The sequence below is a fragment of the Solimonas marina genome (assembly GCF_012241385.1).
Classification (GTDB): domain Bacteria; phylum Pseudomonadota; class Gammaproteobacteria; order Nevskiales; family Nevskiaceae; genus Solimonas; species Solimonas marina.
This window is the reverse complement of the sequence record NZ_JAAVXB010000005.1, coordinates 228892-285604: the sequence shown is the minus strand read 5'-3', so window position 1 is coordinate 285604 and position 56713 is coordinate 228892. Positions and strand designations below refer to the sequence as shown.

53 protein-coding genes and 1 other RNA gene (2 of these 54 running past the window's edge) are annotated in these 56713 nt (G+C 65.6%); 21 read left to right on the top strand and 33 right to left on the bottom strand.

The features are described from left to right. Positions 1-232: the 5' end (the start) of an AraC family transcriptional regulator gene (locus G7Y82_RS11620; protein ID WP_168148281.1), read on the bottom strand. Its footprint begins 707 nt before the window's first position; 232 of the gene's 939 nt are visible here — the first part of the coding sequence; it begins with the start codon at positions 230-232; the stop codon falls past the left edge of the window. Between the two features lie 105 nt (positions 233-337). Between G7Y82_RS11620 and G7Y82_RS11615 the strand changes: the two genes are divergently transcribed. Beyond that, positions 338-1378: an SDR family oxidoreductase gene (locus tag G7Y82_RS11615; protein WP_168148280.1), complete on the top strand. Its 1041-nt coding sequence runs from the start codon at positions 338-340 to the stop codon at positions 1376-1378. A 17-nt stretch (positions 1379-1395) separates the two neighbouring features. Here G7Y82_RS11615 and G7Y82_RS11610 read toward each other — a convergent pair whose 3' ends face one another. Both G7Y82_RS11610 and G7Y82_RS11605 read right to left on the bottom strand, forming a co-directional pair. After that, on the bottom strand, positions 1396-1704 hold the full coding sequence (locus G7Y82_RS11610) for a hypothetical protein (protein ID WP_168148279.1): 309 nt from the start codon (positions 1702-1704) through the stop codon (positions 1396-1398). Between the two features lie 313 nt (positions 1705-2017). After that, entirely contained in the window at positions 2018-2224 is a 207-nt protein-coding gene (locus G7Y82_RS11605) for a hypothetical protein (RefSeq protein ID WP_168148278.1), read from the bottom strand. 415 nt (positions 2225-2639) lie between these two features. On the opposite strand from G7Y82_RS11605, the gene G7Y82_RS11600 reads away from it, so the two are divergent. Both G7Y82_RS11600 and G7Y82_RS11595 read left to right on the top strand, forming a co-directional pair. Next, positions 2640-5081 (top strand): MHYT domain-containing protein, encoded by a 2442-nt coding sequence (locus G7Y82_RS11600; protein ID WP_168148277.1) that lies wholly within the window; start codon positions 2640-2642, stop codon positions 5079-5081. Further along, a complete protein-coding gene (locus tag G7Y82_RS11595) occupies positions 5078-6268 on the top strand; it encodes an EAL domain-containing response regulator (protein ID WP_168148276.1) in 1191 nt (396 codons plus the stop codon). Before G7Y82_RS11600 ends, G7Y82_RS11595 begins: the two co-directional genes overlap by 4 nt. Before the next feature lie 22 nt (positions 6269-6290). Here the strand turns inward: G7Y82_RS11595 and G7Y82_RS11590 are convergent, their stop codons facing one another. From G7Y82_RS11590 to G7Y82_RS11580, 3 genes are all read right to left on the bottom strand, one after another. Next, positions 6291-7184 carry an SDR family NAD(P)-dependent oxidoreductase gene (locus G7Y82_RS11590; protein WP_168148275.1) on the bottom strand — a complete coding sequence of 298 codons (894 nt, stop codon included), beginning with the start codon at positions 7182-7184 and terminating at the stop codon, positions 6291-6293. Positions 7185-7293: 109 nt separating this feature from the next. Further along, positions 7294-7722 carry an OsmC family protein gene (locus G7Y82_RS11585; protein ID WP_168148274.1) on the bottom strand — a complete coding sequence of 143 codons (429 nt, stop codon included), beginning with the start codon at positions 7720-7722 and terminating at the stop codon, positions 7294-7296. 69 nt (positions 7723-7791) lie between these two features. Then, positions 7792-9669 (bottom strand): ABC transporter ATP-binding protein, encoded by a 1878-nt coding sequence (locus G7Y82_RS11580; protein ID WP_206370583.1) that lies wholly within the window; start codon positions 9667-9669, stop codon positions 7792-7794. 137 nt (positions 9670-9806) lie between these two features. On the opposite strand from G7Y82_RS11580, the gene mgtE reads away from it, so the two are divergent. From mgtE to G7Y82_RS11555, 5 genes are all read left to right on the top strand, one after another. Beyond that, the gene (mgtE, locus tag G7Y82_RS11575; RefSeq protein ID WP_168148273.1) at positions 9807-11264 is read left to right on the top strand and encodes a magnesium transporter; all 1458 of its coding nucleotides are present in this window, start codon (positions 9807-9809) and stop codon (positions 11262-11264) included. Between the two features lie 79 nt (positions 11265-11343). Next, positions 11344-11967, top strand: a complete 624-nt coding sequence (locus tag G7Y82_RS11570; protein WP_168148272.1) for a methylthioribulose 1-phosphate dehydratase — start codon at positions 11344-11346, stop codon at positions 11965-11967. Then, a complete protein-coding gene (locus G7Y82_RS11565; RefSeq protein ID WP_168148271.1) occupies positions 11964-12515 on the top strand; it encodes a 1,2-dihydroxy-3-keto-5-methylthiopentene dioxygenase in 552 nt (183 codons plus the stop codon). The genes G7Y82_RS11570 and G7Y82_RS11565 overlap by 4 nt, the downstream gene beginning before the upstream one ends. Positions 12516-12662: 147 nt before the next feature. Continuing rightward, the gene (gene mtnC / locus G7Y82_RS11560) at positions 12663-13337 is read left to right on the top strand and encodes an acireductone synthase (RefSeq protein WP_168148270.1); all 675 of its coding nucleotides are present in this window, start codon (positions 12663-12665) and stop codon (positions 13335-13337) included. A gap of 222 nt (positions 13338-13559) precedes the next feature. Beyond that, positions 13560-14759 (top strand): acyltransferase family protein, encoded by a 1200-nt coding sequence (locus tag G7Y82_RS11555; RefSeq protein ID WP_168148269.1) that lies wholly within the window; start codon positions 13560-13562, stop codon positions 14757-14759. Here the strand turns inward: G7Y82_RS11555 and G7Y82_RS11550 are convergent. Together G7Y82_RS11550 and cysQ are read right to left on the bottom strand one after the other, a co-directional pair. Further along, a complete protein-coding gene (locus tag G7Y82_RS11550; RefSeq protein WP_240954242.1) occupies positions 14641-15123 on the bottom strand; it encodes a M15 family metallopeptidase in 483 nt (160 codons plus the stop codon). The two genes, G7Y82_RS11555 and G7Y82_RS11550, sit on opposite strands and share 119 nt — an antisense overlap. A 59-nt stretch (positions 15124-15182) precedes the next feature. Further along, positions 15183-15974 (bottom strand): 3'(2'),5'-bisphosphate nucleotidase CysQ, encoded by a 792-nt coding sequence (cysQ, locus tag G7Y82_RS11545; protein WP_168148267.1) that lies wholly within the window; start codon positions 15972-15974, stop codon positions 15183-15185. A 71-nt stretch (positions 15975-16045) separates the two neighbouring features. Here cysQ and G7Y82_RS11540 point away from each other — a divergent pair, with 71 nt between their 5' ends. Further along, positions 16046-16471, top strand: a complete 426-nt coding sequence (locus G7Y82_RS11540; protein WP_206370581.1) for an NUDIX hydrolase — start codon at positions 16046-16048, stop codon at positions 16469-16471. Between the two features lie 20 nt (positions 16472-16491). Next, positions 16492-17187 carry a GMP/IMP nucleotidase gene (yrfG, locus tag G7Y82_RS11535; RefSeq protein ID WP_168148266.1) on the top strand — a complete coding sequence of 232 codons (696 nt, stop codon included), beginning with the start codon at positions 16492-16494 and terminating at the stop codon, positions 17185-17187. Between the two features lie 71 nt (positions 17188-17258). On the opposite strand, the gene pbpG is transcribed toward yrfG, so the two are convergent. Both pbpG and G7Y82_RS11525 read right to left on the bottom strand, forming a co-directional pair. Beyond that, positions 17259-18599 carry a D-alanyl-D-alanine endopeptidase gene (pbpG, locus tag G7Y82_RS11530; protein WP_206370580.1) on the bottom strand — a complete coding sequence of 447 codons (1341 nt, stop codon included), beginning with the start codon at positions 18597-18599 and terminating at the stop codon, positions 17259-17261. Positions 18600-18684: 85 nt separating this feature from the next. Continuing rightward, positions 18685-19956 carry a DEAD/DEAH box helicase gene (locus G7Y82_RS11525; protein WP_168148265.1) on the bottom strand — a complete coding sequence of 424 codons (1272 nt, stop codon included), beginning with the start codon at positions 19954-19956 and terminating at the stop codon, positions 18685-18687. A gap of 259 nt (positions 19957-20215) precedes the next feature. On the opposite strand from G7Y82_RS11525, the gene trxA reads away from it, so the two are divergent. The 8 genes from trxA (at position 20216) to G7Y82_RS11485 (ending at position 27905) form a co-directional block, all read left to right on the top strand. Further along, positions 20216-20557, top strand: a complete 342-nt coding sequence (gene trxA, locus G7Y82_RS11520; protein ID WP_168148264.1) for a thioredoxin TrxA — start codon at positions 20216-20218, stop codon at positions 20555-20557. A gap of 305 nt (positions 20558-20862) precedes the next feature. Continuing rightward, positions 20863-22098 carry a transcription termination factor Rho gene (rho, locus tag G7Y82_RS11515; RefSeq protein ID WP_240954252.1) on the top strand — a complete coding sequence of 412 codons (1236 nt, stop codon included), beginning with the start codon at positions 20863-20865 and terminating at the stop codon, positions 22096-22098. A gap of 260 nt (positions 22099-22358) precedes the next feature. Then, positions 22359-24098, top strand: coding sequence for a type IV-A pilus assembly ATPase PilB (gene pilB / locus G7Y82_RS11510; protein ID WP_168148263.1), 1740 nt, complete (start codon positions 22359-22361; stop codon positions 24096-24098). A gap of 47 nt (positions 24099-24145) precedes the next feature. Beyond that, on the top strand, positions 24146-25366 hold the full coding sequence (locus G7Y82_RS11505; RefSeq protein WP_168148262.1) for a type II secretion system F family protein: 1221 nt from the start codon (positions 24146-24148) through the stop codon (positions 25364-25366). Positions 25367-25375: 9 nt separating this feature from the next. After that, complete coding sequence (locus G7Y82_RS11500) at positions 25376-26242, top strand: prepilin peptidase (RefSeq protein WP_168148261.1); 867 nt, start codon at positions 25376-25378, stop codon at positions 26240-26242. Then, a complete protein-coding gene (coaE, locus tag G7Y82_RS11495; protein ID WP_168148260.1) occupies positions 26239-26904 on the top strand; it encodes a dephospho-CoA kinase in 666 nt (221 codons plus the stop codon). Before G7Y82_RS11500 ends, coaE begins: the two co-directional genes overlap by 4 nt. Positions 26905-26919: 15 nt before the next feature. Continuing rightward, complete coding sequence (gene zapD, locus G7Y82_RS11490; protein WP_168148259.1) at positions 26920-27699, top strand: cell division protein ZapD; 780 nt, start codon at positions 26920-26922, stop codon at positions 27697-27699. After that, complete coding sequence (locus G7Y82_RS11485; protein ID WP_366515655.1) at positions 27696-27905, top strand: DNA gyrase inhibitor YacG; 210 nt, start codon at positions 27696-27698, stop codon at positions 27903-27905. The genes zapD and G7Y82_RS11485 overlap by 4 nt, the downstream gene beginning before the upstream one ends. A gap of 35 nt (positions 27906-27940) precedes the next feature. Here G7Y82_RS11485 and G7Y82_RS11480 read toward each other — a convergent pair whose 3' ends face one another. From G7Y82_RS11480 to G7Y82_RS11465, 4 genes are all read right to left on the bottom strand, one after another. After that, a complete protein-coding gene (locus G7Y82_RS11480; protein WP_168148258.1) occupies positions 27941-28915 on the bottom strand; it encodes a Nudix family hydrolase in 975 nt (324 codons plus the stop codon). Beyond that, positions 28896-30116, bottom strand: a complete 1221-nt coding sequence (argJ, locus tag G7Y82_RS11475) for a bifunctional glutamate N-acetyltransferase/amino-acid acetyltransferase ArgJ (protein WP_168148257.1) — start codon at positions 30114-30116, stop codon at positions 28896-28898. Before argJ ends, G7Y82_RS11480 begins: the two co-directional genes overlap by 20 nt. 121 nt (positions 30117-30237) lie before the next feature. Then, positions 30238-33006 carry a preprotein translocase subunit SecA gene (gene secA / locus G7Y82_RS11470; RefSeq protein WP_168148256.1) on the bottom strand — a complete coding sequence of 923 codons (2769 nt, stop codon included), beginning with the start codon at positions 33004-33006 and terminating at the stop codon, positions 30238-30240. Positions 33007-33132: 126 nt separating this feature from the next. Further along, on the bottom strand, positions 33133-34059 hold the full coding sequence (locus tag G7Y82_RS11465) for a M23 family metallopeptidase (protein ID WP_168148255.1): 927 nt from the start codon (positions 34057-34059) through the stop codon (positions 33133-33135). 20 nt (positions 34060-34079) lie between these two features. Here G7Y82_RS11465 and G7Y82_RS11460 point away from each other — a divergent pair, with 20 nt between their 5' ends. Beyond that, entirely contained in the window at positions 34080-34391 is a 312-nt protein-coding gene (locus tag G7Y82_RS11460; protein ID WP_168148254.1) for a DciA family protein, read from the top strand. Positions 34392-34513: 122 nt separating this feature from the next. On the opposite strand, the gene lpxC is transcribed toward G7Y82_RS11460, so the two are convergent. The 18 genes from lpxC to rnpB form a co-directional block, all read right to left on the bottom strand. Continuing rightward, positions 34514-35437, bottom strand: coding sequence for a UDP-3-O-acyl-N-acetylglucosamine deacetylase (gene lpxC / locus G7Y82_RS11455; RefSeq protein WP_168148253.1), 924 nt, complete (start codon positions 35435-35437; stop codon positions 34514-34516). Positions 35438-35598: 161 nt separating this feature from the next. Beyond that, positions 35599-36873, bottom strand: a complete 1275-nt coding sequence (ftsZ, locus tag G7Y82_RS11450; RefSeq protein ID WP_168148252.1) for a cell division protein FtsZ — start codon at positions 36871-36873, stop codon at positions 35599-35601. Positions 36874-37063: 190 nt separating this feature from the next. Continuing rightward, positions 37064-38293 carry a cell division protein FtsA gene (gene ftsA / locus G7Y82_RS11445; RefSeq protein ID WP_168148251.1) on the bottom strand — a complete coding sequence of 410 codons (1230 nt, stop codon included), beginning with the start codon at positions 38291-38293 and terminating at the stop codon, positions 37064-37066. A gap of 1 nt (position 38294) precedes the next feature. Next, positions 38295-39056 carry a cell division protein FtsQ/DivIB gene (locus G7Y82_RS11440; protein ID WP_168148250.1) on the bottom strand — a complete coding sequence of 254 codons (762 nt, stop codon included), beginning with the start codon at positions 39054-39056 and terminating at the stop codon, positions 38295-38297. A gap of 5 nt (positions 39057-39061) precedes the next feature. Continuing rightward, entirely contained in the window at positions 39062-40024 is a 963-nt protein-coding gene (locus G7Y82_RS11435) for a D-alanine--D-alanine ligase (protein WP_168148249.1), read from the bottom strand. Then, positions 40021-40896, bottom strand: a complete 876-nt coding sequence (gene murB, locus G7Y82_RS11430) for a UDP-N-acetylmuramate dehydrogenase (RefSeq protein WP_168148248.1) — start codon at positions 40894-40896, stop codon at positions 40021-40023. The genes G7Y82_RS11435 and murB overlap by 4 nt, the downstream gene beginning before the upstream one ends. Then, the gene (gene murC / locus G7Y82_RS11425) at positions 40893-42320 is read right to left on the bottom strand and encodes a UDP-N-acetylmuramate--L-alanine ligase (RefSeq protein WP_168148247.1); all 1428 of its coding nucleotides are present in this window, start codon (positions 42318-42320) and stop codon (positions 40893-40895) included. Before murC ends, murB begins: the two co-directional genes overlap by 4 nt. 97 nt (positions 42321-42417) lie before the next feature. Continuing rightward, a complete protein-coding gene (murG, locus tag G7Y82_RS11420; RefSeq protein WP_168148246.1) occupies positions 42418-43482 on the bottom strand; it encodes an undecaprenyldiphospho-muramoylpentapeptide beta-N-acetylglucosaminyltransferase in 1065 nt (354 codons plus the stop codon). Then, positions 43479-44702, bottom strand: coding sequence for a putative lipid II flippase FtsW (ftsW, locus tag G7Y82_RS11415; protein WP_168148245.1), 1224 nt, complete (start codon positions 44700-44702; stop codon positions 43479-43481). Before ftsW ends, murG begins: the two co-directional genes overlap by 4 nt. Positions 44703-44799: 97 nt before the next feature. Next, a complete protein-coding gene (gene murD, locus G7Y82_RS11410) occupies positions 44800-46179 on the bottom strand; it encodes a UDP-N-acetylmuramoyl-L-alanine--D-glutamate ligase (RefSeq protein ID WP_168148244.1) in 1380 nt (459 codons plus the stop codon). After that, on the bottom strand, positions 46179-47264 hold the full coding sequence (gene mraY, locus G7Y82_RS11405; RefSeq protein WP_168148243.1) for a phospho-N-acetylmuramoyl-pentapeptide-transferase: 1086 nt from the start codon (positions 47262-47264) through the stop codon (positions 46179-46181). The genes murD and mraY overlap by 1 nt, the downstream gene beginning before the upstream one ends. After that, a complete protein-coding gene (locus G7Y82_RS11400) occupies positions 47264-48628 on the bottom strand; it encodes a UDP-N-acetylmuramoyl-tripeptide--D-alanyl-D-alanine ligase (protein WP_168148242.1) in 1365 nt (454 codons plus the stop codon). The genes mraY and G7Y82_RS11400 overlap by 1 nt, the downstream gene beginning before the upstream one ends. Continuing rightward, complete coding sequence (locus G7Y82_RS11395) at positions 48625-50124, bottom strand: UDP-N-acetylmuramoyl-L-alanyl-D-glutamate--2,6-diaminopimelate ligase (protein ID WP_168148241.1); 1500 nt, start codon at positions 50122-50124, stop codon at positions 48625-48627. The genes G7Y82_RS11400 and G7Y82_RS11395 overlap by 4 nt, the downstream gene beginning before the upstream one ends. After that, positions 50121-51896, bottom strand: a complete 1776-nt coding sequence (locus tag G7Y82_RS11390; protein WP_168148240.1) for a peptidoglycan D,D-transpeptidase FtsI family protein — start codon at positions 51894-51896, stop codon at positions 50121-50123. The genes G7Y82_RS11395 and G7Y82_RS11390 overlap by 4 nt, the downstream gene beginning before the upstream one ends. After that, positions 51893-52168: a cell division protein FtsL gene (gene ftsL, locus G7Y82_RS11385; protein WP_168148239.1), complete on the bottom strand. Its 276-nt coding sequence runs from the start codon at positions 52166-52168 to the stop codon at positions 51893-51895. Before ftsL ends, G7Y82_RS11390 begins: the two co-directional genes overlap by 4 nt. Continuing rightward, positions 52165-53049, bottom strand: a complete 885-nt coding sequence (rsmH, locus tag G7Y82_RS11380; RefSeq protein WP_168148238.1) for a 16S rRNA (cytosine(1402)-N(4))-methyltransferase RsmH — start codon at positions 53047-53049, stop codon at positions 52165-52167. Before rsmH ends, ftsL begins: the two co-directional genes overlap by 4 nt. Before the next feature lie 60 nt (positions 53050-53109). Continuing rightward, a complete protein-coding gene (mraZ, locus tag G7Y82_RS11375; protein WP_168148237.1) occupies positions 53110-53550 on the bottom strand; it encodes a division/cell wall cluster transcriptional repressor MraZ in 441 nt (146 codons plus the stop codon). Positions 53551-53884: 334 nt separating this feature from the next. Next, positions 53885-54264, bottom strand: an RNA gene (rnpB, locus tag G7Y82_RS11370) — RNase P RNA component class A. A 77-nt stretch (positions 54265-54341) separates the two neighbouring features. On the opposite strand from rnpB, the gene G7Y82_RS11365 reads away from it, so the two are divergent. Together G7Y82_RS11365 and G7Y82_RS11360 are read left to right on the top strand one after the other, a co-directional pair. Further along, entirely contained in the window at positions 54342-54779 is a 438-nt protein-coding gene (locus G7Y82_RS11365; protein ID WP_168148236.1) for an SRPBCC family protein, read from the top strand. Further along, on the top strand, positions 54779-55546 hold the full coding sequence (locus G7Y82_RS11360; RefSeq protein ID WP_168148235.1) for an ABC transporter substrate-binding protein: 768 nt from the start codon (positions 54779-54781) through the stop codon (positions 55544-55546). Before G7Y82_RS11365 ends, G7Y82_RS11360 begins: the two co-directional genes overlap by 1 nt. Positions 55547-55721: 175 nt before the next feature. Here the strand turns inward: G7Y82_RS11360 and hisD are convergent, their stop codons facing one another. Further along, positions 55722-56713 carry the 3' portion of a histidinol dehydrogenase gene (gene hisD, locus G7Y82_RS11355; RefSeq protein ID WP_168148234.1) on the bottom strand. It continues 304 nt past the right edge of the window, so only the last 992 of its 1296 coding nucleotides appear in the window; its start codon lies off the right edge, out of view; it ends in the stop codon at positions 55722-55724.

Here is a 56713-nt window from a genome sequence, read left to right as displayed (position 1 = left end):
GCACCGATTGGCGCTTGGCGGTGAGCAGTCCCACGTCGCCCGTGTCGAACCGCACCGGCTTCCCCTCACCCTCGATGCTGACCCAGCAGGAGCCTTTCACGACAGCAAAGAACTTGATCTTGTCTGGTGCCGGGAACCGCAGAGCCCAGGCCCCACCGGCACAGAAGCCCCCCGTCACCAGCGATTCGGCATTTGTGAATTTGAGGATGTCGGAAAAAGGGTCTGCGCTCACATTCGTACTCTCACGCAACTATTTCGCACTATAGAGCATTAACAATACGGAATCGGGTCCTTAGGCTGTCTGCCCGACTCAGATCGAGTCATTGCAGACACCAACATGAACGAACACGACATCGAGGTCCTCGTCACCGGAGGCACTGGCTTTATCGCTCAATATTGCATCCTGGCGTTGCTCAATCGCGGCTATCGCGTGCGCACCACCGTCCGCTCGCTGGCCCGCGAAGCGGAGGTGCGAGAGCACCTCCGGGCCGGCGGCACTGACCCCGGCGATCGCCTGTCTTTCTTTGCTGCCGATCTGAATGCCGACGCTGGCTGGGCACAGGCCATGGCCGGATGCGTCTATGTGATGCATGGCGCCTCGCCGACGCCAACCGGGCAGCACTCCAGTGAGGAGGCGTGGGTCAGGCCCGCGGTGGAAGGTAATTTGCGCGTGCTGCGCGCCGCACGCGATGCCGGGGTCCGACGTGTGGTGTTGACCTCGGCCTTCGGCGCCATCTGCGCAGGGCACCAACGGATGTCCCGCCCCTTCACGGAGGCCGACTGGAGCGACCTGAACGGCAAGCAGATCTGGCCCTACCAAAAGTCCAAGACCTTGTCTGAGCGGGCGGCCTGGGATTTCATCGCGCGTGAGGGTCAGGGCCTCGAGTGTTCCGCGATCAACCCGGTCGCAGTGCTCGGCCCTGCTCTGGGCGCCGATTATTCGCATTCCATTCGGCTGATCAAGAACCTGCTCGACGGCCAACCCGGAAGCCCCAAAATCAACTCGGGCTTTGTCGACGTGCGGGACGTAGCCGACCTGCATATGCGGGCGATGACCGATCCAGCGGCCAGCGGGGAGCGCTTCCTGGCCATCGCCGGTGACAGCATGTGGCTGGCCGACGTCGCCAAGGTGCTGAAGAACCGGATGGGAGACGCGGGGGCGCGGGTCTCAACGCGCGTGCTGCCGGACTGGCTGGTCCGTCTGGGCGCGCTGAAGGATCCCGCATTGAGAGGTGCGGTGCCGCTGCTGGGGCTGAATCTGAATGCAACGAGCGAAAAAGCCAGACGGCTGCTGGGCTGGTCGCCACGACCGAGAGAAGAGGCCATCGTCGCCACGGCCGAAAGCCTGATTCGTCTCGGCCTGCTGGATCACTCGTAGACCGGGAAGAACGCGCCTCAGTGAGCGGCCTCGGCCGCGAACTCTGCGGCCCATTTGCTCAGGATACGCCGACGTTCCTCGGCGAACGATTCGGCCGCCGCATGTCGGGCAATACGGCCGGCGCGCCATTGATCACGGAGCTCGACGCGACGCGCCCAGAGTTGCTCGATATCACGCCCCTTGGGCGTACCCTGAAAGTGTTGGCGGGCGCGCCCCCATTGGACGATCAGTTCCGCTGTGTCGTTACCGACGGCGTCCGGGTCGTCGGCATCGGCAAAGGGCATCAAGACGGTGGCAATGAGAACCGGGGAAAGATAGCTCGACATGGTAGGGACTCCGCACATCCTGCGGAGCCATTGTCCGCCGACGACGTTGCGGCGTGCGTGATGCAGTTCACAGACGCCGCGCGGCATCGATGCAAATCTAGGCCCGCTTTCTCCTCCGGAAAGCATGGGCTCGCAAGGCCCCCGCCCGGCACCTTCCCGCTGGGTGGCGATGCGACCGCTAGGCCGGCGCACTTGACCCGAAACCTGCCCCCGGCGTGACGCTGGGGGCCTTTTTCTCGGCAGGCGCTGCTGTTTTGCCCGGACGCCGGGCGCACCCGTGCGGGCTCCCGTACGAGCGGCGCCAGCAGCTGCATCAAGGGTCGCGCTTCAAGCCAGAGAGATAGTCGATCTGCACCGCCAGCCCATGCAGCAGTTTCGACGCCAGCGCCTCGTCGAGCATGCACCCGATCGTCTCACCGGTATCCGCCTGCACGCTCAGTAGCACGTGCCCCCAGGCACTGGCCGTTTCGACGCTGCTGGCACGGATCAGTCGGGTTTCCTCAAGCTCGGGCTCATCCATGGCGCGCTTTATATGGGGGACCGGCCAAGGGTAGCCGCAGCGACCGAGGGCTTTCCGTGATCTAGATCACTTTATGGCGACGCCGCGGCCTTGTAGCCGACGCACATCGGCTCACAATGCGAGGCGGGAGCACAGGGACGCGCCCCATTCACTATTGACCCAAGATCCCCCGGCCTGGTGCCGGGGGTCTTTTTTGGGCCTTGTTCATGTGCCGGTCCCGCCGCCGAACGCGACCGTCCGGCGGCCGGCGTCGGCATTGCGCGCGTGATGCCCTACAGTGCGGCCTGATAGCCGGATCGCGGCCTCCATGGCTGATACGGATCGGTGCCCCCGCGGTGCTGACCGACACCGAGAAGCGTGAGAGAACGCGAGGCCGCATGACCATCTTTTGGATTTGGACGGAGGCAGGAGCTCGATGACGGCGAGCTACCAGCCAGCACTCGTACTGCTGTCGTATCTGGTTGCGGTTCTGGCGTCGTTCGCGGCGCTGGAGATGGCCGGCCGCGTGTCATCGACGACCGATCGCCGGACCATGAATCTGTGGCTCACCGGTGGCGCCTTCGCGATGGGCATCGGCATCTGGTCGATGCATTTTCTCGGCATGCTGGCCTTCCATCTGCCGATTGCCGTTGCCTACGATCCGCTGCGAACCGCCATCTCGGCGCTGTTCGCGATCGCCGCGTCGGCCATCGCACTAAGCGTGCTGCGCCTCGGGCACCTGCCATCGCGCAGTCTGCTCGGTGCCGGCACGGCGATGGGCCTGGGCATTGCCGGTATGCACTACACCGGCATGAGCGCGATGGAGGTCACGCCCGGCCCACGCTATGACCCGTTGATCGTCGCCATCTCGATCGTCATCGCCATCGGCGCTTCGATCGCCGCGCTGTGGCTGGCATCGAAACTGCGCCGCGAAACCCTCGTCACCGCCTTCGGCCGCAAGGCCGGCAGCGCACTGGTCATGGCCTTGGCGATCGCCGGCATGCACTACACCGGGATGGCGGCCGCGCGTTTTGCGCCGGACACGTTCTGCTACGGCGATGCGTCTGCGTACAGCAATGAGCTGATCGCCAGCGCGGTTGTCATCACGGTGCTGCTGACGCTGACCGCGACGCTACTGGTCGCCGTGTTCGACGCACGGCTCGCCGAACGCACGGCCGCATTGGCGCAGTCCATCGATATCAATACCGGGCTGGAAGCCCGCGTCGAAGCGCGCACGCAGGAGCTGCAGGCATCGAAGCGCGCCCTGCAATCGATGGTCGACGACGCAAACGAGGCGCGCGCACGGACCGAAGCGGCCTACGCGGAGCTGCAGCAATCGGCGGCGCAACGAACGCGGCTCGAAGACCGGGTCCGCGAACAGGCCTCCTTGCTCGACAAGGCGCACGATGCCATCGTCGTCCGCGACATGGACGGGCATATCCTGTATTGGAATCGCGGAGCAGAATTGACCTACGGTTGGAGCGCCGATGAGGTCGTCGGCCGCAACATCGATACGCTGCTTCACGAACCCTCACAGGCGCGCGACGCACAGCACGCAGCGCTGTTCGAACACGGCGAGGTCGGGGGCCGCACCACCTTGCGCCGCAAGGACGGCAGCACGCTGATCGTCGAAGGGCATTCGACGTTGGTCCGCGACGATGAGGGCCAACCCAAGTCGGTGCTGTCGATCAACACCGACATCACCCGCCGCATCGCCGCCGAGGAGCAGCTGCAACAGGCGCAGCGCCTGGAAACAGTTGGCCAGCTGACCGGCGGCGTCGCCCACGACTTCAACAATTTGCTGACCGTCATTCTCGGCAATGCGGAGCTGCTGGTGGAAGCACTCGCGGCCGAGCCCGAACTACAGCACCTCGCGCAGACCACCTGCAGCGCCGCGCAGCGCGGCGCCGACCTTACGCACCGGCTGCTCGCCTTCGCCCGCCGTCAGACGCTGGAGCCGACAGCGGTCGATGTCTGCACGCTGCTGGTCGACAGCATCAAGCCGCTGCTCGGCCGGACGATCGGCGACCGGATCCGCTTCGATTGCGACTTCGCGACCCAAGTCCGCCCGGCACTGGTCGATCCGTCGCAGCTCGAAAACGCGATCATGAACCTCTGTCTCAACGCGCGTGACGCACTGCGCAAGCGCCCCGGCGCACGCATCGTCGTTCACGTCGACGAAGCGCACATCGGCGTGCACGATGCGCGCGCGCTGGCCACCGGCAACTATGTGCGGATCACGGTGTCTGACAACGGTTGCGGCATACCGCGCGAGAATGTCGCACGCGTGTTCGAACCGTTCTTCACGACCAAGGACTTCGGCAAAGGCACCGGGCTCGGGCTGTCGACCGTCTACGGCTTCGTCAAACAGTCGCATGGCCACATCGAGCTGCACTCGGAGCCGGATCAGGGGACGTCGGTGACGATGCTGCTGCCAGCCGTCGATCGCACGCCGGCCTCCCGCGCGGGCGACGCCGATGCCGCGCTCGAGCCGCACGGCTCGGAGACCGTATTGCTGGTCGAGGACGAGGATCTGCTGCGCAACTTTGCAAAGAACCAGCTCGGCGAACTCGGCTATCACGTCATCGCCGTCGACAGCGGCGAAGCGGCCTTGCAGGTCATGCGCCGCGAGCGCTCGGTGGACTTGCTGTTCACCGACATCGTGATGCCCGGCGGCCTCAACGGCGTCGACGTGGTGCGCGCCGCACGGCATCTCGATCCGCGACTGCGCGTGCTCTACACCTCTGGTTACGCCGACAACGCCATGCTCGGCACGACCGAATTCGACGCCTCGGCGCCGATCCTGCACAAGCCGTATCGACGCGCCGAACTCGCACGCAAGATTCGCTCGGCGCTCGACGCGCGAGGCTCGGCATGAGCATGCTCGATCCCGGTCGGCGCCTGCTGGTGCTCGACGACGAAGTCGCGGTCGGCCAGATCGTCGCAATGGCGGCGCGCGGCGCCGGTTTCGAGGCGCGCGCCACAACCTCTGCGACCGAATTCTTCGACATGCTGGCGGAGTGGCAGCCGACGCATCTGGCCATCGACCTGATGATGCCGGACATGGACGGCATCGAAGTGCTGCGCCGCCTTGGTGAAGATCATTGCCAGGCGCGGACCATCGTCATGAGCGGCGTCGGCGGCCAGATCCTGGGTGCCGCCAGGCGGCTGGCCAGCGAACATGGCCTGGATATCGCGGGCGTACTGACCAAACCGTTTTCGCCGCGCGACTTGCGCACGCTGCTGAGCAGCACCGGCCCGGCGCCGGGCGCGGACCGCGATGCCGGCAACCCCGACTTCGTCGTCACCGAAGCCGAGCTGCGCCGCGCACTCGACGAACGCGAGCTGCAGGTCTATTACCAGCCGCGAGTCGAATGCCTGAGCGGTCGGCTGGTCGGCTTCGAAGCGCTACTGCGCTGGCCGCATCCGGGCGCGGGCATGATCATGCCCGATCGATTCATCGATCTCGCCGAGCGCTGCGGCATCATCGCCGAGCTGACCGACTACGTCGTCGAGCAGGCCTTCACCTGGCTGGCGCACTCGCACCCGGGCGGAAGCTGGGCGCTGTCGGTCAACCTGTCGCCGCGCATGCTGGCCGACCTCGGCGTCGCCGATCACCTGCTGGAAATCGGCCGCAGGCTCGACATCGACCCACAACGCATCGTCTTCGAAGTCACCGAATCGGTGGCCATGGAGCGACCGACCGTGACGCTCGATGTGCTGACGCGCCTGCGCATCAACGGCTTTCAGTTGGCCATCGACGACTTCGGCAGCGGCTACTCCTCGATGCTGCAGCTGGTACGCCTGCCGTTCTCGGAACTGAAAGTCGACAAGTCATTCGCACTGCGCGCGTCACAGTCGACCGAGTCGCGCGCGGTGATCAAGGCCGCTGTTGATCTGGGCCACAGCCTCGGGCTGACGGTGACGGCCGAAGGCGTCGACGATCAGGCGACACTGAGTTTTCTGTGCAGCGTCGGCTGCGACGTCGCCCAGGGCTTTTTGTTCTCTCGCGCGCTGCCGGCCGAGCTGGCCGACGCCTGGCTGGAGCAGCGGCGTCTGGCCTGAGCAGCAGCGGCGTGCGTCGCGCTCAGGCCAGTGTCCGGCCGATCTTTTCGAGTTCGATCGCGGCCTGCTGCATGCCGCTCTCCGGCACGATGTCGCCAGCCCGATCGCTGGCCTCGACGAAGCGCGCCGCCAGCTCGTCGACACTGTCGGCGACGATGCCGCGCGTCATCGTGATATGCGCGGTCTCGAATGCGCCGGCACCGGCGCAGAGAATGGTGCGATTCGGCGCTTCGTCGGCGACCAGAAACAGCAGGCCCTGACTGACCAGTTCCGGACGCAGGCGTTGCAGCATCTCCGGCGTCAGAATGTCCTCGGTCATGCGTGTTGCCGCCGTCGGCGCCAGCGCATTGACGCGCACGTTGTACTTCGCGCCTTCCAGGCCCAGCGTCTGCATGAAACCGACCAGTGCCAGCTTCGCGGCACCGTAATTGGACTGTCCGAAGTTGCCGTACAGGCCGGTCGACGAGGTGGTCATGACGATGCGGCCATAGCTCTGATGACGCATCAATTCCCAGACCGCCTTGGTGCAGTTGACGGCGCCCATCAGATGCACGTCGACAACGAAGCGGAAATCGTCGAGCGCCATCTTCGCGAACGTGCGGTCGCGCAGCACGCCGGCGTTGTTGACGAGGATGTCGACGCGTCCCCACTGATCGACGGCCTGCTGAACCATGGCCTCAACGGCAGCCGGATCGGTGACCGACGCGCCGTTGGCGATCGCCTCACCGCCGGCCTTGCGGATGTCATCGACCACGGCTTCGGCCGCCGCCGACGAGCCGCCGGTACCGTCGCGGGCGCCGCCCAGATCATTGACGACCACCTTGGCGCCCTTCGCCGCCAGCGCCAGTGCATGCTGGCGGCCGAGGCCATTGCCCGCGCCGGTCACGATCGCAACGCGGTCCTTGAACGAAATCATGCAGCGCTCTCCTCAACAGTTTCGGGTCGACTGGCGGCGATTATCGCCGCCGCATCGAGGATCAGCGTACTGCGGAAAGACGAATCGCCGTGGCGCAGCGCCACTGGGATCAAGTCAGCGTCGCTTCCAGCGTGATCTCGGCACGCAAGACCTTGGACACCGGGCAGCCGGCCTTGGCCGCGGCGGCGATCTGTTGAAATTTCGTATCGTCGATGCCTGGAATCGTGGCCGTCAAAACCAGCTTGATTGCCGGAATCGAGAAGCCGTCGTCGCCCTTTTCCAGCGCGACCGTGGCTTTGGTTTCCATCTTCTCGGCGGTAAATCCGGCTTCGCCCAGCGCCAGCGACAGGGCCATCGTGAAGCAGCCCGCGTGCGCGGCGGCGATCAGCTCTTCGGGGTTGGTTCCGGGCTTGTCCTCGAAGCGCATTGCAAAACCGTAGGGCTGCTCCTTGAGTGCGCCGCTTTGCGTGGAGATCGCGCCGTGGCCGTCTTTGAGGCCGCCGCTCCAGACCGCGGAACCGTGACGATGGATTTTCATGAGGTCGCTCCTTCATCGGTGTTCGGGCTGACCAGCGTGCCATAGCCACGGCAACTGCGGCTGAACGCGCTACTGGTAGCCGCGCGCCTGCAGCGAAAACAGGTGCGCGTAAATCCCGTTGTGCTGCATCAGCGCGTCGTGGTTGCCACGCTCCACGATGCGTCCCTGGTCGACGACGATGATCTGATCGGCCATGCGCACCGTCGAAAAACGATGCGAGATCACGATCGCGATGCGGCTGCGCATCAAGGTGCGGAAGTGCGCGAAGATTTCCGCTTCGGCGCCGGCGTCCATCGCCGCCGTAGGCTCATCAAGCACGAGGATGTCGGCCTGATTGCGCATGAATGCGCGAGACAGCGCGATCTTCTGCCACTGCCCGCCGGACAGCTCGCGCCCTTCGCGGAACCACTTGCCGAGTTGCGTGTGATAGCCCTTCGGCAAGCTTTCGACAAACGGCGCCGCCATGCCCTGCGTGGCCGCCTCGCGCCAGCGCGCATCGTCGTCGAAGTCGCGCACGTCGCCGGCTCCGATGTTTTCGCCGACCATGAACTGATAACGCGCGAAGTCCTGGAAGATCACCCCGATACGCGCACGCAACGCGGCTTCGTCCCAGCCCTGCAGGTCGAGACCGTCGAGCAGGATGCGTCCACGCGTCGGCGCGTAAAGTCGCGTCAGCAGTTTGATCAACGTGGTCTTGCCGGCACCGTTCTCGCCAACCAGCGCCAGCGACTCGCCGGGGCGGATGTGCAGGTCGATGTCGTGCAGTGCCGGCGCCTCTGCGCCCGGATACGTAAACGAGACGTGTTCGAAGCGGATGCCGTCGTCCGGCTTCGGGCCGCGCAGCTGCGTGCCCGGCGGCGGTGCGACTGGCGCCTCCAGGTATTCGTAGAGCGTCGACAGGTAGAGGTTGTCCTCATACATGCCGCTGACCGCGGTGAGGATGCTGGTCACCGCCCCCTGGCCGTTGCGGAACAAGGCCAGATACATCGTCATCTGGCCAAGCGTGATGCGCGCCAGCACGGTCGAGATCGCCACCCATGCGTAGGCCCCGTAGTACGCGGCAACGCCGATCAGGCCCAGCGCGAAACCCCAGCCATCGCGACGCACCGCCAGCGCGCGCTCCTGGCCGTAGAGGTCGGCGTGAATCTTCTGGTAACGACCGAGCAACAACGGCCCGAGGCCAAACAGCTTGACCTCCTTGGCGTGGTCCTCACGGGCGATCACGGTCTCCAGGTAGGCCTGCATGCGGGTCGCCGGCGAGCGCCAGCGGAACAACTGGAATGCCTGCCCGGAATAGCGCGCTTCGGCGATGAACGACGGCACGCCGGCCAGCAGCAGGATGGTCACGGCCCACGGCGAGAATTGAATCAGCAGCGCGCCGTAGCTGATCAGCGAGATCGCATTCTGCGTCAGGCTCGCGGTCTTCATGATCAACGACAGCGGCCGCACCGAGGCTTCGCGGCGCGCACGAGTCAGCTGGTCGTAGAACTCCGAGTCTTCGAAATGCGTCAACTCCAGCGTCAGCGCTTTTTCGAGAATCATCACGTTGACACGCTGCCCGAGCTGGATGCGCAGCAGCGCCTGACACAGCGAGGTCATGCGCGTCGCGCCGCCGGCGGCGGCCACCAGCAGGCCTTCGAACGCCACCCATTCAAGCACCGGCCGATACAGCGCCAGCCCGCCGGCATGGCCGGTCTGACGCGCGACATCGATCGCCGCGACCACCGCATCGACGATGCGCGCACCGACATAGGCAATGGCCGCCGGCAGCACACCGGAGACAACGGTCAGCAGGACCAGACCGATCAGCAGCGCCGGGCTCGTCGCCCAGACCAGTGCCAGCGCACGGCCGGTGTAGCGAAACATGCGGATGCCGGCCTCGCCCGGCGGCGGCGGGCGGGGTTCCGGCGGTGCGCGTCTGGACGTGCGGCGTGGCTTGTCGCTCATGGCGGCGATGGCGGCGGCCCTCCCGATCAAAAATCGATGACGAATGCCGGCGAATGATGATCGCGCGGCGAATGGCGGGGCGTAAGATACGCGCCACGGCACTTGTGCGCCCACCACCGACGCGTCATTCCCGGCCGATGAACAGCCCCACCGACATGACCTCGCATCACCGCCATCTCGAGCACGCGCGCGAGCAGGTCGTCGAGCTGTTGTCGCGCCAGGCGCTGGAACTGGAGCTGTTGGCGCGTTCGTCGGACAACCGCAATCAGGATGTCGTCGCCCAGCTCACGGCACGTCAGCATCAGGCGGCGCTGGCGCAGCGTCTGCACCGCTTCCACCCGGCCGACATTGCGTTCGCCCTCGAAAGCCTGGCGCCGGACGCGCGCGAAATGGCCTGGGATCTGGTTCGCCCCGAACGGCGCGGTGCGGTCCTGCTGGAGCTGTCCGACAGTCTGCGACGCTCGCTGGTCGGCAGCATGGAACCCAGCGAGATTTCGGCGGTGGTCCGCACCCTGGACTCCGACGACATCGCCGATCTGGTCAGCAGCCTGCCGGACGATTTGCGCCAGGCGGTGCTCGAACACGTCGACCGTGCCGATCAGGCCGAAGTGCGCGCCGTGCTCAGTTTCCCGGAGGACAGCGTAGGCGCGATGATGGACCTCGACTACGTGTCGGTCCGCGAGGACGCCACGCTCGAAGCCGTACACCGTCTGCTGCGGCGCAAGAAGCCCTTGCCGGCGCACACCAACGAACTGATCGTCGTCGATCGCAACAACACACTGCGCGGCGTGCTGCCGCTCGACAAGCTGCTGTTCGAGGAGCCGGAGCTTGAAGTCAGCGCCGTGATGCTGACGCAGCCCACCTATTTCTTCACTGACGATCGGGATCGCGATGCGGTCGACGCGTTCGAGAAATACGATCTGATCTCGGCGCCGGTACTGAACCTGCATCGACAGGTGGTCGGCCGCATCACGGTCGACACCGTCATCGACGAAATCAACGAACGCGCCCAGGCCGAGAGCCTGCGTCAGGTCGGTCTGTCCGAGGAAGACGAGGACTTGTTCGCGCCGCCGGTGCAAAGCGCGCGCAAACGCTGGCCGTGGGTCGCCCTGAACCTGCTGACAGCTTTTATTTCGTCACGCGTGATCGACGCCTTCGAGCCGGTCATTGCGCAGCTGGTGGCGCTGGCGACGCTGATGCCGATCGTCGCCAGCATCGGCGGCAATACCGGCAATCAGACCATGGCCCTCGTCATCCGCGGCCTGGCGTTGAACCAGCTCGGCCCCAAACAGCTGCGCACCATGCTGCTGCGCGAGCTGGCGATCGCCGGCATCAACGGTGCGGTCTGGGGTGCGGCGCTCGGCGCCGTGACCTTCGCGCTCTATCAGGATTGGAAGCTGGCCTGCGTGATCGGCGGCGCGATGCTGCTCGAACTGCTGCTGGCGGCCACCGCCGGCCTGCTGATTCCGGTGGTCCTGCAGCGTTTCGGCCGCGACCCGATCATGGGTTCCAGCGTCATGCTGACGGCGACCACCGATTCCATGGGCTTCTTCATCTTCCTTGGACTGGCGGCGCTGGTCCTGGTGCACCACTGACAGCACCTCGGTCAATCGGGCCTTCCTTTATGGGGTCTTTATTGGCAGCGTCATCGGACTGCCCTAAAGTGCGCGGCCCATGGAAAATCCCGCCCAGATCGCCGAGCTGTCCCACACGCTGATCGCCGCCGGTCGGCTGTTTCACCAGCGCGGCTGGGTGCCGGCAACCGGCGGCAATTTCTCGGCGCGACTCGACACCGAGCGCATGCTGATCACCGCCAGCGGCTGCCACAAGGGCGAGCTGCTCGACGCGGACTTCCTGATCGCCGACCTCGACGGCCAGCCGATCAACAGCGCGCGCAAGGCCTCATATGAGACCCTGCTGCATTGCCAGGTCTATCGCCACGATCCAGCAGTGGGTTCGGTGCTGCATACGCATTCGATTGCCAACACGCTGTTGTCGCGGCGCTTCGAGCGCATTCACCTCGCCGGCTACGAACTGCTGAAGCTGCTGCCGGGCATCAGCACGCACGATGCGGCCGTCGACGTGCCGGTGTTCGAGAACGATCAGGACATCGCGCGCTTGTCGGCAGCCGTCGACGCCCATATGAAAAAGGTGCCGCAGACGCCGGCCTACGTCATCGCCGGGCACGGCCTTTATGCCTGGGGCGCCACCGTTGCGCAGGCGCGCTGGCGCGTCGAGGCGCTGGAATTCATGTTCGAATGCGAGTTGCAGGCCTCGCGACTGGAGGAACCGAAATGACCACGCTCACCGTCTATTCCGATCAGGATCCGAGCCGCGTGCTCGGCGAGTACACGGACGTCGCAGCGATACGCGAGCAGCTTGCTGCGATCGGCGTTGAATTCGAGCGCTGGGAAGCGTCAAAGCCGCTGTCGGCGACCGCCGACCCGGATGAGGTGATCGCCGCCTATCGCGCCGAGATCGACAAGCTCAACGCCAAATACGGCTTTGTCAGCGTCGACGTCGTCAGCATGCACCCGGAACACCCCCAGGCCGACGCCGCGCGCGGCAAGTTCCTGTCCGAGCACACGCATGACGACTTCGAGACGCGCTTCTTCGTCGACGGCGAAGGCGCCTTCTATATCCGCGCCAGCGGCAAGGTCTACCTGACCGTCTGCACCAAGGGCGATCTGATCAACCTGCCGGCCAACATCACGCACTGGTTCGACATGGGGCCGAAGCCGAACTTCAAGGCGATCCGCTTCTTCCGCATCGCCGAAGGCTGGGTCGGCCATTTCACCGGCGACACCATCGCCGACCGCTTCCCGAAATTCGAGATCGCGGCATAGCACCGACATGATCAAGGCCATCATCACCGACATCGAAGGGCGTCGCGGCGATCAGCGGACTGCCTTGAATGGCAGTCCGTGCCGCGACGCGGACCGACAAGGACGTCGGGCCCGGGCCCAGGCGCCATGGACGGCTCAGGAGACACTGTGATCAAGGCCATCATCACCGACATCGAAGGCACCACCTCCTCGATCGACTTCGTCCACGACACGCTGTTCCCGTACGCAAAGCAGCACATGCGCCGCTTCCTGCGCGAGCAGGCCGGCGATGACGCCGTGCAGCACGCGCTCGACGATGTCGAGGCCGTGGTCGGTCAGGACCTGTCGATCGACGAGGCGGCCGACATCCTCGAACAGTGGATAGACGAGGACCGCAAGGTCACCCCGTTGAAGACGCTGCAGGGCATGATCTGGAAGATCGGCTACGCCAATGGCGAGCTGCAGGGCCACGTCTACGACGATACGCCGGTCGCCCTGCGCCGCTGGCATGCGGCAGGCTACCGGCTTTACGTCTATTCGTCGGGCTCGGTCGAAGCGCAGAAGCTGATTTTTGGTCACACCGCGCATGGCGACCTGACGCCGCTGTTCTCCGGCTACTTCGATACGCGTATCGGGCCGAAGCGCGAGACGGCTTCTTACCAGGCGATCCTGCGTGAGATCGGCCAACCGGCCGATGCTGTACTGTTCCTGTCCGACGTCGGCGCCGAACTGGACGCCGCGCATGGCGCCGGGCTGCGCACGATCCAGTTATTGCGCGACGACAAGGCCGTGCCGTCCGACGCACACGCACAGGCGCAGGACTTCAACGAAATCCTGCCCTGAGCATCCTGCAGATTGCAGGCTTGCCGGCCAAGCCGGCTTCAGCGCTCTAGGTTTGAGTTGCGCTGCGGACGAATCCGCATTGCGCAAGACATCTCGCATTCCGCCATTTCAGGCCCGATTCATCGCGTCTGCGTCTTCAATGCACGGGCACGGACATCCGCGTGCGCCACGAAGTGCGGCGATTTGATGATTCCCAAGCTTGAAATGCAGGCGAGCGTGAGCATGCCGACGATGTTGCGCGGCTCCGCACAAACGCGTGACCGCAGCACCGCCACGACACGACCGCAAGGCCGCATCGACGGCCTCGACGGCCTGCGCGCGATTTCGATCCTGATCGTGCTGATCGGTCACGGCGCACATACGGTCGGCGTGCCGGTGTTCATGCAGACATTCAGCGAAATGGGCATCGTCGGCGTCGAGCTGTTCTTCACGATCAGCGGCTTCATCATCACTCACCTGTTGCTGCGTGAACGTGCGCGCGACGGCAATATCGATCTGCGAAAATTCTGGTGGCGGCGGGCACTGCGCATCGTGCCGCCGTTCGCCGCCGCGGCGCTGGGCATCGCGATCGCCGCCGCGGCCGGCATTATCCAATGGCACTGGACTTCGTTCATTGGCGCCGTGACGCTGACCAAGGACACCACGCTGCTGCCCGGTGACTGGTTCTTCGGCCACATCTGGAGTCTGTCGCTCGAAGAACAGTTCTATCTGCTGTGGCCGCTGGTCTTCGCGTTCGCGCTGAATACGCAGCGCACGATGTGGCTACTGCTCGCACTGGTGATCGGCAATGCGCTGATCACACCGCTGGTCTGGCATGTCGCGCGGCCTTTCGAGAACACCCTGCCGTATATCCCGCATCTGGCCGCCGGTTGCCTGCTGGCGATGGCGCTGCATGCGCCGCAGCCGCCGCGCTGGTTGCAGGCCTGGCGCGCGCTGCCCATGCGCGGCGTGCTGATTACAACGCTGGCGGCGCTGGCACTGATCGTCTCATGGCTGCGCGGGCGCGATCAGATGGACTTCACCTGGGTGCCGCTCTATGCCGTGCTGGTGCCGATCACGGCGATGCTGATCGTCGCCGAAATCGCGCTGCCGGAGGGCTCGCTGCGAACGGTGCTGGCGACACCGGCGCTGCGCTGGTTCGGCCGCATTTCATACAGTCTCTATCTATGGCAGCAGCTGTTCTTCGGGCCGGCGGATGCCTATCCGCACCCGTGGCTGTGGGCGACCTGGCCTTACAACATCGTCGCGGCGGTCGCCTGCGGCGCGCTCGGCTACTACCTGATCGAGAAACCGGCGGCGCGCCTCAAGCAGCATTTCGAACGCCACGATGCCAGCACCAGTGCCAGGGTTCGTACCAATACCCTTCCGCGTTGCCGCGCGGATACGACAAGTAAAACCCGAAACTTTGGGCCGCTTCGCTGAGCCACGCGAATGCCGCGGTGGTTTCGAACCCCTCGTCGAGCGCGGCGACACCCGGCGTTCCGACATCGACTGCACGACCGGTGTGATGCTCGGAAAACCCCGGCGCTGCGTTGATCTTCAACGCGTCATCGATCGTCATGCCACGCTGCAGCTTGTTGCGGATCAGCATCGCTTGAAATTCGACGCCGCGAAACGCTGAGATCAGCAGCAACTCGACGCCATCTATGGCGGCTGCCTCACGCATCGCCAACCATGCCGTGGCCGCAGCAGGTACCAGCATCTTGTCGCGGCCGTCGGTGCCGATCCCGACGGGTTGCAAGCGCTTCGCTTCGGCGTGCGGCTTGAGCCGGCGCGCACGCAGCATTGCCGGATCAATGCCGAGTTCGGCGTGCAGACTGGCAACCCGCGGCGGCAACGCAGCCATCAGCTCAAGCGCGCCGGCCAGTCATAGTCGACGTCACCGAAAACCAGAAAGGTCGGATTGAGCAGCGAGTCTTTCTGGTTGTAGCGCAGCGGCGTGAGCTCCGGCGTGCGCAACACACGGCCACCGGCCTGCTCGACCACGCACTGCCCGGCCGCCGTATCCCATTCCGACGTCGGCCCGGTGCGCGGATACAGATCCGCCGTGCCTTCGGCGATCCAGCAGAATTTGAGCGACGAGCCGCGGCTGATCGCGTCATGTGGCGGCGCCTTGGCGAGAAAGCTTTCGAGCGCTGCATCGCGATGCGATTTGCTGACGACGAACACCGGCGTCTGCGGCACGCGCCGCGTGCGAATCTTCTCGGCCGCACCATTGCGCCAACGCAGCGCACCATGATCCGTGGACGCCGCGTACGTCAGTTGCAGCGCCGGCGCATGTACGACGGCAAGCTGGCCGACGCCGTTTTCGATCAATGCGATGTTGACGGTGAAGTCGTCGTTGCGGCGCACGAATTCCTTGGTGCCGTCGAGCGGGTCGACCAACCAGTAGCGTGACCACTGCCGGCGCGTCGCATATGGGATATCCGCGGCTTCCTCGGACAGCACCGGAATATCGGGCGTCAGTGCGTGCAGCGCCGAGAGGATATGCCGGTGCGCCGCCAGATCGGCTTCGGTCAGTGGCGATGCATCATCCTTGCGCTGCACCGCGAAGTCGCTGCGGTAGACCTCGAGGATTTTCTCGCCGGCCGCCAGCGCCGTCTGGCGCACGGCATCGAACAGATCGGGGGACGTCATCGGCTTATCATAGCGCTCAGCCTGACGGAGAAGACGACGTGGCGCGCTCGAGCCTGATCCCGGAAGCGCACTTGCTGCTGTTCCGCAACGACGAAGTGCTGCTGCTGTTACGCCAGAACACCGGTTATGAGGACGGCCGGTACAGCGTCGTCGCCGGCCACGTCGAGCCCGGCGAAACCGCACTGGATGGCATGCGGCGCGAGGCCGAAGAAGAGGCCGGCTTGATCCTGACTCGCGAGCAACTGCGTCTGTGTCACGTCATTCACCGGCGAACGGATGCCGAGCGCATTTCGCTATTCTTCACGGCGGACGACTGGCGCGGCGAGCCACGCAACAACGAGCCGCAGAAGTGTGGTGATCTGTCGTGGTTTCCCCTCGACGCCTTGCCGCACAACATGATCCCCTACGTCCGCCAGGCCATACAGGAAACCTTGCGCGGCACTGTCTACTCGGAGCACGGCTGGACGGAATCGTCCGTCAGCGCTGCCCTTTCATAACCGCGAATCACCGTTACGCCATGCCCGCACTCGCCAACGCGCACATCGTCGATTGGACGCGAATCGATCACGTCCTGCTCGACATGGACGGCACCATCCTCGACCTCGCCTTCGACAACTACTTCTGGAAAACGCTGGTCCCCGAGCGCTATGCACGGCTGCATCAGCTGACCCTGGACCAGGCCCACGCCCGTCTCGAGCCGGAGTTCACATCCACGCAGCACACGCTGCCGTGGTACTGCACCGACCACTGGAGCCGGGTGACCGGCCTCAATATGGCGGCGCTCAAACGGGAAATTCGTGAACGCATCACGCCGATTCCGGGCGTCGAGGAATTCCTCAAGGTCGTGCGCGACAGCGGTCGGCCGCTATGGGTCGTCACCAACGCACACCGCGACAGCTGGGAGCTGAAGCTCGAGCACACCGGATTTCGCCGCTACTTCGACGAGGTGTATTGCTCGCACGACTTTGGCTACCCGAAAGAAGACTCACGTTTCTGGGATGCGCTGCACACTGCGCATCCGTTTGCCCGCGAGCGCGCCCTGTTCATCGACGACAGCATGCCGGTGCTGTCGTCCGCGCAGGCGTGGGGGGTCGGCCAGGTCATCGGCATTCGCAAACCGGACAGCAGCCTGCCGGAACGGCCGATTCCGGCAATGCGCTCGGTTGGCACGTTGACCGAATTGGCTGCGACCATCGCTGCGCCGCGCAAATGAGCCCAAGCCGGTAACACAACAAAAAAAGGGCGCCGCGGCGCCCTTTCCTTTTCAACTGCAAAACGGATCGTTCAGGAGGCGCTGGCGCTGTGTCCGCGCGCGCTCGACGCGATATGCGCCTTGCCGGAATTGATCCAGCGCCGCACGCGCTGCGCGTCCGCAAAGCGCGTCAGCTTGCCGTCCGAGTCGAGCAGCACCATGATCAGCGGCCGGCCCTTGACGGTGGCCTGCATGACCAGACAGTGGCCGGCTTCGTTGGTGAAACCGGTCTTCTGCAGTCCGATGTGCCAATCGTTGCGTGCGCGGACCAGGCGGTTGCTGCTGACGTAGTGCAATGAGCGCCGACCCGGATGGACCGTATGCTGAACATTGGTCGAAAAGTCGCGAATCAGCGGCACTTGATAGGCCGCCTTGACCAGTTTGACCAGGTCCTCCGCATTCGAAACGTTCTGGCTCGAAAGCCCGTTGGCGTCGTGGTAGTGCGTATGGGTCATCCCCAGCGACTTGGCCTTGGCATTCATCGCCGAGACGAACGCCTGGAAGCCGCCGGGATAATGACGCCCAAGCGCCGACGCCGCGCGATTCTCCGACGACATCAACGCCAGCAGCAGCAACTCGCGGCGGGTGAACGTCATGCCCGGCTGCAGCCGTGAATAGCTGTGTTTGATGCGATCGATGTCGGCACTGGTGATTTCCAGCTTCTCGTCCATCGGCTGATGCGCCTCGCTGATGACCAGCGCCGTCATCAGCTTGGTCAGCGACGCGATGGGCTGCACGCGATCCGCGTTCTGTGCGGCCAGCACGTCGCCAGACTTCTGGTCGACGACCAGCACCACGCTCGACTTCAGCTTCAGGCCCTTGGGCAGGTGGATCGGCGCTGCCGGCTTGTCGTCGATCTGCTTGGCGATTGCACTGACGACGTCTTCGTCCGGCGATTCGTCACCATCATCGCCACCATCGTCTGCGTCGCCGATCGCGGCCGCTTCGCTGGCCGCTACCTGTGCCGACGGCTGAGCCGACACGAGCGGCTGCGCCAGCGCAGCGCGCGCCGCCGAGCTGTCGTGCGTCATGGCCAGCAACGTCGAGGGCTGGGCGGCCGCCTTGCCGTTGAGGACGGCGTTGACCGGAATCGTGAGCTGATCGGCGTCGTCGCCGGACGGCGTCACCGCCGTCGCTGCTGCGCCCTCCGGCTGCGCAGATGCGGCCGAGGCGATCTGACCGCCAGCCGCTTCGACAACGGCTTCGGTCTGGCCGACGGCAGGGTCGGCCGCGGCGCTGGCACCGTCATGCAACAGCCAGGCCGAACCAAACGCGGAAATGGCAATGGCGCCCAGCACGAGCTGCAGCGCACGACGCGGCGGGCGCGACCTGCCGTAGTCCACATAGTCGATGCCGGTGCGTATCCGGTTCACGCCGTCGCCCACCTTAAAAACATTCCGCAAGGTACCGTAAAATATATCAATATTAACGCAACACGCAACGCTGAAATCGCGTTTTTCAGCGCCGTCGCGGCGGTGGTCGGCGACCACCGCCGCCGCCACCGCGACGGCCGCCGCCCTGATGCCGGCGCGGCTCCATCTTCGGAATCACAACGTCGCTAGCAATCAGCGCGTGACCATCGGGCATCAGCGGCAGCCGGTCGCCGATGTATTTCTCGATATCCGGCAGCGAATACACCCAGGTTTCGCAGCACAGCGACACCGCGTCGCCGGTCGCGCCCGCGCGCGCCGTACGACCGATGCGGTGCACATAGTCCTCGGCGTCCTGCGGCAGATCATAGTTCACGACCAGATCGACACCGGGAATGTGCAAACCGCGTGCCGCCACGTCGGTCGCCACCAGTACCGGCAGCTTGCCTTCCTTGAAATCCTCGAGCAGACGCAGGCGCGTGCCCTGCGACACGTCGCCGGACAGCACGCGGGCGTCGAAGCCATTGGCCTTGAGACCGCGCTCGACGAACTCGGCGCCGCGCTTGGTGTTGAGGAAGACCAGGGAACGGAACGCATTGCGATCGCGCAGCAGGCCGACCAGGAACGGCAGCTTCTCGTCGTTGGCGACGTGCACCAGTTCCTGGCGCACGCGCTCGGCCGTGACCTGTTCCGGCTCGATCTCGATCTTTTGCGGATCGTTCATGTGCTCGAACGCCAGTTCCAGTACACGGTGCGACAGCGTTGCCGAGAACAGGTAGTTCTTGCGCTGCGCGGCCGGCGGCATCTTGCGGATCAGATAGCGGATGTCGGCGATGAAGCCGAGGTCGAACATGCGGTCGGCCTCGTCGAGCACCAGCACCTCGGCCTGCTTGAGGTGATAGGTGCCCTGCTTGAAGTAGTCGATCAACCGGCCCGGCGTGCCGATCAGGATATCGACGCCGTTCTCGATGCTCTGCCGCTGCAGCTCGTAGCCGGCGCCGCCATAACAAACCGTCATGCGCAGGCCGGTCTGGCTGCCGAGCCCCATGGCGTCGTTGTGGATCTGCACCGCCAGCTCGCGGGTCGGCGCCAGAATCAGCGCGCGCGGCTGCTTGGGATCGTCGCCTTCGGCGCGCGGGTGCGTCAGCAGATGATTCATCGTCGCCAGCAGAAATGCGGCGGACTTGCCGGTGCCGGTCTGCGCCTGACCGGCCAGGTCTTCGCCGGCCAGCGCCTTGGGCAGCGCCTGCGCCTGGATCGGCGTGCAGTGGGTGTAGCCGAGCTGCGTCAGGCTGGCCTGCAGGCTCGGATGCAGAGGAAGGTCGGCGAATCGGACTGAAGAGAGATGGTCGGGTTGCATTCAGGTTGTTACCGCTGGCCCGCGAGCCGGCTCTTGCAAGGCGCGGAGGTTTCAGATCAAATAGCGTTCGTCAATGGCCTAGCAGCGATTCACACCGCTTGCGTCATCGGGCCCACGCTATTTCCCCGTCGTAATAAAGATTCATCATACCGGTCCGACGTGCTTTTTGCGCGGGGCCGGGCTTAGAGAACGCAGCCCACTTCCGAACCGTGTGCGGGCATTTCGTCCTGCCCATCCCATTCCACGAGGCCCTTAGCCCATGAGTGAACACATTTCGGCCGTCACCGACGCCAGTTTCGATGCGGACGTGAAGTCCGCCAGCGCGAGCATGCCCGTGCTCGTCGATTTCTGGGCCGAATGGTGCGGTCCCTGCCGCATGATCGCCCCGATCCTTGAACAGGTTGCCGCCGAGAACGCCGGCAAGCTGAAGGTCGTCAAGCTGAACGTCGACGAGAACCCGCAGACGCCGGCGGCGCTCGGCATTCGCGGCATCCCGACCCTGATCCTGTTCAAGGACGGCCAGCCGGCCGCGACCCAGGTCGGCGCCGTACACAAGGCGCAGCTCGCTGCGTTCGTCAATCCGCATCTGACTGTTGCTTGAACTTGAACAAGCCTCCCATGAAGCATCGTCGCCGGTTCCAGCGCAATCGCGGTGGCAACCAGGGCAACGGCAATAGCAATGGCAATCAGGGTTTCCCTGAAGACATCCAGCCCGAAGACGTCGAAGGTGGCGACGAAGCACTAGAGCTGTCGCTCAGTGCCGAGGCGCATGCCGGCCAGCCGCGCATGCCGATGCCGCAGATGTCCGACGACGAATCCGGCGAAGGCGCCGCCAACGGCGCCAACGGTGCGCCGCAGGTTCCGCCGGAACCGCCGAAAATCATTCGCGTGCAGGATCTGAAGCGAATGACGGCGTCCGAGCTGCTCGAACTGGCCGAGTCGCAGGGTCTCGACAACATCGCGCGCATCAAGAAGCAGGACCTCGTGTTCCAGCTGCTGCGCGCGGCAGCCCGTCGCGGCGAGCACATCCATACCGAAGGTGTGCTCGAAATCATGCAGGATGGCTACGGCTTCCTGCGCGGCCCGGACAGCTCCTACCTGGCCGGCCCGGACGACGTCTACATCTCGCCCAGCCAGATTCGCCGCTTCAGCCTGCGCACCGGCGACACGATTGCCGGCCGCGTGCGCTCGCCGAAGGACAACGAGCGTTATTTCGCGCTGCTCAAGGTCGACACGATCAACTTCGAGCCGCCGGAAGTCTCCAAGCGCAAGGTCAGCTTCGAGAACCTGACGCCGCTGTTCGCCGACAAGCAGTACAAGATGGAGCGCGGCAACGGTTCGACCGAAGACATCACGGCGCGCATCATCGATCTGATCGCACCGTTCGGTAAGGGCCAGCGCGGCCTGATCGTGTCGCCGCCCAAGGCCGGCAAGACGATCATGATGCAGAACATCGCGCAGTCGATCGCGGCGAACTATCCCGACGTCTACCTGATCGTGCTGCTGATCGATGAGCGCCCGGAAGAAGTCACCGACATGCAGCGCACGGTGCGCGGCGAAGTCGTGGCGTCGACCTTCGACGAGCCGGCCGCCCGTCACGTGCAGGTCGCCGAAATGGTGATCGAGAAGGCCAAGCGACTCGTCGAGCACAAGCGCGATGTGGTCATCCTGCTCGACTCGATCACGCGCCTGGCGCGCGCCTACAACACCGTGGCGCCGTCGTCGGGCAAGGTGCTGACCGGCGGTGTCGACGCCAATGCGCTGCAGAAGCCGAAGCGCTTCTTCGGTGCGGCGCGCAATATCGAGGAAGGCGGCTCGCTGACCATTCTGGCTTCGGCGCTGGTCGACACCGGCTCGAAGATGGACGAGGTGATCTACGAGGAATTCAAGGGCACCGGCAACATGGAACTCCATCTGGAGCGCCGCATTGCCGAGAAGCGCGTATTCCCGGCGATCAACATCAACCGCTCCGGCACCCGCAAGGAAGAGCTGATGATGGATCCGACCGATCTGAACAAGGTCTGGATCCTGCGCAAGCTGCTGCACGACATGGACGAAATCGCGGCGATGGAACTGCTGATCGATCGCATGCGCCAGTCCAAGACCAATGCGGCGTTCTTCGATTCGATGAAGCGCAATTAGGTCATCGCGGTATCTGCGGATGGGGCTCGCTGCGGCGGCCCAAGCCCGCATCATGAAGCGGGCGGTGGCGACACCGCCCGCTTTTTTTGTGGTCGCTGGCAACGCACAAGCGCCGTCATGCGAGGCCGCTACAGCCAACCCGGCCGACGGCCAGGGCCGCCCGCTCGTCGTGCGTCATGCGGCATGCATTGACCCCGTCCGGGCAACCCTTCTACATTGCTGTCTTCGACGTCAGTCGCCCCAATTTTCGTCGTCAATTCATGGCCATCGGCACCGCACCTCCTGCCAATCCTGTCTTCCTCGGTGGCCTCGCCCGTCGCCTGGTCGCCGATCGCCTGATCAGCGACGTCCAGGCGCGTGACGCGCAGCAGCGGGCGATCCGCGAGAGCGTGCCGTTCGTCTCCGCGCTGGTTGCCAGCAAGGCATTGGCCGCCACCAAGATCGCCGAAGTGGCCAGCGCCGAATTCGGCGCGCCACTGATTGATCTGGCGGCGATCGAGGTCGACCCAGCCGTCGCCAGCGAGGTCAGCGACAAGGTCTTGCGCAAGGTCCACGCGCTGCCGCTGTTCAAGCGCGGCAAGAAGACCTTCGTCGCGGTTTCCGACCCGACCAATCTGCAGGCACTGGACGAGATCAAGTTCGCTACCGGCAACATGACCGAGGCGGTGCTGGTCGAGGAAGACAAGCTCGCCAAGGCCATCGACAAGGCGATCCAGGCGTCCGAAGCGCAGCGCATGGACCTTGGCGATGCCGATCTCGAATCGCTCGAGGTCGAGGGTGGCGACGCCGCGAGCGAAGGCGTCGACGTCAGCAAGGCCGACGCCGAGGACGCGCCGATCGTCCGCTATGTCAACAAGATTCTGGTCGACGCGATCCACGACGGCGCCTCGGACGTGCACTTCGAGCCGTACGAGAAGACCTATCGCATCCGCTACCGCAAGGACGGCGAGCTCAAGACCATCGCCACGCCGCCGCAGGCCATGGCCGGCCGTCTCGCGGCGCGCGTCAAGGTCATGTCACGCCTCGACCTAGCCGAGCGACGCGTGCCGCAGGACGGTCGCATCAAGCTGTACATCTCCAAGACCAAGGCCATCGATTTTCGCGTCAGCACCTGTCCAACGCTGTTCGGCGAAAAGATCTGCTGCCGTATTCTCGATCCGTCGAGCGCGCAACTCGGCATCGATGCGCTCGGCTACGAACCCGAGCAGAAAGACGCCTACATGAAGTCGCTACAGCAGCCGCAGGGCATGGTGCTGGTCACCGGCCCGACCGGCTCGGGCAAGACGGTGTCGCTGTACACCGGCCTGAACATTCTCAATACCGACGACATCAATATCTCGACGGCCGAGGATCCGGCGGAAATCAATCTGCCGGGCATCAATCAGGTCAACGTCAATCCGCGTGTCGGCCTGACCTTCGCGGCGGCACTGAAGGCCTTTTTGCGCCAGGATCCGGACGTCATCATGGTCGGCGAAATTCGTGACCTGGAAACCGCCGAGATCGCGATCAAGGCGGCGCAGACCGGCCATCTCGTGTTGTCGACGCTGCATACCAACGACGCGCCGCAGACCGTCGTGCGCCTGATGAACATGGGCGTGCCGGCCTACAACATCGCCTCGACGCTGTCGCTGATCATCGCCCAGCGCCTGGCCCGCAAGCTGTGCTCGAACTGCAAGCGCGAGGCGGAAATCCCGCGGCCCGAGCTGCTGCGCCAGGGCTTCAGCGACGCCGACATCGACGGGCCGGACTTCCAGATCTTCGAAGCCGCCGGCTGCGACCAGTGCGACAACAGCGGCTACAAAGGGCGCACCGGCATCTACCAGGTGATGCCGTTCTCCGAGGAAATGGGCCGCATCATCATGGAAGGCGGCAGCGCGCTGGAGCTCGCCGAGCAGGCGGACCGTGAGGGCGTCGCCGATCTACGCGCTTCGGCGCTGCGCAAGGTCAAGCATGGCGTCATCGATCTGGCGCAGGCCAATGCCTGCACGGTCGGCGACTGATCGAAACGGGGTATCCTCGCCGGCGCAGTCACTGGGGGAAGAGGTCAATGGCGCAAGCCGCGGCAATCAAAGAATTCACGTTCCGCTGGGAAGGCACGGATCGCAAGGGCAACCGCCTCAAGGGCGACCGCGTCGGCCCCAGCGAGCATTTCGTGCGCATGCAGCTGCGTCGCGACGGCATCAACCCGATCTTCGTGCGCAAGCAGTCGGCGTTGTTCGGCAAGCGCAAGAAGAAGATCGCCAGCGCGGACATCGCGATCTTCCTGCGGCAGATGGCGACGATGCTCGCCGCCGGCGTGCCGCTCGTGCAGTCGCTGGAGATTGTCGGCCGCGGCCATGAGAACCCCAGCCTCGGCGAAATGATCATGGCGATCAAATCGAACATCGAGGGCGGCTCCTCTTTTTCCGAAAGCCTGGCCAAGTACCCGCTGTATTTTGACGATCTGGTCGTCAATCTGATCGAGGCCGGCGAAAAGTCCGGCACGCTCGAAGCTCTGCTCGACAAGATCGCCACGTACAAGGAAAAGACCGAGGCGATCAAGAAGAAGGTCAAGAAGGCGCTGACCTACCCGACCGCGGTCATCGTCGTTGCGTTCATCGTCACCGGCATCCTGCTGTACTTCGTCGTGCCGCAATTCCAGAGTCTGTTCCAGGGCTTCGGCGCCGACTTGCCAGCGTTTACGCTGATGGTCATCGGCTTGTCGAACTTCGTACAGGAATATTGGTGGGTCATCCTGCTGGGGGTCGGCGGTATCGGCTTCGCGTTCTTCGAAGCCAAGCGCCGCTCGCGAAACTTCCGGCGTCTGCTCGACCGCCTGCTGCTGAAAGTGCCGGTGGTCGGTGACATCCTCTACAAGTCGGCAGTGGCGCGCTTCGCGCGCACCCTGTCGACGATGTTCGCGGCCGGTGTGCCGCTGGTCGAAGCCATGGACTCGGTCGGCCGCGCCGCCGGCAACATCGTCTTCACCGAGTCGATCCTGAAGATGAAGGACGAGGTCGCGACCGGCCAGCAGCTCAATTTCTCGATGCAGCAGGCCAATCTGTTCCCGAACATGGCCGTGCAGATGGTGCAGATCGGCGAGGAATCCGGCGCCCTCGACGCCATGTGCGCGAAGGTCGCCGATTTCTATGAGGCGGAAGTCGACACACTGGTCGATACGCTATCGAGCCTGCTCGAGCCGCTGATCATGTCGGTGCTTGGCGTTCTGGTCGGCGGCCTGGTCATCGCCATGTATCTGCCGATCTTCAAGCTCGGTCAGGCGATCTAAGGCGCGTCCATGACTTTTCTCGAAGGGCTGCGCAGCAGCCCGGCCCTGCTCGTTTTCGTCGTGACCGTGCTCGGCCTGCTGGTCGGCAGCTTTCTCAATGTCGTGATCCTGCGTCTGCCGAAGATGATGGAGCAGGCCTGGAAGCGCGAGGCGCGAGAAGCCCTCGAGCTGCCGGCGGTCGACGAGGAAACGGTGTCACTGGTCCGCCCAGCCTCCTGCTGTCCGTCGTGCCGCGCGCCCATCAAGCCCTGGCACAACGTGCCGGTGCTCGGGTGGCTGTGGCTGCGCGGGCGCTGCGCGAGCTGCCAGTCGCCGATTTCCGTGCAGTACCCCGTCGTCGAAGCGACCTGCGGTCTGCTGTCTGCCGTCTGCGCCTGGCACTTCGGCTACGGCGCACCGTTGGCTGCGGCGCTGGTGCTGAGCTGGGGGCTACTGGCCTTGGCCGTCATTGACCTGCGTACGCAGCTGCTGCCGGACAGCCTCACCTTGCCGCTGCTGTGGCTGGGCTTGTTGCTGGCGCTGGGTAACGTCTTCGTTGACCTGCGCGCCGCCGTGATCGGCGCGGCGGCCGGCTATCTGACGCTGTGGGCGGTGTTCTGGCTGTTCAAGCTCGTGACCGGCAAGGAAGGCATGGGCTACGGCGACTTCAAGCTCCTCGGCGCGCTGGGCGCGTGGCTGGGCTGGCAGGCACTACCCATGATCATTCTGCTGTCGTCGGTGGTCGGCGCCGTGGTCGGCATCGGCCTCATCGTGGCCCGCCGACAGGGTCGCAATGTGCCGATGCCGTTCGGCCCCTACCTCGCGGCCGCTGGCTGGATCGCCTTGGTGTTCGGCGCACAGATCAGCAACGCCTATCTGCAGACGATCAGCGGATGACGTCGATGCGCATCGGCCTGACCGGCGGCATCGCCAGCGGCAAGTCGCTGGTCCAGGCCGCATTCGAGACGCTCGGCGTGCCGGTGCTCGATGCCGATCAGGTGTCGCGCGATGTCGTCATGCCCGGCTCCGATGCGCTCGCCGAAATCGCGCAAACCTTCGGCGCCGAATTTCTGCTCGACAATGGCGAGCTGAACCGCCGCCGCCTGCGCGAGAAGGTATTCGGCGATGCCGGGGCGCTGCGTCAGTTGGAAGCCATCACCCACCCGCGCATCCGCGCCCGCATGCGCGAATGGCTGGCAGCGCAGACCGCGCCGTACTGCATGCTCAGCGTCGCCATTCTCGTCGAGGCCAAGATGCACGACCTCGTCGACCGCGTGCTGGTGGTCGACGCCCCGGAGTCGTTGCAGATCGCGCGCCTGATTCAGCGCGACGGCATCGACGAAGCGCTGGCAAAGCGCATGCTGTCCGCACAGACCGACCGCGAAACTCGGCTGGGCGCGGCGCACGATGTTCTGCTCAATGGCGATAGCGTCGCCGCCACCGAAGCGGCCGTTGCCGAATTCCACGCGTTCTACGGCCGTCTCGCTGCCACGGGCGACGTCAAAGCGCAAGGTCTGCGTTTGCCGCGAACTGCCAACTCCGTCACAATCAAAATTTAGCCGTTTCGAATTCACGTGAGTGACGTCGACGTAGCAGCGCTGGTGTTCGAGCAGCCGCTCAGCGAGCGGGTGCGTACTTTTCTGCGGCTCGAACTCCTGTTCCGCCAATTCCGCGCCAATCGCGCGATCGACTCGCAAGCCGGCGCGCGTGCGACGCTGGATGCGCTGCTCGACCTGCTGGTGGTGATCTCGCGCTCGGACCTGAAGAGCGACATCCTCAAGGAACTGACCGACCAATATCACCACTTGACGCGGCTGGCGCAGCGACCGAGCGTCGATCAGGAGCGACTCAAGGGGGTGCTGGCGGAGTTGACCGAGGTCCTCAACGAGCTGCAGCAACTGGCGACGCAGTTCGCCAATTCGCTGCTCCGCGGCAGCGACTTTCTGACCAGTATTCTGAATCGCTCGACGATACCCGGCGGCACTTGCGGCTTCGATCTGCCGCACTACCACTGGTGGCTGTCGCAGCCGCGCAGTCGCGTCGACCGTGATCTCGATGCCTGGTTCGCCGAGCTGCGCCCCTTTGAACGTGCGGTTGAGCTGTACCTGAAGCTGTTGCGCAGCAGCGTGCCGGCCGAGCCGCTGACGGCACGCAATGGCATCTATCTGCACACGCCGGCCGGACCGTGCCTGCTGGTGCGGGTCTTCGTCCCCGCTGGCCCGTCGGTCTATCCGGAAATCAGCGCCGGCCGCCACCGCTTCACGGTGCGCTTCATGGAAATTCACGAGCTGGATACGCGCGCGCAGCAGGCGCGCATCGATATCCCGTTCGAGCTGCAGTGCTGCAACCTGTGAGTTCACAAAGCCACGAATCGGCCCGCCCTTACCGCATCGGCTCTTGCCCGCAATGCGGTCAGTCCGTGCGCCTCGACGAGACCAACCCTTGGCGGCCGTTCTGCACCGAGCGCTGCAAGCTGCTCGACCTCGGCGAATGGTTCAGCGGCAGCTTCGCGATTCCGAGCGACGAGCCGCCACACGGCGACGGGTCCGGCACGCGCTGAATCGCACCGCGGTCAACTCCGGCGCGGTCCATCCGTCAGTCCGGCCAGTACGCACGAATGGCCGCCATGCCCTGCGCATACTGGGTCTGCACATCGCGCAAATCATCGAGTTGCAAACCGCCGATCCAGTAGACCGGCAGATTGGCGGCCTGCGTCAGGCGCGCCGCGGCATCGAAGCCCAGGGCCGCACCACCGGGATGCGTCGCGCTCGGCCGCACCGTGCCGAGGACAGCAGCATCGAACCCCAAGGCGCGGGCACGATCGAGTTCGGCCGCGCCATGCGCCGATGCAAAACACCATGGCAAGGCCGGCCGCGCATCGAGGGCATGCAGTTGTGCCGCCGTGGCATGCCAGCCATCGGCACCCAGCGACACCGCCATCTGCGGGGTGCGATCAACGATCACGCGCAGGCCGAGCCCCCGCGCCGGCGCCAGCATGGCTCGCACGCAGGCGGCATAGTCGTCGTCCCCGAGTGCGGGCAGACGCAAGCGCAGCAGCGCGCCACGTGGCAACGCCGGGAGGCGCGCAATCAATGCATCGGGATCCGCATGCGGCGGCGTGAAAACGTAATGCGACGGCAGTCGCAGCGCCGTGAGAATCGGTCCGTCGGCGGCCAGAATCGGATAATCCTCGATCCGCTCCGGGGTGACCCAGGCAAAGGCCTGCTGCTCGCGGCCCTGCGGCTCGCCGTCCCAGGCCGTACCGATCCAGCAATCGAGCTCGACCGTGCGTTCGCGATACTCGTGGACGACCTTGATCAGCGGCCGCGCTTCGCGCACCGTGACCCCGAGTTCCTCGTGCAACTCACGCACCAGCGCATCACGCGCCGATTCACCCGGCTCGATCTTGCCGCCCGGAAATTCCCACTGGCCAGCGGCGATCTTGCCCTCGGGACGCTGCGCAATCAGCACCTCGCCGGATGCGCGGATCAGAACGCCGGCGGCGACGGCGATGCGCGGTCTCTGCGCCTCCCGCCTACCGCCTCCCGCCTCACGTACGGTATTCGGCATTGATCTTGACGTACTCATAGCTGAAATCGCAGGTCCACAAGCGCGCCTGCGCGGCGCCGCGGCCCAGCGTTACCGAGATCGTGAACTCCGGTTTGGCGACGACCGCCGCACCGCGCTCCTCACGATAGTCCGGATGCGGCTGTCCCCCGACGATCAGCTGCACGTCGTCGAGTGCGATACCGACACTGGCCGGATCGAGCCCGCTCACGCCAGCCTTGCCGATCGCCATGACGATGCGTCCCCAGTTCGCGTCGCCGGCGAACATCGCCGTCTTCACCAATGGCGAGTTGGCGATCGCATAGCCGACCTGACGCGCCTCGGCAACCGACATGGCGCCGCCGACGTCGATCGTAATGAAGCGCGTCGCCCCCTCGCCGTCACGGACGATGGACTGCGCAAGCTCGATGCAGACGTCGCGAATCGCTGCGGCCACCGCGGCGTAGTCGGCGTCGCCGACGTCGATGTCCTGCGAACCGACTTGCGCCGTCGCGCACAGCACACACGAGTCATTGGTCGACGTATCGCTGTCGACGGTCACGCAGTTGAACGACACGTCAACGGCCGAGCGCAGCGCCGCATCGACCGCGGCCGGCGTCAGGCGCGCATCGGTCGCGATGAAGCCCAGCATCGTCGCCATGTGCGGCTCGATCATGCCGACACCCTTGGCGATGCCGGTCACCGTCACCTCGCCCTGCGAGGTCGCGACGCGCCGGCTGGCTCCCTTGGCGACGGTATCGGTTGTCATGATCGTCGCGGCCGCCAGCGTCCACGCATCTGCCGAGGCGGCCGCAACCGCCTTCGGGATCGCCGCCAGCATGCGCTGCAACGGCAGGCGCAAACCGATCACGCCGGTCGAGAACGGCAGCACCTGCTGTGCTTCGCAGCCAAGCTCCGCGGCGACCGCTGCGGTCGTCGCCCGCGCGTCGGCGAGCCCGCCGTCACCGGTCGCGGCATTGGCGTTGCCGGCATTGACCAGCAGCGCGCGAATCGACGTCGTCGCCTTCAGATATTCACGGCACAACTGTACCGGTGCCGCGGCAAAGGCGTTCTGCGTGAACACACCGGCGACGCGGCTGCCGGCCGCCAGCTCGATCACCAGCAGATCGTTGCGCCCGGCCTTCTTGATTGCGGCCTCGGCCACGCCGAGACGCAGGCCGGCAACCGGCAACAGATTCATGGGAGCGGAAAGATTGACGGCCATGGGAGATTCCGAAGCGCAATAAAAGAGGCGCCCGGCTACCGGGCGCCTCTTTTATTTTCCAACGCTTTAACCTGCAGCGCCAGCGACTCGCGATTCAGTCGCGGCCACGCATGGCAGACGCTCAGGACAGCGCGCCATGGCAATGCTTGAACTTCTTGCCGCTACCGCACGGACAAGGATCGTTGCGCCCCACCTTCGGCATATCGCGCGTCACGGGCGCCTGCCGTTCGGCCTCGGCCGGCGGCGCGAAACGGCGCGGTGCGCCCGGCGGCGGCATTTCGGCTTCTTCGATCTGCGCGCCATCCGCCATCGGCGCCGGCATCGACTCGTGCTGCATCTGCATGCGCCGCTCGATCAGCTCGGCCTGACGGCGGCGCTGCTCTTCGACTTCCTGCACTTCGGCTTCGGTCTGGATGCGCACGCGGGCCAGCATGGTCGTCACGTCGTGCTTGTAGCGCGCCAGCATGTCGTTGAACATGTTGAAGGCCTCGCGCTTGTACTCCTGCTTCGGATCCTTCTGCGCATAACCGCGCAGATGAATGCCCTGGCGCAGGTAGTCCATCGCCGCCAGATGCTCGCGCCACAGATTGTCCAGCGTCTGCAGCATGATGGCCTTCTCGAAGTGCTCGAGCACCGGCGCGCCAACCTGCTCCTTCTTCGCCACATAGGCTTCGGCGACCTTGTCGAGCAGGCGTGCACGCAGGCTCTTCTCGTTGAGATCGCGCTCTTCGTCGAGCCACTGGCGGATCGGCAGTTCCAGCGTGAAGTCGCGACGGAATACTTCCTCGAGCCCCGGCACGTCCCACTGTTCTTCGATCGACTGCGGCGGAATGTGCGCGTCGACCACGGCGTTGACGACGTCCGGGCGCACGGTGTCGACCATGTCGGTGACGCGCTCGGCCGCCATCAACTGGTCGCGCAGCTCGTAAACGGCCTTGCGCTGGTCGTTGGCGACGTTGTCGTATTCGAGCAGCTGCTTGCGAATGTCGAAGTTGTGCGCTTCGACCTTGCGCTGCGCGGTCTCGATCGCGCGTGTGACCCAGCGATGCTCGATGGCCTCGCCTTCCTGCATGCCAAGGCCCTGCAGCATCGCGCGCATGCGCGGCGGCGTGAAGATGCGCATCAGCGTGTCGTCGAGCGACAGGTAGAAGCGCGACGCACCCGGGTCGCCCTGACGGCCGGAACGGCCGCGCAACTGGTTGTCGATACGACGTGATTCGTGGCGCTCGGAGCCGATGACATAAAGACCGCCGGACTCGAGCACCAGATCGTGGCGCTGTTTCCAGGCGGCGCGGGCCGCTTCGATCGCCGCCGTATCCTCGGGCGGGATCTTGGCCAGCTCGTTCTCGAGGCTGCCGCCGAGCACGATGTCGGTACCGCGACCGGCCATGTTGGTGGCGATCGTCACCTGGCCGGGGCTGCCGGCCTGAGCGACGATCTCGGCCTCGCGCTCATGCTGCTTGGCGTTCAGCACCTCGTGCGGAATCTTGTTCTGCGTCAGCAGCGACGACAGCAGTTCGGACGTCTCGATGCTCGCAGTACCGACCAGCACCGGCTGCTGCTTGGCGTGCGCGGCGCGGATTTCCTCCATCACCGCCTTGTACTTGTCCTGCGAGTTCATGAAGACCAGATCGCCCTGGTCCTTGCGCTGCGCCGGACGATTGGTCGGAATGACGACCACTTCGAGTTCGTAGATGCTCTGGAATTCGAAGGCCTCCGTGTCGGCCGTACCGGTCATGCCGGACAGCTTGTCGTAGAGGCGGAAGTAGTTCTGGAAGGTGATGCTGGCCAGCGTCTGGTTTTCCTGCTGGATCTTGACGCCTTCCTTGGCCTCGATCGCCTGGTGCAGACCGTCGGACCAGCGACGGCCCGGCATCATGCGGCCGGTGAACTCGTCGATGATGACGACCTGGCCACCGCGGACGATGTATTCGACGTCACGCTTGTACAGGTGGTGCGCGCGCAGCAGCGCATTGAGGTGGTGCAGCAGAATGATGTTGGCGGCATCGTAGAGGCTGTCTTCGTCGCCGAGCAGTTGCGCGGCGCGCATCAGGTCTTCGACCTTCTCGTGGCCATCCTCGGTGAGGTGGACTTGCTTGCCCTTCTCGTCGATCGAAAAATCGCCCGGGCCGTCTTCCTCTTCCTGCGGCACCAGAGGACCGACCAGCGCATTGATCTTGCGGTACAACTCCGGATCGTCGTCGGTCGGACCGCTGATGATCAGCGGCGTACGTGCCTCGTCGATCAGGATCGAGTCGACTTCGTCGACGATCGCGTAATTGTGGCCACGCTGCACCTTGTCGGTCAGCGCAAACGCCATGTTGTCGCGCAGATAATCGAAGCCCAGCTCGTTATTCGTCGCGTAGGTGATGTCGCAGGCGTAGGCCTCGCGCTTCTCGGCGGTCGACTGGCCGGAGACGATGACACCGGTGGTCAGGCCGAGGAAGCGGAAGATGCGGCCCATCCACTCCGAGTCGCGGCGCGCCAGGTAGTCGTTGACGGTGACGATGTGCACGCCCTTGCCGGCCAGCGCATTGAGATAGGCCGGTAGGGTTGCGACCAGGGTCTTGCCCTCGCCGGTGCGCATTTCAGCGATCTTGCCCTCGTGCAGCACCGAGCCGCCGACCAGCTGCACATCGAAGTGGCGCATGCCCATGACGCGCTTGCCCGCCTCACGAACCACGGCGAAGGCATCGGCACGAATCCGGTCGAGCGTTTCGCCCTTGCTCAGACGCTCGCGCAGCAGCACGGTCTGTTGCGCCAGCTCCGCGTCGTCCATCGCCGCGTACTTGGATTCGAGCGCGCCGACGGCCGCGATCAGCGGGTCGAGCTTCTTCAGGATGCGTTGATTTCGGCTCCCGAAAACCCGGGCCAGAACGTTATTGAGCATAAGATCGCAGAGGGCGGAAGGTCGGCAATCCGGCGGCCGACCAAAAATGAATGGCGCGTATTATGCCTTGCTTGGGGCTGACGGCCATGTTTCAAGCACGGTGGGCGCCGATCGCCCTACCGGATTTCAGCGCGCGACCTGGATATAGCGCTGCGGATCGACCTGCTGGCCGTTGTACAAGACCTCGAAATGGACATGCGGCCCCGTCGAACGACCGGTCGAGCCGATCCGCGCGATGGCCTGTCCCCGTTCGACGCGATCGCCGACGTGCACGAGGACCTTGCTGTTGTGGCCGTAGCGCGTCGAGTAGCCGTTGCCATGGTTGATCTCGACGAGGTTGCCGTAGCCCGACATCGGGCCGGCGTAGGTCACCATGCCGGCGGCGACGGCATTGACCGCCGAACCCATCGGGGCCGCGAAGTCCATGCCTTCGTGGCGCGCCAGGCGACCGGTGAACGGATCGGTGCGCGTGCCGAACAGCGAGCTGATCCAGCCGCTGGAGATCGGCCAGCCCGTCGGTCGCACTTCCTTTTGCAACCGGCTGGCGACCAGCAGGTCTTCGAGCACACGGAACTGGCGCTCGCGATCCGACAACTGGCGGGCGTAGGCATCAAGCGACTGCATGACCGGATCGAGCGGCGTCGCCGTCGAGGTCGCCAGCTCCGGACCGCCCACCGGCGGCGGCTGGCTGAAATCGAACTCGCCGGAATCGAGGCCGGCAATCTCGGTCAGGCGCTGACCCGCTGCATCAAGGCGCATGACCTGCGCCTGCAACTCGGCGAGACGACGCGACAGCGCCGCGGCATTTTCTTCGGCGGCCTCGCGCGCGGTGCCGAGCTCAGCGCGCTGCTGGTCCACTTCCTTGGCCCACTTGGCCACCAGCCGCGGCGGCAGCACGCTGGAGCCGCCGCGCGTCCAATAACCGACAAAATAACTCGATGCGAGCAAAAGCACGCCGATGACGGCAAAAGGCAACCAGATGGTGACGTGTCGCAGGCCGAGCGCAAAACGCCACGTCCGGCCACGCTCATGACTGACTACAATGATGTCCATCTCGTACCGACGCGTCCCTCGTGCCTGATCCGCAGCCCGTCAAGCAATATCTGGATCTGATGCCGGCCAAAACCGGCATGTCGTGGTTGCCGCAGGTCCGGCAACTCGCCGATATCAATCGCGCGCTACCGTCGTGGTGTGCCGAACCTTGGGTACGCCACCTGCGTGTCGCCAACGTGCGGCGGCAGACAGTCGTCGTGTATTCGGCTTCAGCAGCAGCACTGATTCCGCTGCGACATCGCAGCAAAGATCTTCTGCACTGGCTGAACGACCACTACCGGCTATCCTGCACCCGTATTGAAACCAAGGTGCGCCCCCCGCTGGTGGTCTGACCCGAGTGTATGGCGTGCACCACACTAGAGCAACCCGCAGGAACCCCTAGTGCCCCAGCGGTAGCAATTAACGGACCGAAAGGTCGGGTCGTCAGGCGTGCCCCGACGGGGCGCCGCCGAACTCAGGCGGCGGCGGCCACGCTACCGCGGACGTAGGCGATCGGCGACTTGGCCGCCTGATCCTCGAACGTCACCAGTTCGAACGACTCGGCGTCGTCAAGCACGGCGCGAACCAGCTTGTTGTTGAGTGCGTGGCCCGACTTGTACGCGGTGTAAGCCCCAATCACCGGGTGCCCGAGCAGGTACAGATCGCCAACCGCGTCGAGAATCTTGTGGCGCACGAACTCATCGTCGTAGCGCAGCCCCTCGTGATTGACGACGCGAAAGTCGTCGAGCGCCACGACATTATCGAGGCTGGCGCCCAGCCCCAGATTGTTGGCGCGCAACACGTCGAGCTCGCGCATGAAGCCGAAGGTGCGCGCCCGCGAGACTTCCTTGACGTAGCTCGCCGTCGAGAAGTCGACGATCGCATCCTGTCCGGAATTCTTGAATACCGGGTGCTTGAAGTCGATGTTGAAGGCTAGCCGGTAGCCTTCGTACGGCTCGAAGCGCGCCCACTTGTCGCCGTCCTGGACCTGCACCGGCTGGCGAATGCGCATAAAGCGCTTCGGCGCATCCTGTTCGTGGATGCCGGCCGATTGAATCAAGAACACGAACGGGCCGGAGCTGCCGTCCATGATCGGAATTTCCGGCGCCGACAGCTCGACCACGCAGTTGTCGATACCCAGCCCCGCCAGCGCCGACATCAGATGCTCGACCGTCATGATCTTCACGCCGGCATCGTCAACCAGCGTGCTGCACATGACCGCCTCGCGCAGCATGTGCGCCTTGCTCGGCACTTCAACAACCGGATTCAGGTCGGTGCGACGAAAGACGATGCCGGTATCCGGCCCAGCCGGCAGCAGGGCCATATAGACCTTGCGTCCCGAATGCAGGCCGATCCCGCTCGCGCGAATCGCCTTCTTGAGTGTGCGTTGACGGACCATCCCGTAAGCCTGCCAGTAACCGAATCCCTGAAACTGAAATACCGAAATAAAAAAGGCGCGGCGCCCGAGAGCTGCCGCGCCATTGGACACGGAAATGTTACCACGGGTTCCCGGCCGCGCCGCCCCGTTTCAGGGCAGCGTGGCCGTCACAGCGTAGTGGGTCAGTCCGCCTGATTCCGCAGGAAAGCCGGAATGTTGATGATGTCCTCATCGAGGCCGACCGGAAACGCGCTGCCGCCCGCCGCTGCGACCTTGCGCGCCTGCTGACGCTGTACGGTCGGAATGTCGAGATTCGGCGAACCGAGCGTCGGCATCGACGGATGGCCATAGCCCTGCTGCGGCTGATGCTGCGGCTGGGCATACGCCGGCTCGGCCGGGCGGATGAACTGCGCCACGCGCGGATTGGCCGGCGCGTGCGAGGCCATCTGCGGCATCTGCGGGATCACCTGCGCCGCCTGGGAGCCGGCCAGGCCGGTGGCCACCACGGTCACGCGCAGCTCGCCGTTGAGGTTCGGGTTGATCGACATACCGATCTTGGCGTCGGCCTCGTCGGACGCGATCTCGCTGACGCGGGCGCTGATGTACTCGTATTCCTCGAGCGACAGGCTCTCGTCGCACGTGACGTTGACGAGCAGGCCCTGCGCGCCGTGCAGTTCGATATCGTCGAGCAGCGGGCTCGACAGCGCCATCTCGACCGCACGCTCGGCGCGATCTTCACCGCTGGCCATGCCGATACCCATCATCGACATACCGCGGTTCGACATCACCGTCTTGACGTCGGCGAAGTCGACGTTGATCAGGCCCGGGCGGGTGATCAGGTCGGAGATGCCCTGCACCGCATTCTGCAGCACGTCGTTGGCGGCCTTGAAGCAATTCAGCAGCGTGACCTTCTTGCCCAACACCAGCGACAGCTTCTCGTTCGGAATCAGGATCAGCGAGTCGGTGTACTGGCGCAGCTCGTCGATACCGCGCTGGGCCACCGCCATGCGCTTCTTGCCTTCATGCGCGAACGGCTTGGTGACGACCGCAATCGTCAAAATGCCGAGTTCCTTGGCCACTTCGGCGATGACCGGCGCCGCACCCGTGCCCGTGCCGCCGCCCATGCCGGCGGTCACGAACAGCAGGTCCGTACCTTCGATCATCTCGCGGATGCGGTCGCGATCTTCCTCGGCGGCCTGACGGCCAACCTCCGGATTCGAGCCGGCACCGAGGCCGCGCGTGATTTCCAGGCCCAGCTGGACCTGATTGGTCGGCACGCACCGCTCGAGGTGGTCGCGATCGGTATTGGCGCAGATGAAGTCGACGCCGTCGATGCTGGCCTGCGCCATCTGGTTGACGGTGTTGCAGCCGCCGCCGCCAACGCCGATCACGCGAATCACCGCGCGTCGCCGCTGTCCGTCTGTCAATTCAAAAATTTCCCGTGTCTGTCCGCTCATGTCCTTGCTCCCGCGCCTAGAGGCGCTCGTCCGTGTTCACCTGATGCGCGTACACCGCCGCGCTCACCGTGCGAAATGCTGACTCGGCTGTTTTTTTATTAAAACAATTCTGCACAAATAAAATATTAAATCACTGTGCCGATGTCAACACTTAAAACTCAAAATTTGATTGAAAAAAACAATCGAGAAATCAGAAATTGCCCTTGATCCATTCGTTGACGCGCTGTAGCCACTGACCCATGCCGTGGGTCGGCAACACCGGCGCCGGCGGCTGGTTCTGGCGGCCGTACATCAGCAGGCCCACCGCCGTCGCGCAGGCCGGATTGCGCACCACGTCCTTGAGGCCCTGTACCTCGTGCGGCAGCCCGAGCCGCACCGGCAGATCGAAGACCTGCTCGGCCAGCTCGACGACGCCCGGCATCTGCGACGAGCCACCGGTCAAGACCACGCCGCCGGCAATCAGCTCGTACCAATCGGAGCGATGTAGTTCGCGCCGAATGAAGTGGAACAGCTCCTCGTAGCGCGGCTTGATCACTTCCGACAGCGTCAGTCGCGACAAGCGTCGTGATGGCGCGTCGCCGACGCCCTTGACCTCGATCTCCTCGTGCGCGGCCGCGAACTGCGGCAGCGCCACGCCGTAATGCACCTTCAGTTCTTCGGCATACGGTGCCGGCGTGCGGAACGCGACGCTGATGTCGTTGGTGACCTGGTTGCCGGCGATCGGCAGCACCGCGGTATGGCGGATCGTGCCGCCCTTGAAGATGGCGATGTCCGAGGTACCGCCGCCGATGTCGATCATGCACACGCCCAGATCGCGCTCATCCGGCAGCAGCGTCGCGTAGCTCGACGCCAGGTGCTGGAGGATCAGCTTGTCGACCTTCAGGCCACAGCCCTCGACGCACTTGTGAATGTTCTGCGCGGCCGAGATCGAGCCGGTGACGATGTGCACCTTGGCTTCGAGGCGCACCCCATGCATGCCGATCGGATCGTGGATGCCTTCGCGGCCGTCGACGACGAATTCCTGCGGAATCACGTGCAGGATCTTCTGGTCGGCCGGAATCGCGATCGCGCGGGCGGCGTCCATGACGTTGTCGACGTCACGCTCGGAGACGCTGCCGGCCCGCACCGGCGCGACGCCGGTCGAGTTGAGGCTGCGGATATGCGTGCCGGAGATGCCGACATACACCGACTGCGCGCGGCAGTTGGCCATGTGCTCGGCATTCTCGACCGCACGCTTGATTGCTTGTGTGGTCTGCTCGATGTTGACGACATCGCCGCGGTTCATGCCGCGCGATGCGCTCTCGCCGAAACCGACGATCTCGATGTGGCCTTCCGGCATCAACTGGCCGACCACGGCAATGCACTTCGACGTGCCGATGTCGATGCCGACCAGCAGGTTGCGTTCTTCTCGACGCGCCATATCAGCGGCCCTCCTTGGCTTTCTTGGCGGCAGCCGGATCCTTCCAACCCACCGCAAATCCATTCGTATAGCGCAGGTCTACGTAGTTCACTTCGTTCATCCGGTTCTTCAGTGCACGCTCGGCGGGGCCGAGCAGCGTGTCGATCTTGGTGGTCGGATCCGTGCGCCCGAAGTGCAGGCCGATGCCGTCCACCGTTGTCGCCGCCCATTCACCGCGCGCGTCTTGCGTCAGGCTCTGCAACGCGAATGACGAGTTCGCGAGCTTTTCGCGCAGCACGCGGAACATGTCGGCGACTTCTGCCTCCTTGCCGTCGGGGCCGGACAGCTGCGGCAAGCCGTCGGGAATGTCGCTGGCCGACGGCGTGAACGGCCGCGAATCGGTGTCGAGCAGCGACTTGTCACCCCAGCGCGCAAACGGCACGCGCTCCCAGACCCGCACCCGCACGGTCGCCGGCCAGACCCGCTCGACGCTGGCATGCGACGTCCACGGCAGCGCTTCGACGGCCTGTTTGGCCGCCTCGAGATCAAGCTGGCCGAATTGCCGATCGATCAGCGGTCGCAGCACGGCTTCGATGTCGGATGTCTTCAAGCGCTGCAGCTGCCCTTCGATCTGTAGCCGCTCGACCGGCGTGCGCGTACCGACCGTCATCGCCCCCCAACCGGCCACCAACAACGCAATCAGCACCACCGCGCCTGCGCCCAGCATCAGATAGCGGCGCATCGGGGAAGGCGAGTCGTCGAGCATGTCGGCCGTCATCGTCATCGCGGTCATCCGCCGCCCCCCGCGCCGTCGGCCAGCGTGCCTTCGAGGATCTGCCAGCACAGCGACGCGTAATCGATGCCGCGCACCTTGGCCGCCATCGGCACCAGGCTGTGCGAGGTCATGCCCGGCACCAGATTCGCCTCGATCAACCACGGCCGGTTGTCGGCGTCGAGCATGAAGTCGACGCGACCCCAGCCACTGGCGCCGAGAATCTCGAACGCACGCAGACAGATCGCCTGCGCCTCAGCTTCGAGCGCGTCGGGCAAACCGCTCGGGCAGTGGTAGCGCGTGCGATCCGACAGATACTTGGCGTTGTAATCGTAAAACTCGCCGTCCGGCACGATCTGGATCGTCGGCAGCGCGACGCCGGCGACGATCGCGCAAGTGAATTCGTGCCCGTAGGAGCCGCCGCCGATGAAGCGCTCGGCCATCACCACGCGCTCGGTGTCGCCACGCGCCAGTCGCCAGGCGCTGCGCAGCTCGGCGTCCGACTTCACCTTCGACACGCCGACGCTGGAGCCTTCCTCGGACGGCTTGAGAATCAGCGGAAAGCCGAAACGCTGCGCCGCCAGATCCAGATCGGATTCACACTCGATCCACAACCACTCCGGCGTCGGCAGGCCTTCGGCCTTCCACAAGCGCTTGGTGCGCAGCTTGTCCATCGCCAGCGCCGACGCCAGCACCCCGCTGCCGGTATACGGAATACCCTGCAGCTCCAGCGCCGCCTGCACCGTGCCGTCTTCGCCGCCGGTGCCGTGCAGAATATTGAAGACGCGATCGAAGCCCTGCTTGCCGAGACTCAACACGATCTCGGGCGTGGCATCGATCAGCGTCGCATCAACGCCCTTGGACACGAGCGCGGCCTGAATACCCTCGCCGCTCCACAGCGCGACCTGGCGCTCGGAGGACCAACCACCGGCGAGCACGGCGACACGGCCGAAATCCTTGGCGTTGGTGGTCCGCGTCATGACGCGTCCCCCACCACCCGCACTTCGGGTTCGAGCTCGATACCCGTGTGCGTACGCACGGTCGCGCGAATATGCGCAATCAGTTGCTCGACATCCGCGGCGCGCGCAGTCTCGTCGGTGACGATGAAGTTGGCGTGCAGCGTCGACACCTCGGCACCGCCGATGCGATGGCCCTTGAGGCCGCAAGCCTCGATCAGTCGCGCGGCGTGATCGCCCGGCGGATTGCGGAAGGTGCTGCCAGCAGTTGGCCGCCCCACCGGCTGCGTCGCCTTGCGCCGCGCCAGCCAGGCCTTCATGTCGGCCTCGGCCGTGCCGTCTTCGTCAACGGCGAACGTGAAGCGCGCGGCAATGAAGCCGACCACATCGGCCGGCACTTCGACGTGGCGGTAGCCATAGCGAAACGCCGACTTCGGCAGCCATGCCGTGCTGCCGTCGCGACGCATGACTTCGACGGCATCGACGACGTTCCAGGTTTCACCGCCGTGCGCACCGGCGTTCATCGCCAGCGCGCCGCCGACCGTGCCCGGAATGCCGCCGAAGAAACCGGCACCGGCCAGGCGGCGACCGGTTGCGAACTTGGCGAGCCGCGCGCAATGCACGCCGGCCTCGGCGGTGACGCTCGCGTCTTCGGCACTGAGCGCGTCGAGCGCGCCGTGCAGGCCGATGACCGTGCCGCGCACGCCGCCGTCGCGCACCAGCAGATTGCTGCCGAGGCCGATCCAGAGGATGGGCTCGTGCGCCGGCAGGCCGCGGACGAAATCGGCCAGCGCCTCGCGTGACGCCGGTTCGAAGTAGCGGTCGGCTGGCCCGCCGACGCGCCACGACGTGTGCCGTGCCATCGGCTCGTGCTGCCGCTCGACGCTGGCGCTCATGCCGCACCTCCGCCATAGAGCTGCACCAGCTGCGCCGGCAGGCCACCGATGTCGCCGGCGCCCATCGTCAACAGCAGGTCGCCATCGCGCAGTACGTGCGCCAGCGCGTCCGGCAGTTCGGCGACGCTGGTGACGAACACCGGCTCGACCTGTCCGCGCGCACGAATCGCCCGCGTCAACGCACGACCGTCGGCACCCTCGATCGGCGACTCGCCGGCGGCATAGACCTCGGCCAGCAACAGTGCGTCGGCTTCGGCGAGGATCGCCGTGAAGTCCTCGAACAGATCGCGCGTCCGCGAATAGCGATGCGGCTGGAATGCGACGACCAGACGCTTGTCGGGAAACGCCGCGCGCATCGCCTGGAAGGTCGCGGCGATCTCGCGCGGGTGATGGCCGTAATCGTCGACCAGCGTCACTGCGCCCTGCGGCAGTTTCAGCACGCCATGCGGCTCGCAGCGCCGGCCGACGCCGCCGAAGCTCGACAACGCACGGCGCATCGCATCGAACGACACCCCCAGCTCGCGACCGATCGCGATGGCGACGAGCGCGTTCTGCACGTTGTGCCGACCCGGCAGATTCAGATGAAAGGGCTCGCGCGTGCCGTCGGCCAAGCACACGACGAAGTGCGCGCCGCTGCCCTCGGGCCGCACGTCACAGGCACGCAGATCAGCGTCATCGGCAAAGCCATAGGTGACGACCGGCCGGCCGACGTCGTTGATCAGCTCGCGCACGACGGGATCGTCGATGCACATCACCGCCAGGCCGTAGAACGGCAGGCGATGCAGGAATTCGATGAACGCCGCGCGCAGCTTCTTGAAGTCGTGCGCGTAGGTCTCGAGATGGTCGGCGTCGATGTTGGTGACCGCCGCCATCATCGGCGACAAGTGCAGGAACGACGCGTCGCTCTCGTCGGCTTCTGCGACCAGATAGTGCCCTTCGCCGAGCCGCGCATTGCTGTCGGCCGACTTCAGCTTGCCGCCGATCACATAGGTCGGATCGAGCCCGCCCTCGGCGAGCACGCTGGCGACCAGACTGGTGGTTGTGGTCTTGCCGTGTGTACCGGCGATGGCGATGCCGTAGCGGAAGCGCATCAGCTCGGCGAGCATCTCGGCGCGGCGCACCACCGGAATACGCTGCGCATGCGCGTAGACGACTTCCGGGTTGCTGGCCTTGACCGCCGTCGACACGACAATCGCATCGGCACCGTGCGCGTTTTGTTCGGCATGCCCGATGTAGATCGTCGCGCCAAGCTCGCGCAAGCGCCGCGTCGCCGCACTGTCCTTGAGATCGGTGCCGCTGACCTCGTAGCCGAGATTGAGCAGCACCTCGGCGATGCCGGCCATACCGGAACCGCCGATGCCCAGCATGTGGATGCGGCGCACGCGGCGCATCGCCAGCGTCGGATTCGGCATCGTCGCGCTCATGCGCCCACCCTCACGCTGACTGCGAGCGCGGCCGCTCGCACGAGAGAGCATGCTCCCGCACCCGTTTGCGCTGCGCGCAAAACACCGTGTCGCATGCTCATGCCGTCGCTCCCGCTGCACGCAGGCAGGCATTGGCGATGGTCGCCGTCGCGTCGGTCCACGCCTGCGTCCGCGCCGCGTCGGCCATCTGTCGCAGACGCGCGCGATCGGACAGCAGTTCATCGATCAGCGTCGCCAGACCGGCGGCATCGAGATCGCGTTCCTGACGCAGCACCGCGGCGCCGGCATCGACCAGGTAGGCGGCATTGCTCGTCTGGTGGTCGTCGACCGCGAACGGGAACGGCACGAGGACGGTCGCACAGCCCGCTGCGCTGACTTCGGCAACCGTCGACGCGCCGGCGCGACAGACGACCAGATCGGCCCAGCCGAACGCCGCCGGCATGTCGTCGATGAAGGCCGTGACCTCACCTTCGACACCGGCCTGGCGATACGCCTGCTGCGCGATATCGAGCGTGCGCCCGGCCTGGTGCCGCACCTGCGGCCGGCACTCCGGCGCCAGTAGCGCCAGCGCTTTCGGCACGAATTCGTTGAGCGCCCGTGCGCCCTGCGAGCCGCCGATCACCAGCAGCCGCGCCGGCGCATCATGCGCGAGCCGCTGCGCCGGCGGCGGCAGTTCGACAAAGCCGGCACGCACTGGATTGCCGACCGTCTCGGCACCCGCGAACGTGTTCGGGAACGCCTGCAGCACGACCCGCGCGATGCGCGCGAGGAAACGGTTGGTCATGCCCGCAGCCGCGTTCTGCTCGTGCACCACCAGCGGCCGCCCACCGAGCCAGGCCGCAAGCCCGCCGGGACCGGCCGCGAATCCGCCGAAGCCGATCACCGCCGCCGGCTGACGTGCACGCAGAATCGCCAGCGCCTCGCGTACGGCACGGGCGATCAGCAGCGGCGCCTTCAGCAACTTGAGCACGCCCTTGCCTCGCAAGCCGGAGACCCGGATGAAGTCGATCGCGAAGCCGTGCTGCGGCACGACGCGCGCCTCGAAGCTGTCGGGCGCCCCCATCCACGAGATTTCATGGCCACGTGCGCGCAATTCCTGGGCGACCGCAAGCGCCGGGTAAACGTGACCACCGGTGCCGCCCGCCATCACGACGAACTTCATGAGCGCACCCCCTGGGCACGCGCACCATCGGTACGCAAGGGCCGCTCGCGGGCACCGTTCTCGGTCGAGACGACGCCACCGGCAGCGGCGCGGTTCTCGTAGTCGACGCGAAGGATCAGACCGATCAGCGCACAGACCGTCATCAGCGACGAACCGCCGGAGCTGATCATCGGCAGCGTCAGGCCCTTGGTCGGCAGCAGGCCCATGTTGACGGCCATGTTGATCAGCGCCTGCAGGCCGATCCAGCCGGACAGGCCGTAACACAGGTACGCGGAGAAGCGGCGACCATCGAGCTCGGCGGCGCGCGCGATCGCGAAGCCGCGCCAGACGACGATGCCGAACAGACTCAGCAGGATGGCGATGCCGAGCAGGCCGAATTCCTCGGCGAGGATCGCGAAGATGAAGTCGGTGTGCATTTCCGGCAGGTACAGCAACTTCTGCACGCTGTTGCCGAGACCGACGCCGGTCCATTCGCCGCGGCCGACGGCGATCAGCGACTGCGCGAGCTGCCAGCCGGCGTTCTCGACGTCGGCCCACGGATTCATGAAATTCAGCATGCGCTGCAGGCGATACGGCGCGGCGACCGCGATCAAGGCAAGACCGGCACCGGCAACGCCGACGATCATCGCGTAGTAGTGCACGCGCGCACCGCCGAGGAACAGCATCAGGAACACGACGCCGAGCAGGATCGCGGTGGCGCCGAAGTCCGGCTCGCACAGCAGCAAAAAGCACGGAAACAGAATCGCGATGATCGGCATCGCCAAGCCCTTCAGGCTGCTCTGCAACTGCACCTGGCGACGCGTGATATAGGCCGAGATCCAGATGATCAGCGCCAGACGCACCGGCTCCGACGCCTGCAGGCGGAACAGGCCGACGTCGATCCAGCGCCGCGCGCCGTTGACCTTGACGCCGATCCCAGGAATCAGCACCAACGCCAGCAGCGCCACCGCAAACAGCAGCAACCAGTTGCTGCTGCGCTGCCATTGCCGCATCGGCACGCAGTACAGCGCGAAGCCCCCGGCGCCGCCGACCGCCATGAACAGCAGCTGGCGATAGAAAAAGTAGAACGGATCGCCGGTCAGCTTGGTCGCCTGCGCGACCGATGCCGACGCCACCATGATCAAACCCCACAGCAGCAGCGTCGCGATCGCGCCGCACAGCCAGTTGTCGACGCCGAAACGCGTTTCGGGAATGCCCCAGCGGTCGCCGGTCGCGCTCATGCGCCCACCCTCGCGTTGCCTGCAAGCACGGCCGTTCGCATGAGAGAGCAGGCTTCCGCACCCGTTTGCGCTGCGCGCAAAGCACCGTGTCGCATGCTCATGCGAGTGCTCCCACGGCGGCGCGGAACTGCTCGCCGCGATCGACGTAGCTCTTGAACTGGTCGAAGCTCGCGCAGGCCGGTGACAGCAGCACGCGATCGCCGGCTTCGGCCAACGCGCGGGCACGCTGCAGCGCACCGCTCATGTCGGCCTCGCGCCAGATCGGCAACGCACCGAAGATGTCGTGCTCAATCGCGCCGGCGTCTTCGCCGAACAGCACGGCGGCGCGCCCTTTGCGCGCCAAGGCCTCACGCAGTTCGACGAACGACTGCCCCTTGCCCTGGCCGCCGCCGAGCCAGACGATCGGCGCCGGCAGGCCGTTCAGCGCCGCCAGCGTCGAGCCGACGTTGGTGCCCTTCGAATCGTTGAAATAGCCGACGCCATCAACTGTGGCGACGAACTCGCAGCGGTGCGGCAGGCCACCGAAGGCACGCAGCGCCACGAGACTGGCCTCGCGCGCGATCCCAGCCGCGTCGGCCAGCGCCAGCGCCGCCAGCGCATTGGCCGCGTTATGCAGGCCGAAGATCTTCAGCTCGGCGACCGGCAGCAGCGCGTCGTCGCCGGCAGCCAAGCTTGCCTGGCCGTCGCGCAAGCCATAGTGGCCCACGGTCGGCGCATCGAGCCCGAAGGTCGTCGCATCGGCCGGCGCCAGTGCCATGACTGCAGCATCGTCGCGATTGACGACGGCATGCGCGCAGCCGCTGAAGATGCGCGCCTTGACGCGGCCGTAGTGTTCCATCGTGCCGTGGCGGTCGAGATGGTCCTGCGACAGATTGAGAACCGTCGCCGCCACGCAGCACAGCGTGTGGGTGGTCTCGAGCTGGAAGCTCGACAGCTCCAGCACGTACAGCTCGACATCGTCACCGAGCAGGTCGAGCGCCGGCGTGCCGAGGTTGCCGCCGACCGCGACGCGCAGACCGGCGGCCTTCGCCATCTCGCCGACCAGCGTCGTCACCGTGCTCTTGCCGTTACTGCCGGTAATGCCGATGACGCGAGGCGGGCGGCAGGCGGCGGGAGACGTATCGAGCGCGCGCGCGAACAGTTCGACATCACCGACGATCTCGACACCGGCAGCGACCAATTCCTTGACGAACGGCGCGTCGAGGGGCACGCCCGGCGAGACGACCGCCGTCGCGAACTGCGACAGCGGCTGCGGTGCCGAGAACGCGCCGAGGCGGAATTCGAATCGCGGATATTGCGCACGCAAATCCTCGATGCCCTTCGGCGCCGCACGCGAGTCGGTGACGACGAGATCGGCACCTTCACGCGCGAGATAACGCAAGGCCGACGCGCCGGACAGGCCAAGCCCGACGACGAGCACACGCTGCCCGTCGTACCGCCTCCCGCCTCCTGCCTCTCGCCTGACGTGCCTTTCCATCAGCGCACCTTCAACGACGTCAGGCCGATCAGCACCAGCACCAGCGTGATGATCCAGAAGCGGACGATGATCTTCGGCTCCGGCCAGCCCTTGAGCTCGTAGTGGTGATGCAGCGGCGCCATGCGGAAAATGCGCTTGCCGCCCGACCACTTGAAGTAGCCGACCTGCAGCGCCACCGACACGGTCTCGGCGACGAAGATGCCGCCCATGATCGCCAGCACGATTTCCTGACGAACCAGCACCGCGACGACACCCAGCGCCGCGCCGAGCGCCAGCGCGCCGACGTCGCCCATGAAGACTTGCGCCGGATAGGCGTTGAACCACAGAAAGCCGAGGCCGGCACCGGCGATGGCGGTGCAGAAAATCGCCAGCTCGCCGGCACCGCTGATGAACGGAATGCCCAGGTAGGTGGCGAACTTCGCGTTGCCGCTGGCGTAGGCGAAGATCGCCAGCGCCGAGGCAACCAGCACCGTCGGCATGATCGCCAGGCCATCGAGTCCGTCGGTCAGGTTGACGGCGTTGCTGCTGCCGACGATCACCAGATACGCCCACGGAATGAAGAAGATGCCGAGCGAAATCGAGACGTGCTTGATGAACGGGAAGATCAGCGTGGTCTCGGCCGGCTCGTTGGCCGTCCAGTACATCGCCGTCGCAACGCCGAAGCCAACCAGCGACAGCCAGAAATACTTCTTGCGCGCCGGCAGCCCCTTGGGATCCTTGTACTTGATCTTGATGTAGTCGTCGGCGAAACCGACCGCGCCGAACGCCAGCGTCACGATCAGCGCGAACCAGACGAAACGATTCGCCAGGTCTGCCCACAGCAGCGTCGACACCGCGATCGCACCCAGGATCAGCACGCCGCCCATGGTCGGCGTACCGGTCTTCTTCAGATGCGACTGCGGACCGTCGTCGCGCACCGGCTGACCGAACTTGAAGCGATACAGGCGTTCGATCAACAGCGGCCCGAATGCGAAGCAGAAGATCAGCGCCGTCAGCACGCCCAGCACGCTGCGCAGCGTCAGGTAGGTGAAGACATTGAAGCCGCTGACATACTGCTTCAGGAATTCTGCGAGGTGGTACAGCACTAGTGCATGCCCCCGGACGACGTATCGCCGGTGAGCGCGGCGACGACGCGTTCCATGCGCGCCGACCGCGAACCCTTCACCAGCAGCGTGATGGTTGAATCGAGCTCGTCGGCGACCGCCGCGGCGAGCTGATCGTTGTCTTCGAAACACTGGCCACCGGCACCGAAGGCCTGTACGGCCGCGGACGCCATCGGCCCGACCGCGAACAGGCGCTCGATGCCGAGATGACGCGCCGCACTGCCGGCGTCGGCGTGCAACTGCGCGCTGTTCGGACCCAGCTCGGCCATGTTGCCGAGCACCAGCCAGCGACGACCCGGCAACTCGGACAGCAGCTCCAGACCAGCGCGCAGCGAGCTCGGATTGGCGTTGTAGCTGTCGTCGAGCAGGCGTGCGCCTTGCGCGGTGGTCTTCCAGTTCAAGCGCCCGCTCGCACCCTCGGCGCGCGACAGGCCGATCGCGATCTGAGCCGGCTCCAGGCCCAGCGCGATGCCGCAAGCAGCGGCCGCCAGTGCGTTCATGACGTTGTGCCGGCCCGGCATCGGCAGCAGCGTTTCGGCACGGCCCTGCGGCGTTACCAGTGTGAAGCGCGTACCGGCGCCTGCTTGCGGCTCGACGTGCATCGCGCGCACGTCGGCGCCTTCGCCGAGGCCGAAGCGGATGATCGAGGCCTGGCCGGCGAGCGTCGTCCACAGTGGCGCATAGACGTCGTCAGCATTGATGACGGCGACACCGCGCGCGTCGAGCGCGGCGAACAGCTCGCCCTTGGCATGCGCAACGCCATCACGCGAGCCGAAGCCTTCGAGGTGCGCGTCGCCAGCCTGCGTGACGACACCGACGTCGGGCTGCGCGATCGCCGCCAGTAGCGCGATCTCGCCGGCGTGGTTCGCCCCCATTTCGATGACGGCCGTGCGGTGCTCGCCGCGCAGGCGCAGCAGCGTCAGCGGCACGCCGATGTGATTGTTCAAATTGCCCTGCGTCGCCAGCACCGGACCGCGCGCCGCGAACACCGCCGCCAGCAGTTGCTTGGTCGTGGTCTTGCCGTTGCTGCCGGTCACCGCGACCACCGGAAGATCGAAGCGCTGCCGCCACTGCATCGCCAGCTGCTGCAGACCGGCCAGCGTGTCGGTCACCTTGAGCTGCGGCAGATCGACGTCGACGAATTCCGACACCAGCGCCGCAACCGCGCCGTTGTCCTTCGCTTGCGCGACGAACGCGTGACCATCGAAGCGCTCGCCCTTGAGCGCGACGAACAGCGCACCATCGACTTCGTTGCGGCTGTCGGTCGTGACCTGTGCGAAACGCAGATCGCGACCGCGCAGCTCGGCGTTGAGCGGCGTCAGCAGCTCGGAGAGCGCGAACATCATGCGCGCACCTCCAGCCCCAGCGTCGCGGCAACGAAATCGCGATCGCTGAACGCGCGCACGTCGCTGCCGTAGATCTGATAGTCCTCGTGGCCCTTGCCGGCGATCACCACGACGTCGCCGTCAGCCGCCTCGGCAATCGCGGCATGGATCGCCGACGCACGGTCATGGATCACACGCGCCGCAGCGCGCGCCGACACATCGAGACCACTCAGCACTTCGTCGACGATCGCCTGCGGCGCTTCGCTGCGCGGGTTGTCGTCGGTGACGATCAGCCGATCGGCGCCGGCCTGCGCGGCCTGCGCCATCAGCGGCCGCTTGCCGCGATCGCGATCGCCGCCGCAGCCGAATACGCAGCTCAGCCGGCCGGCGGTGTGCACGCGCACGGCCGCGAGCACCTGACGCAGTGCCTCCGGCGTATGCGCATAGTCGACCACAACCAACGGCCCGCCATCGGCGCGACGATAGCCTTCGATGCGGCCGGGCACCGTTCGCGCTTTCGACAACGCCGCCGCGGCATCGGCCAGCGGCACGCCGTCGGCGATCAACGCGCCGAGCGCGGCCAGCAGGTTGTGAACGTTGAAACGTCCGAGTAGCGGACTGGCGATCTGCGCACGACCGAGGTGGCTGTCGACGGTGAATTGCAGGCCCGTGGTATCGAAGCGCGCATCCCGTGCGATCAGATGCGGCAGGTCCGGTATCTCGCCGTCGATGCCGTAGGCGATCACCTCGATGCGGCCGCGCTGCGCGGCGATCCAGTCGCGCCCGCAGGCGTCGTCGCGATTGAGCACCGCCGTCGTCAGCTCCGGGCGCTCAAACAGCTTGCGCTTGGCCGCGATGTAAGCCTCGACGGTGCCGTGGTAATCGAGATGGTCGCGCGTGACATTGGTCAGCACCGCCGTGCGGAAGCTGATACCGGCAACGCGCGCCTGATCAAGCGCATGCGACGAGACTTCCATGGCCACCGCGCGCGCGCCGCTCTGGCGCATCTTCGCCAGCCAGCGCTGCAGCCGCACCGGATCCGGCGTCGTGTGCGTGTTGCGGTCGAGCGCGCCGATGCGGCCCATGCCGATCGTGCCGAGGTAGGCGCTCGGCTTGCCGAGCTGTTCGAAGGCCTGTGCGATCAAATAGGCCGTCGACGTCTTGCCGTCGGTACCGGTGACGCCGGTGCAGTACAGGTGTGCCGACGGCGTGCCGTAGAAGCGCGCGGCAATCTCGCCGGCCCGCGCGCCGAGCTGCGGCACGGCGACCTGCGGCACGCCGGCATCGGGCGCATGCACGCCGGGCGCCGGCTCCCAGGCGATCGCCGCCGCACCGCGCATCAGCGCCTGCTCGACGAACGACAAGCCGTGGCTGGCCCCGCTGCCGCGGCACGCAAGGAACAGATCGCCGGCCGACACTCGGCGCGAATCGAGTTCGATGCCGGTCACCTCGACGTCTGGCGCCGGCACGCCGTAATCGGCAAGCACCGTCTTCAACGACAGAGCCGCGCCGCTCATTGACCGGCCCTCGCGTTGACCTTGACCATCATCGGCGTGCCGCTCGACGGCGCGCTCGGCGCCGGCAGGTCGGGACTGATCGCACCGTCCGGCGAGATCTGCAACAGGCGCGCCGCGCCCTGCATGACGCGCGCGAACACCGGCGCCGCCGCCAGGCCCCCGTAGTAACGACCGTCGCCCGGCTCATCGATGATGACCATGCCGACCAGGCGCGGCTGCTCGGCCGGCACCATGCCGACGAACAGCGCCTCATGGCGCGAGCTGTCGTAAGTCCCGTTGTCGGACAGCTTGCGCGCGGTGCCGGTCTTGCCGGCGACGTCGTAGCCCTGCACTGCCGCACGCGTGGCGCTGCCACCGGGCTGCACGACGGTTTCGAGCATGCGTCGCACTTCACGCGCCGTGCGTGCCGAGATCGCACGCTGCGGCGGCACCGGTGCGGCGTTCTTGAGCAGGCGCAGATGCGGCATCAAGCCGTCGTTGGCAATCGCCGAATAGGCGCGCACTTCATGTAGCGCGTTGGTCGACCAGCCGTAGCCATACGAAGCAGTGGCGGTGGCGATCTGCCCCCACTCGCTGTAATTGCGCACGACCGAGTTCACCTCGCCCGGGAACGACAGGTACAAGGGCTCGGCGATGCCGAAGCGCTGCAGGCCGGACCACACCGCCTCGGCACCCAGCGTCAGGCCGATCTTGGCAGCGCCGACATTGCTCGACTTGGCCAGAATCCGTGCCAGGCTCATGACGCCGTCGTCGTGTTCGTCACGTACCGTCAGCGAACCGACCTTGAACCAACCCGGCGCCGTGTCGATGGTGCTGGTCGGCTGGAACACGCCAAGCTCCAACGCCTGCGACACCAGCAACGGCTTGGCCGTCGAGCCCGGCTCGTAGAGATCGGTGACCGCGCGGTTGCGCGTGCCCGGCGGCTTGCGCTCGGCCGGATTGTTCGGGTTGTAGCCAGGCTGCGACGCCATCGCCAGGATGTCGCCGGTGGCACTGTCGACGATGACGATGGTGCCGCCCTTGGCATCATGCTTGACCACCGCTTCCTTGAGCTCGCGATACGCGAGGTACTGGATGCGCAGATCGATGGTCAGCTGTACATCCTCGCCCGACTGCGCCGGCTTGTACTCGAGGTTGTCCTCGACGATGTTGCCGGAGCGATCGCGAATCACGCGGCGCGAGCCTTCCTTGCCGGCCAGCTGCGCTTCCTGCGCGCGCTCGATGCCTTCCAGACCGTTGCCGTCACGCCCGGTGAAGCCGACCACCTGCGCCGCCACTTCGCCGGCCGGGTAATAGCGCGCGTACGACGGATCTGAAAACACACCGGGCGCGCCGAGCGCGACGACGCGCTTGGCTTCGGACGGCGACATCGGATCACTGATGTAGACGAACTTGCGGTCGATACGCGCCTGCAGGAACTTGCGGAACTCGGCCGGCTGGCGGCCGATCATGCGCGCCACCGCATCGACGTATTGCGGCTTGGCCAGCAAGGCCTGCGGCACCGCCCACAGCGTCTCGACCGGCGCCGACAGCGCCAGCGGCTCGCCACGCCGATCGAGGATCGCGCCGCGATGCGCCGGAATCGTGACGTTGCGAATGAAGCGTTTGCTGCCTTCAGCCGCGAGGAAGTCCTGGTCGATGACTTCGAGCTGGAACGCGCGACCGAGCACGATCGCCGCGCCGACGCCGAGCGCGCCGAGCACGAACAGACGACGCCAACCGCCGACGGTCTCGGCCGGCGGCGGATGCGGCAGCTCGCGGCGCGCCCTCATCGAGAACGCTCCTGAACGATGACGTAGTCCGGCGGCTCGATCATGCCGAGCTTCTGCCGTGCGATGTGCTCGACGCGGTTGTTGTTGGCCAGCGTCGCTTCCTCGAGCTGCAGCTGCGCCCATTCCATGTCGAGCCGCTCGCGTTCGGTGCGCAGCGATTCGAGCTGCGTCACCAGGCCACGGTTCTCGTGCTTGGTGCGCACCACGGCCAGCGCCGACATGACGATCGCGACGATCAGCGTCAGCGGTACGAGCATGACGCCGCGCTTCATGGCAGACGCTCCGCAATGCGCAGCACAGCGCTGCGCGCGCGCGGGTTTTCGCTCGATTCCTCGCGCGTCGGAAACTGCTTGCCGTGCAATTTCAGCGTCGGCACCTCGCTGCGCGCTTCGTCGCGCAGATAGCGCTTGACGATGCGGTCCTCGAGAGAGTGGAAGCTGATCACCACCAGTCGGCCGCCCGGTGCCAGCACCGCGATCGCCTGCTGCAGCACGTCACGGAGTACGTCGAGCTCGCGATTGATGAAGATGCGGATCGCCTGAAAGCTGCGCGTCGCCGGATGAATGTGGCGCGAACGCGGCCCCGGCACCGCCGCGATCAGGTCCGCAAGCTGGGCCGTCGTCGTCAGCGGCGTCGCCGCGCGCGTGTCGACGATGCGTCGCGCGATGCGGCGGCTGTTGCGCTCGTCGCCGTACTGCCAGAGCACGTCGGCGATCTCCGCCTCGCCAGCCTGCGCCAGCCACTCGGCCGCCGACTCGCCGGCCTGCGGGTTCATCCGCATGTCGAGCGGACCGGCCTTGCCGAAGCTGAAGCCGCGCTCGGCATCGTCGAGCTGCGGCGATGACACACCGAGGTCGAGCAGGATGCCGTCGATACGCCCGGCAATGCCCGCCTCATCAGCCGTGCGCGCCAGCTCGGCGAAATTACGGTGGTGGATCGTCAGCCGCGGCTCGTCGGCGAAATGCTCGCGCCCGTGCGCCACCGCCTGCGGATCCTGATCGAAAGCATGCAGGCGGCCGGCCGGGCCAAGGCGCGCGAGCACCGCCGCGCTGTGGCCACCGCGGCCGAAGGTGCCATCCACATAAATGCCGTCGTCGCGGACCGCAAGGCCGGCGACGGCTTCATCGAGCATCACCGGACGATGCAGTTTCATGGCGACGTCAGGCCCACTCCGGCGGCAGGCTGGCGCATGGTCGAATGGCATGGCGTTCGATCACCGCTTGAGCGTCCGGAAGGCGTCTTCGAGCGAAGCCAACAGATCCGAGCCCTCGCCGAAGCGCTGCTCCCAGGTATCCGTGGCCCACACGTCGAAACGGCTGTCCTGGCCCATCAGGACGGCGCCGCTGTCGATGCGGGCGCGCTTGCGCAGCATCGGCGGCAACAGCACGCGCCCTTGGGCATCCATCGCAGTTTCCACCGCGAAACCGACGAAAACCTGCTTGAGCTTTTCGGCGGTCGCACGGTCGTCCATCGCCTGGATGTCGCGGACGATGCGCTGGAATTCGGGGGCGGGGTAGATCTCGATGCAGGGGTTCGGCCCAGTGGTCAGGACGAGTTGTGCGCCGCAGTTGTCGACGAGCGGCTGGCGAAAGCGGGCCGGGACCGCCATGCGGCCCTTCTCGTCTATCGACAGCTGATGTGATCCGGCGAACACGATTCAGAGTGGAGCGTCCTCCACTTTCTCCCACATTTCACCACCAAGCTGCACTATATCTGAGCACCACCCTCCCGTGCAAGCGTGCAAAATGCGAAAAATCGCGCGGAAACAGTCGCTTAGCTGTCGCCAATTGGCGACATAGACATTTCCTTTATAAACATTGGGTTAACGGACAAACCTCAGAAAATCAACGAAGCTGGGTAGATTTTGTCCGTGCTGGCCGCGCCATGATGGACCGTCGCCGCGAGGCGCGGATTTTGCGATATATCGATTACTTAAAGATCAATAATCGATATAAAAACACACTTTGCGTGTGCCCGTGGAGTGAAGTGGTGGGAGTCGGCCTATAAGCCGGGTTCTGTGCGGGCGCTTGCGCACCCCGACAATCATTCCTCTACGCGACGCATCACTGCGCCACTGCAGCGACCTACCCGGAAGGCGCGTGGGCCACGCGTTCCGCCGTTGCCAGCGGACCCTTCCCTATTTGGTCTTGCTCCAGGTGGGGTTTGCCGTGCCGTTTCCGTTACCGGAACCGCGGTGCGCTCTTACCGCACCGTTTCACCCTTACCAGCCTCTTGCGAGACTTCGGCGGTCTGTTCTCTGTTGCACTTTCCGTCGGCTCACGCCGCCCAGGCATTACCTGGCACCTTGCCCTGTGGAGCCCGGACTTTCCTCCCCCGCATGCGCGGCAGCGATTGTCCGGCCGACTCCCACGCGTATTATCGGCTTTTTCACGGTGCCGGTGGGGTCCAGACGTCGGCATCTTCACGATCAGGAGCGAGATCCGCATGCCCCAGCACAAGCTGCACTTCGAAGAACGCATCCAGGCACCGGTCGAAACCGTCTTCGATTTTCTCGCCGAGCATCAGAACTTCGCAGCCTTGTTCGGCGGCCACTGCACGCGCATCCGTGTCGGCACCGACCCCGCTGAAGCCAACGGTATCGGCTCGGTGCGCCGCATCGGCCCGGGGCCCTTGTCTTTCGACGAGGAGATCGTCGCCTTCGAACGACCGGCGCGCATCGACTACACGATCATTCGCGGCGGCCCGCTGAAAAACCACCTCGGCAGCATCCGTCTGACACCGACCGCCGACGGCGGCACCGCGCTCGACTACGTGATCCGCTTCGACGGCCGCCTGCCGGGCCTGGGCTACGCATCCGGCCAGGCGCTGTCGCTGGCCTGGAAGCGTTCGGCGCGCAAGACCCTGGCCACGCTCGAGCGCTGATGCGCGTCGTTTCGCACACCTGCTCGAACACCGAGATCGTCTGCGCGCTCGGCGCCGCCGACCGGCTGATCGCGATCGACAGCGATTCAGACTTTCCGCCCGAGGTGGTCGGCGGCCTTGTCCAGCTCGGCCGCGATCTGCAGCTCGATGTCGAGGCAGCGCTGGCCCTGCAGCCCGATCTGGTACTGAGCTCGCTGACGGTGCCGGGGCACGAACGCATCGTCGACGCGTTTCACGCCGCCGGCGTCCCGACCGTGGTCTGCAATCCGCAGAACCTCGACGACGTGTTCGGCGACATCCGCCGCATCGCTCAGGTACTCGGCATCGCCGAGCGTGGCGAGCAACTGGTAGCGGAGATGCTGGCGGCGATGCCGCCGCACACGCCCACCGCGGACGCGCCGCGCGTGCTCGTCGAATGGTGGCCGAAGCCGGTGATCGGCGCCGCGCGACGCTCGTGGGTGCACGATCTGATCGAACGCGCCGGCGGCCGCAACGCACTCGGCGAACGCGATGCGCAAACCCACAGCTACGACACCGATGCCGCGCCGGACGCGGTTGCCGACGTGATCGCGATGAGCTGGTGCGGGGTCAAGGTCGACAAATACCGCGCCGACGTCGTCCTGCACCGCGAGCACTGGCAGGACGTGCCAGCGGTACGCGACGGCCGCATCGTCGCCATCAGCGAGGAATTCCTCGGCCGCCCCGGTCCGCGCCTCGTCGAGGGCTACCGCCAACTGCGCGCGGCCATCAAGGCGAAAGCGCCTTAACCGCAGATTACGCAGATTTACGCAGATTAAGAAAAAGCGGAACCACAGATTTCACAGATTGCACAGATTTAAATGCAAATTCATCGAATTCTTATCTGTGAAATCTGTGCAATCTGTGGTTAAAGGCTTGTGCCTTTTATCTGCGCAAATCTGCGTCATCTGCGGTTTTCGCTGCTCAGCTTCTGTCGCGCGCGCTCTGTGCGTGGGCTTGCAGGCCTTCGGCGTCGGCGAGGCGGCCGGCGATCTGCGCGAGCGGCCTGGCGCCGTCGGCCGTGCATTCGATCAGGCTGCTGCGCTTCTGGAATTCATAGACGCCGAGCGGGTTCGAGAAGCGCGCGGCGCGCGACGTCGGCAGCACGTGGTTCGGGCCGGCGCAGTAGTCGCCGAACGCTTCGGGCGTGTGACGGCCCAGGAAGATCGCGCCGGCATGGCGGATCTTCGGCAGCAATGCGCGCGGCGCGTCGACCGCCAGCTCCAGATGCTCGGGCGCAATGTGATTCGACACGGCGCAGGCCTCGTCGAGATCGCGCACCTGGATGAGCGCACCGCGCTCGGCGATCGAGGTGCGCACGATCGCGGCACGCGGCAGCGTCTGCACGCGCTCGGCCATCGCCGCGGCGACACGGTCCAGGAACACGCCGTCCGGCGAGATCAGGATTGCTTCGGAATCCTCGCCGTGCTCGGCCTGGCTGAACAGGTCCATCGCCATCCAGCGCGGGTCGGAGCCGGCATCGCTGACGACGACGATTTCCGACGGTCCGGCGATCGAATCGATACCGACGCGGCCGAACACCGCGCGCTTGGCCGCCGCCACATACGCATTGCCGGGACCGACGATCTTGTCGACCGGCGGAATCGTCGCGGTGCCATAGGCCAGCGCCGCGACAGCCTGCGCGCCACCGATCGTGAAGATGCGGTCGACGCCAGCCAGATGCGCGGCCGCGAGCACCACCGGGTTCAGTTCGCCCCCCGGCGCCGGCACGACCATGATGATCTCGTCGACGCCGGCAACCTTGGCTGGGATCGCATTCATCAGCACCGACGACGGATACGCAGCCTTGCCGCCCGGCACGTAGATACCGACGCGCTCGAGCGCGCGCACTTCCTGGCCGAGCGTGTTACCGAGCGCGTCCTTGAACGCGAACGGCGCGAGCTTCTGATGTTCGG

Bases quoted from the DNA above. Each gene is read 5' to 3' on its own strand.
- G7Y82_RS11615 (WP_168148280.1), top strand. From the start codon at position 338: ATGAACGAACACGACATCGAGGTCCTCGTCACCGGAGGCACTGGCTTT.
- G7Y82_RS11610 (WP_168148279.1), bottom strand. From the start codon at position 1,704: ATGTCGAGCTATCTTTCCCCGGTTCTCATTGCCACCGTCTTGATGCCC.
- G7Y82_RS11605 (WP_168148278.1), bottom strand. From the start codon at position 2,224: ATGGATGAGCCCGAGCTTGAGGAAACCCGACTGATCCGTGCCAGCAGC.
- G7Y82_RS11600 (WP_168148277.1), top strand. From the start codon at position 2,640: ATGACGGCGAGCTACCAGCCAGCACTCGTACTGCTGTCGTATCTGGTT.
- G7Y82_RS11595 (WP_168148276.1), top strand. From the start codon at position 5,078: ATGAGCATGCTCGATCCCGGTCGGCGCCTGCTGGTGCTCGACGACGAA.
- G7Y82_RS11590 (WP_168148275.1), bottom strand. From the start codon at position 7,184: ATGATTTCGTTCAAGGACCGCGTTGCGATCGTGACCGGCGCGGGCAAT.
- G7Y82_RS11585 (WP_168148274.1), bottom strand. From the start codon at position 7,722: ATGAAAATCCATCGTCACGGTTCCGCGGTCTGGAGCGGCGGCCTCAAA.
- G7Y82_RS11580 (WP_206370583.1), bottom strand. From the start codon at position 9,669: ATGAGCGACAAGCCACGCCGCACGTCCAGACGCGCACCGCCGGAACCC.
- mgtE (WP_168148273.1), top strand. From the start codon at position 9,807: ATGAACAGCCCCACCGACATGACCTCGCATCACCGCCATCTCGAGCAC.
- G7Y82_RS11570 (WP_168148272.1), top strand. From the start codon at position 11,344: ATGGAAAATCCCGCCCAGATCGCCGAGCTGTCCCACACGCTGATCGCC.
- G7Y82_RS11565 (WP_168148271.1), top strand. From the start codon at position 11,964: ATGACCACGCTCACCGTCTATTCCGATCAGGATCCGAGCCGCGTGCTC.
- G7Y82_RS11555 (WP_168148269.1), top strand. From the start codon at position 13,560: ATGCCGACGATGTTGCGCGGCTCCGCACAAACGCGTGACCGCAGCACC.
- G7Y82_RS11550 (WP_240954242.1), bottom strand. From the start codon at position 15,123: ATGCTGCGTGCGCGCCGGCTCAAGCCGCACGCCGAAGCGAAGCGCTTG.
- cysQ (WP_168148267.1), bottom strand. From the start codon at position 15,974: ATGACGTCCCCCGATCTGTTCGATGCCGTGCGCCAGACGGCGCTGGCG.
- yrfG (WP_168148266.1), top strand. From the start codon at position 16,492: ATGCCCGCACTCGCCAACGCGCACATCGTCGATTGGACGCGAATCGAT.
- G7Y82_RS11525 (WP_168148265.1), bottom strand. From the start codon at position 19,956: ATGCAACCCGACCATCTCTCTTCAGTCCGATTCGCCGACCTTCCTCTG.
- trxA (WP_168148264.1), top strand. From the start codon at position 20,216: ATGAGTGAACACATTTCGGCCGTCACCGACGCCAGTTTCGATGCGGAC.
- rho (WP_240954252.1), top strand. From the start codon at position 20,863: ATGACGGCGTCCGAGCTGCTCGAACTGGCCGAGTCGCAGGGTCTCGAC.
- pilB (WP_168148263.1), top strand. From the start codon at position 22,359: ATGGCCATCGGCACCGCACCTCCTGCCAATCCTGTCTTCCTCGGTGGC.
- G7Y82_RS11505 (WP_168148262.1), top strand. From the start codon at position 24,146: ATGGCGCAAGCCGCGGCAATCAAAGAATTCACGTTCCGCTGGGAAGGC.
- G7Y82_RS11500 (WP_168148261.1), top strand. From the start codon at position 25,376: ATGACTTTTCTCGAAGGGCTGCGCAGCAGCCCGGCCCTGCTCGTTTTC.
- coaE (WP_168148260.1), top strand. From the start codon at position 26,239: ATGACGTCGATGCGCATCGGCCTGACCGGCGGCATCGCCAGCGGCAAG.
- G7Y82_RS11480 (WP_168148258.1), bottom strand. From the start codon at position 28,915: ATGCCGAATACCGTACGTGAGGCGGGAGGCGGTAGGCGGGAGGCGCAG.
- argJ (WP_168148257.1), bottom strand. From the start codon at position 30,116: ATGGCCGTCAATCTTTCCGCTCCCATGAATCTGTTGCCGGTTGCCGGC.
- secA (WP_168148256.1), bottom strand. From the start codon at position 33,006: ATGCTCAATAACGTTCTGGCCCGGGTTTTCGGGAGCCGAAATCAACGC.
- G7Y82_RS11465 (WP_168148255.1), bottom strand. From the start codon at position 34,059: ATGGACATCATTGTAGTCAGTCATGAGCGTGGCCGGACGTGGCGTTTT.
- lpxC (WP_168148253.1), bottom strand. From the start codon at position 35,437: ATGGTCCGTCAACGCACACTCAAGAAGGCGATTCGCGCGAGCGGGATC.
- ftsZ (WP_168148252.1), bottom strand. From the start codon at position 36,873: ATGAGCGGACAGACACGGGAAATTTTTGAATTGACAGACGGACAGCGG.
- ftsA (WP_168148251.1), bottom strand. From the start codon at position 38,293: ATGGCGCGTCGAGAAGAACGCAACCTGCTGGTCGGCATCGACATCGGC.
- G7Y82_RS11440 (WP_168148250.1), bottom strand. From the start codon at position 39,056: ATGACGATGACGGCCGACATGCTCGACGACTCGCCTTCCCCGATGCGC.
- G7Y82_RS11435 (WP_168148249.1), bottom strand. From the start codon at position 40,024: ATGACGCGGACCACCAACGCCAAGGATTTCGGCCGTGTCGCCGTGCTC.
- murB (WP_168148248.1), bottom strand. From the start codon at position 40,896: ATGAGCGCCAGCGTCGAGCGGCAGCACGAGCCGATGGCACGGCACACG.
- murC (WP_168148247.1), bottom strand. From the start codon at position 42,320: ATGAGCGCGACGATGCCGAATCCGACGCTGGCGATGCGCCGCGTGCGC.
- murG (WP_168148246.1), bottom strand. From the start codon at position 43,482: ATGAAGTTCGTCGTGATGGCGGGCGGCACCGGTGGTCACGTTTACCCG.
- ftsW (WP_168148245.1), bottom strand. From the start codon at position 44,702: ATGAGCGCGACCGGCGACCGCTGGGGCATTCCCGAAACGCGTTTCGGC.
- murD (WP_168148244.1), bottom strand. From the start codon at position 46,179: ATGGAAAGGCACGTCAGGCGAGAGGCAGGAGGCGGGAGGCGGTACGAC.
- G7Y82_RS11400 (WP_168148242.1), bottom strand. From the start codon at position 48,628: ATGATGTTCGCGCTCTCCGAGCTGCTGACGCCGCTCAACGCCGAGCTG.
- G7Y82_RS11395 (WP_168148241.1), bottom strand. From the start codon at position 50,124: ATGAGCGGCGCGGCTCTGTCGTTGAAGACGGTGCTTGCCGATTACGGC.
- G7Y82_RS11390 (WP_168148240.1), bottom strand. From the start codon at position 51,896: ATGAGGGCGCGCCGCGAGCTGCCGCATCCGCCGCCGGCCGAGACCGTC.
- ftsL (WP_168148239.1), bottom strand. From the start codon at position 52,168: ATGAAGCGCGGCGTCATGCTCGTACCGCTGACGCTGATCGTCGCGATC.
- rsmH (WP_168148238.1), bottom strand. From the start codon at position 53,049: ATGAAACTGCATCGTCCGGTGATGCTCGATGAAGCCGTCGCCGGCCTT.
- G7Y82_RS11365 (WP_168148236.1), top strand. From the start codon at position 54,342: ATGCCCCAGCACAAGCTGCACTTCGAAGAACGCATCCAGGCACCGGTC.
- G7Y82_RS11360 (WP_168148235.1), top strand. From the start codon at position 54,779: ATGCGCGTCGTTTCGCACACCTGCTCGAACACCGAGATCGTCTGCGCG.